Genomic DNA, 56,666 nt, shown 5'->3' on the forward strand with positions numbered 1-56,666 from the left:
GGGCAAAATACGCGCTCGCCTTCCTGAGGATCTCGTTGGCCTGCCGGAGCTCGCGGTTCTCCCGCTCCAGCGCCTTGATCCGCTCGCGCTCATCCGTCGTCGGTCCGGCCCGCACGCCCCGGTCGCGCTCGGCCTGACGGACCCACTTGCGCAGCGTTTCGCCAGAGCAACCGATTTTGGCCGCGATCGACTGGATCGCGGCCCATTGCGAACCGTGCTCGCTCTCATGCTCCCGGGCCAGCCGGACTGCCCGCTCGCGAACCTCAGGGGAAAAGGGTGGGGTATGCTTCGTCATGGCTCCAGTCTCTCAAGAGTTGGAGCCTCCGAAAATCCCGGGGCGATTCACTCCGCGTCGAACGGACGGCCCAGCACGATGTTGGCCGACAGCGTATCGTTGAGCAGTGTCACCTCTTGCGGCACGACGCCGACATGGTTGAACCAATCATCGCTCGCGATGCGAGTCAGGTCGGTTCCGTCGGCGAAGATGTGGCCGCCGCTCGGTTGCAACCCCTTCAACAGCAGGCGAACGACGGTTGATTTGCCTGCACCGGTCTCACCCGTAAGGAAGGTCGGCGTGCCGCGGCGAGCGACGAAGGAGAGGTCGGCAACGCCACGACCATTGGCGTAGCGAAAGCTGACGTTCTCGAAAGCGACGATGCCGAGGCACGGCCGGTAGGGCAGCGGATCGGCGGGCTCGAGTTCTTCCGGTGCTCTCCACATCATCGCTAAGGGCCGGAAGCGGGCCGCTGCTTCGACCGACTCCTTGATGGCCATGCCGACCATGTGGAACGGCTCATTCAACTGGATCAGCAACGTGTTGAAGAGCACGATGCCGCCGATCGAGATCAGGCCGCCCTCGAACCGGGGGACGAGGATCAGGAACGTGACCGTCAACTGCAAGGCTGCAGCGATGCCCAGAAGCCCACAGAAGGCGCTGCTCACCAGCGCGTAGCGCCGCAAATTCGCGAAGGCATCACCCGCGCTGGCAGTAAAGCGCTCGGTGATCCATCGTTCGCCGCGTGTCTGGCGCAGGGTGTCGATGACGGCGATGGCGTTGCCGACCAAGCGCGCATTGGCCTGACTTTGATTCATCGCCTCATTGAGAGCGGGTTTGACTTTGCCGATACGCGTGTAGTCGAGCGCGATCACGACCACGCCGTAGATGAATATGATCAGGGCTATGTCCCAGCTGACGAGGTTGCCGAGGACTAGGACGCTGAAGGCGATCTGGACGCATCCAGGGAGCAAGCCTCCGAGCCCGAGCTGGGTGATGAGGTTCAGCGTCTGGGTTCCCTGCTGACGGGCAGTCCCGATCTCCGCGGCGTTGTGCTCCAGGAAGAAGGCTGGCGTCTTGTGTAGGAGGCGCGCAAAGAAGGCCGTATTTGCAATGAACGATAGACGCTCCGCGCAAAGCACGATCAGGAACCGTGATCCAATGCCCAGAGCTTTCGCGCATCCGAACAGGAACGCGTAGGACATGAGGAGCGGGAGCGCGTCGGACCGCACTTGTCCGCGGGCCAGATCGTCGACGGCGCGTGAGAAAAGGTACGGAGCCGAGATCGAGGCCAATGCACCGAGCAAACTGGCCGAGATCACCGCGATGGTCGTCAGGCGGGCGTCACGCCAGTAGGCTCGCAGCAACGCGTTCAGAATCGATATCATTCGAAATTGCCAGGGAAAATCCTGAGGGCGATTTTCGAATCCCTCGCAAGCTTGAGGAATGCAAGATTTTTCGCGGCAATCCGCGACTGGATCTGTCCGCCGCGATGCATCCGCCGTCCGGGAGAGGACGGGCAAGAAGCCAACTATCCCGAATATTTGCCCTGTTCTGCCCTATGACCGGATGACGAACGAATATCCGATATCAACACGCTGCATGTCCAGCGCGGGATACATCACATACTGCCATGCCAATCGATTATCCCTCACGCAATCCGGAAATTCGACCTGCTCCGATCCAAGCATCAATACAAGTTCTATTTTACGGAAAACCGGAATGAACCAATAGGACCTGAGTACGAGAGCACCGCTTGACGCAGATCTGCACGCGATTCAATTGGGTTTCCCATCTTCCGCGATGTCCGCCGTGAGCGGGCCGGCGGCCATTTCCTCGATGTGTTCAATCGCGGCTTTCAGACTTATGAACGCGCCCAGCGGGCCGCGCAGGTGTACGACTATCTTTCGCCGACTGATCGGGGTGCCGTCCGCGCTGGGCTCGGAGAGCATCATCTCGAGAGCGAGGCGACCGACGCCTCCTCCGACGCCATGCGTCGATGTGGCTTCGAAGTAGATGACGGGAGCTTCGAGAGTACCTTCGACCTCACTGGGGACGATCGGAACGGAGCTGATCTTGGGACGGCTGGTCAACGGTGTGTCTCCGGTGTTGGCCGCGTCGAGGGTGCAACCGGCCACATTGAGCACGCCATGCGGGCGTGCGCCTTCGCCGATGTCCTTCCATCGCTGCCTGTTCGACCTCCTCTGTCGCGTGCCAACGGTCGCCCGACAGAGCCACGATGCGCCCCTATTCAAAAGTGTCGGGACGATCACCGTCTCCCTGAGAGAGCGAACAGAGGACGAGCGTCACCTGGATCGAGAGGCGGACCGTCGATCCTGAGCAGCAAATGCTCCGGCGATGGCACCGCCCCACCCTCCACTTCGAGAGTTCCGCTCACGGGATGACAAAGGGATCCTCGAAGCCGTCGGGATACGTCGAGCAGGCCGGGGCGTCATTGAGCTTCCGACACGGCCATTGCGATCGGGCAATTCGATCGACGAGCTCGAAACGAGAACCGGTCCAGTGGACGAAGCCGAAGTGGGCCCAAGGGCCCGCGGCCTTCGGATCGTCCTTCTCGAGTGGTGGCAAGTCAGGATCGAATTCCATGATCCAGCGCATGGTGGGCGCATAAGGCAGCTTGTCGTCGAGCAGAAACAGGACGCTGCCGCCGTACTTCGTCTGACGCACGCGGTCGTCGAAGCTCAGGACCGGATCCGCCGGCAGCACGTCCGCACTGACATCCCGCAAGGCGCCGTCGGCAGCGAACCGAAAAGCCTTCCGACCCATGCCGTTGCGGCAATCCAACCCCGCCTCACCCTCGTCGCATCGTACGGGCCAGATCAGGTACACGGTGTCTCGGGGGTCCGCTCCCTCGAAGCTGCGGACCATGAACGCGCCGGCCCCCAGCGTGAAGTCAGGACGGCGCCCGAAGCCGGGAGCCGCCAGATAAAAAGCTTTGCGCAGATCCTCACGGCGCGTGTCACGTTCGAGGTCGAACGCTCGGACAGGGAGGGCCAAGACAGCGTGTGCCACATGCTCAGGAGCCGGGCCGAAGCAGTAATCGTCGAAATGAAGCCCGAGGAACGAGGTCCCTCCGCCCGCGTCGTGGGGCTTGCAGATCGCCCCCATGGTCCGCCCAACCTCGAGGGGCATCCACGGACTTGGCATGATCGCCGGGACCCGAGGAAAGACGGGCTCGGCGTCAAACAGCTTCATGGCCGCGGGACGCACGATGGCCCCACGTGCGTCACCCAGTCCCGGAGCATGCCCTCGCGCGCACCCAATGCTGTAACATCCGACCAGTGATGCGGCCACAAAGAGACGGGATAAGGATTTCATCCGACGACCTTGTCGCACGTCCGCGAATAGGCGATGTCACCAGCTATGGTTCAGCAGGAACTCGGCCCTGTATGGTAGTCAAAAGTTAGGTTTGTTCGTTGCCGCAAGCCACCAGCGTTCCCGCTCTGACTTCGGCAATCGTCGCAGACCCGTCGGACAAACCCGAGTCCGCTCAGCGCAAGCGCCTTTGTTCTTGTACGCCGCATAACAGGCGTCGTCACGCCACGGCGATGAGCTAGTCCGCTGGACAAGCCCATCGAGGTCTATGGTTTTGCGGGCCTGCGCCGTCACCCGCAGTAAACCGCGGCGGCTTTCCCGGAGCCTGTCCGGTTCGGGTCAGGCGGCCAAGGCTCGGACCTCGGCTTCGGCAGAAGCGGCGGGTTTCCGTCTCGGCGGAGGCAGCGTGCCGATCGGTTGGAGCGGCCGCCGGTGGTTGAACCAGTCGACCCATTCGAGGGTGGCGTACTCGACCGCCTCGAACGAGCGCTCAAGATCTCACGCCGCAGCGTCCATCGCGCCCTACAGGACGCAGCATCACCGGAATCGCTCGGGCCGTCCCCGCCCCTCGAATGACTGGTCGGGCCGCTCGCGCCCCTCGTGTGACTGTACCATGGGGCTCCAGAAGCCATCCGGCGACCAACTGTGCGGCTGCACGGGAACATGCCCGCCGTCCCAGTTGCGAGGCCTCATGTCAGCGATCAGCCTCGACCCAGTCTCGTAGCGGTACATCTCACGGTGGTCGCCATCGGCGCGGCGTCGCACCGCGCTCAAGTCCGTGGTGATGTCGATGGGAGCCTTCTTCTGGGAAGCGCTGCGCGGCGCGCGCTTCGCGGTCACGGGCTTCGCATCGAAATAGTCACGGTAATCCCCGTACGACTCGACCGCCATCGCGCCGACCGTCGATCCGAGAAGTATGGCGGCTGCGAGCAACGTCTTCACTATCCCACACCTTCTGCATGCACGGTGGCGTCTAGCAGATCCGCGTTTACGTCGGCCCGCCGAACTGTGTAGGATTGTAGGCGATCTTCCAGAGATTGCCGTGACGTGCAGCACAGGCCGGATGCCGTTCAGGCCGCACGAAGGCGCGGCTCTCCAGCTCTCACGCGGCTCCTGATTTTGCTCCGCCGCGCATCCCGATCTTCCTGGCGCAGGGCAGCACGGACAACCGCGTGCCGCCGCGGGTGACCGAGGAGTATCGCGCGCGGCTGTGCCGAGCCGGCAGCCGGGTCGCGTTCGACCGCGTGCCTGGCGTGGGACATCTGTCGATGGCCAAGGACGCTGCGCCGGCGGCCCTCGACCGGATCGGTGACCGCTCCGCCGGCGTGCGGGCACCGAGCGAGTGCGGCGAGCCTTGACCACCGGACGGCGCCCTTTAGGGTCGGGTCTCTCCGCTGGGCGAATTCGAGACTGAGGTGGTACCGCCTCAGGATACGCGACCGAGCGAGCCACGTGGCGCGGGAGGCGGGTCCATGACGGACATTCTCATCGTCGGCGCGGGGCCGGTCGGTCTGACCATGGCGGCGGAGCTGGCCCGCTACGGCGTCGGAGTGCGCCTGATCGACCGCGCCCCGCACGCCACGGAGACCTCGAAGGCCCTCGTGGTCTGGTCGCGCACCCTCGAACTCATGGATCGCATGGGTTGCACGCGAGCCTTCCTGGATGCGGGACTGCGCGCTCCCGGTGCCTCGATCCGCAGCGGCGGCAAGGTGCTCGGCAGCCCGCGCCTGGAAGGCGTGGCGAGCGCGTACAACTTCGCCTTGATGATCCCACAATGCGAGACGGAGCGCCTTCTCACCGCGCAGCTGGGCGCCTTCGGCGTCGAGATCGAGCGTCAGGTCGAGCTGGTCGACTTCGCCGAGACGGCCGACGGCATCGACGCGCACGTGCGACACGCCGACGGGCGCGAGGAGACGGTGAGGACGCCGTGGCTGATCGGCTGCGACGGTGCTCACAGCACGGTCCGGCACAAACTCGGCATCCCGTTCTCCGGCTCGGCGCAGGGGGACGACTGGCTGCTCGCCGACGTGCGCCTCGAGGGGCCCGCAGCACCGCCGGCGGACGAGATCGCGACCTACCTGCACCGTGACGGCCCCTTCGTCGTCTTCCCGATCCCGGGCGGTCGGGCGCGCGTCATCGCGACGGTGGGCAAGGCGGATGCGGCGCACCCGCGGCCGGAGCCCACCCTCGACGACGTGCAAGCCCTCGTCGATCAGCGCGCCGGCGGCGGCTTCCGCGTGTCTGACCCGGTCTGGTTGACGCACTTCCGCATCAACGAGCGCAAGGTCGCGGATTACCGGCGCGGGCGCGCCTTTCTCGCCGGCGATGCGGCGCACATCCACAGTCCCGCAGGCGGACAGGGGATGAACACCGGTATGCAGGACGCGGTGAACCTCGCCTGGAAGCTGGCGATGGTGGTGCGCGGTCAAGCGAGCGCGTCCCTGCTCGACAGCTACAGCCCAGAGCGCAGCGCGGTCGGGGAGCTGGTCCTGCGCAACGCGACCCGGCTGACCGACATGGCGACGCTGTCGAACCCGGCGGCGCAGACGGCGCGCAACCTCGCGCTGCGCTTCCTGCTCGGCCTCCATGTCGTCCGCGACCGGATGGCGACGCAGCTGAGCGAGATCGAGATCGCCTATGCCGACAGCCCGCTCTCCCTCGGACACGGCGCCGGAGCGCGTTGGGAGCCTGCTGCCTACGCGGGACCGCCCCCGGGCGCCGGCAGCGAGCCGCGCTTCGTCCTCTATGCGGCGGACGCGACGCGTGGGGCTGAACTGATCGAGCGCTTCCCCGGCCTGCTCGAACCGACGCGTCGGTCGCTGCCGAGCGGTTCCGACCTCATCGTTGTCCGACCCGACGGCTATATCGGTCTGGCTGCGAGGGACGGCGCGTGGGAGACCGCCGAGCAGTATCTGCGAGCCCTCGCGTAAGGTCCGAGCACCACCTGCTCCGCGCTCGTCTTCTGACCTCGCCGCATGCCCGACTCCTTCGGTCCTGGCCGATCCTCTCAATCAGCCCGGTCCAGAGCCAGTCGGTCAGGTCACACCGGCCTGTCCGTCACGCCCGCTTCGTCACCTCCGCCCACGCGACGTCCCTGGAATGCTCCACGTCGCGCTCAGAAGCGCAGCTGCATCCGAGCAGTCCCCGCATGCGAGAGGAAGTGATCGCCGACTTGACCCTGATACTCGCCGGTCACCTCGATGCCGCCACCGAGGCTGATCTGAAAGCCCAGCCCCATCTCGCCGAGGCGATCGGGGATCGACGATTCCGTAGCGAACAGGCCGAGAGCGCCGGTCCCCTGGAAGCTCGCCCTGCCGGTGAAATGGTCGTCCGAGAGGAGCGTCACGCCGAGGATACCGTAAGGCCGGATCCAGCGCCCCGCATCGAGGTCGATCCGGCCGCCGATCTCCAGCATCGGGCTGAACGCCACCAGCGTCTTGGCGACCGGTCGCATGTCGAGGTTGAAGCCGGGGGCCTCGGTCTCTGAATAGGCGGGACTGTAGCTGTAGAGCAGATCCAGATCCGCGTAGGGCTTGAGATACCAATCGCCGAACAGGACTTGGTAGCTTGCCCGCAGCCGCCCGCCCGCCGAGAGGATCCCGGACTTGCTGCGCGCCGTGGCCGTGGCGCCGCCGAAGTCGATCAGGCGCCTGTTCTCGGCCCAGGAATATCCGAGATTGGCCGATGCCGCGAGCAACCAGGGGCCGATCTGGTGCTTGAGCGCCGCCGAGACATCGCCGGCATCGCTGGTCGTCCCGGTGATCCGGTCGGGATCGCTCTGGATGGCGCGGGTGTAGGCGCCGGTCAGACCGAAGAACCAGTCAGGGGCGAACTCGGTCTGGAGGCCGGTCTGGTAGCTGAGGGCGGTCTGGCGATAGCCGCCGTCCTCCGCGGTCGCGGAAAGGGTCGTGTGGGCGCTCGTGATCCGCCCCCAGACACACTCGCCCTCACGCAGGAGCGTGCCGGTGCCGCTGAAGGCCGGACAGCTCATGGCCCGCTGAAGACCTTTGCGGGTGTCGAGCGTCCGGTCGGTCAGGCTGTCCTGGTTGGACTCGGGCTTCAACTCGTCGAGGGCAGCGGCGTAGGCCTTCTGGCTGTCGACCGAGAGGAAGCGCCCGTAGAGCGTTCCGAGCTGCCTGGTATTGCCGTCCCAGGCATCCTGCAGGCCCTGCGCGACGCTGCGCTGGTCCGGCGTGAGCGTGACGCCCGTCGGCTCCGTGAACCGGGCTCTCGGGACCAGGGAGAGGGTGTCGCCCGACGCGACGATCGACCAGGAGATCGGAACCGCGCCGGAATGGAGGCTGCTGCCGACAGCCATGGCGCCGCTCTCCACGACCTGACCGGCCCGGAGGAAGGCGTACCGGCCGGGCAGCAGCCCGTCGATCAGATGCGGCTCGACGAGGCCCTTCAGTGACGCGGTGCCGGTGACGGTGAGGAGATCGGCGCGCAGGGCCCCCTCCGGCGCCAGGGGCGCCACGTCGACGAGCATCCGCCCGTACGCGCTCTGCTCGAAATTGCCGGTCACCGTCGCTCGGGCGACCTTGCCGACGCCGCCGATGTCGAGGGTGGCGCTGTTGTGCAGGCGGCCGTTCGGCCCCAGGGCGATGACGCCTTCGGGTCCGGTGCGCAGGATCGCCGAGGTCCCACCCGTGTTCTGGAAACCGCCGTTGACGAAGGTGACGCCCCCCGCCTGGCCGGCGGCCAAGTCCACGTCGCCGATCACGGTGCCGTAATTGTTGATCTCGCCGGCGGAGAACGCGCCGACGATGGCCCGGCCCGAAGCCGCGCTGACCACGGCGCGCCCGCCGATCACGATCGTAGTGGAGCGCCCGCCGTCGATGCGGATCGCCGCCCCGGTGCCGCTGCCGCCCGTGACGAGGCCGTTCACCTGGAGGTTGATCCTGCCGCCCCGCTCCGGGTCGGGTTCGAGGCTCCCGTCGGTGCGTTGGACGCCGGACTGGACGAAGATCGCGTTCGCGTCGCGGCCCGACGCGATGATCGATCCGGACGACGCGACGGAGATGTCGCCGCCCTTGCCGGTCGCGTTCAGACGGCTCTGACCCGACGCCCCGGCGGCCGGGCCGGCGAGGTCCAGGAGCAGGCCGCCGCCGCCTCCGAGGCTCTGGGCGAGGAGGCCGTGGGACTGGGCGCCCGACGTGCGGATCGCGCTGCCCTCCTCCAGCGTCACCCGGATCGTCCCACCGTTGCCGCCGGACCCGTCGCGCAGTGCGTAGGGCACCGCGTATCCCATCGCCTGGTGCGCGCCGCCGTAGCCACCGCCGCCGCCGATCGACTGCAGCAGCAGCGCCGGCGCCGCGTCGCCGACGGTGGAGACCTGCGCGCCCGCGGTCAGGCTCACCCCGACCGGGCCGCCGCTCCCCGAGGCGCCGCCCGCGCCGCCGATCCCGAACGTGTAGCGGTGGCCGCCCGGGCCGGCCGCCACCGAGGCGAGACCGCCGCCACCGCCGATGCTCTGCGCCAGGATGCCCACCGCCCCGAAGCCCGTCGTGGCGACCGTGCCGGATTGCACGATCGTCACGCCGCCACCGTCGCCCGCCACGCGCCCGGAGCCGCCGAGCGTCAGGCTGCCGGATCTCTCGGAGACGCCGGCCGGATCCTCCGGTGGGGCGATCCGCTCGATGTCGAGCGCGGCGAGCAGGGCGTCCGCCAGCGCCTGCGCGTCGCTCTTCGTCCCGCTCTTCGCCTCACTCTTGGTCTGGCTCTGAACCTGGCTCGCGGCCGGCTCCTTGGATGATTCCGTCCCCTCCGCCGCAGCGGCGGGGGTGGCAGCGGCGGGAGTGTCGGCCTCGGCGGAGGGCGCCGAGAAGCTTCCGCCACCGCCGCCGATGCTCTGGGCGACGACGGCATGCGCCTCGGCCCCGGCGGTGGTCACCGAGCCGTGGTTATCGACCTGGACAGATCCGCCCCGGGCGCCGGTCCCTCCCGATCCGCCGACGGTCAGGTTGAGCGTCAGGCCCTTGTTCGCTTGGCTGCCGGCGACCGTTGCGCCGACGCCGTTGCCGCCGCCGCCGCCGATGCTCTGCGCGTAGAGGCCGTAGGCGGCATCGTCCGCGGTGGCGACGGAACCGGTGTTCACGATCTTGGCCGTGCCGCCGATGTTGCCGCTGCCGCCCGTGCCGCCGAGCGTCGCCGTCACGGTCGTCCTGTTGGTCGCCTCCGCGTAGGCGAGGCCACCCTGGCCGCCGCCGCCGCCGATGCTCTGCGCCAGGATGCCGTGCGCGCCGATCCCCATCGTCCGGACGGTGCCGCCGTTCTCGACCGAGACGCGACCGCCGTTCCCGCCCTGCGCGCCGCTCCCGCCGAGCGACAGGGTGAACGCCACGTCGGGCAGCTTGGTGGCGCCCTTCTTCTGCGCGTCCAGATAGCTCGAGACGCTGCCGCTGTAGGACTTGAGCGCCTTGCCGAAATCCGAGTTCTTGAGCTGATCCGCCAGGCCCTTGTACGTGTCGCTGGACTTGATGTCCTTCAGGAATCGATCGAGATCGTCCTTGTTCTCCTTGTCCTTCGCCCACTCCTGGTAGGCGGCGACACCGATCGTCTTCTTGATCTGCGTCCAGATCGTTCCGACGGTGTCGGGGTCGGAAACGTCACGCGCCGCGACGCTGCCGCCCATGCCGCCGCCGCCGCCGACGCTCTGCGCCACGATCCCGTGCGAGCCGTCGCCGCTGGTCGCGATCAGGCCGCCAGCGGCATTGGTGACGGTCACGTCCCCGCCGCTGCCGCCGCTGCCGCCCTGGCCGCCGAGCGTCAGGCCGACGGTGAGCTTGCCGACGGCCGATCCGGACACGGTGCCGCCGTTGCCGCCGCCCCCGCCGATGCTCTGCGCCTCGATGCCGTGGGCGTCCGACCCCCCGGTCGTGATCGCGCCCCGGTTCGTCACCGTGACCGCGCCGCCGACATTGCCCTTGCCCTTCCCGCCGCCGATCGTCTCCGTCACCGAGAGGGTATCGGCGATCGGAAGCTTTCCGACGAGGCCGTTCAGGGTCTTGTCGAAGGAGAAGCCGGGGGCCGCGAGGCTCGCGGCGTTGCCGCCGTTGCCGCCGCCCCCACCGATGCTCTGCGCGAGGATGCCGACCGCGCCGGCTCCCCCGGTGGTGACGCTGCCGGACTGCGTGACCGTGACCGCGCCGCCGATCCCGGCGACGCCCGCGGTGCCGCCGACGCTCCGCGCCACCGTGACGTTCTGCTTGAGGCTCAGGCTGTTGCTCGTCGCGGTCGCGCCCCCGCCATTGCCGCCGCCCCCGCCGATGCTCTGGGCCTGGATGCCGATCGCGCCGTCCCCGGACGTGCGCACCGCGCCGCTATTCGCGGCGGTGACGGTGCCGCCATTGCCGCCGCCGCCGCCCGTCCCGCCCAGCGTGGAGGTGGCGGACACGGCCATCTGGCCCGGCGGGGCGACCGCCAGCGCGTAGGCGGCGGCATCGCCGCCGATCCCGCCGCCGCCGCCGACGCTGAGGACCAGCAACCCCGCGGCCGCGTCGCCGTAGGTGGTGACCCGGCCGGCATTGATCACGCCCGCCGGGCCGCCATTGCCGCCGTCGCCCCCCGAGCCGCCGATCGCGGTGGAGAAGGCGAAGCTCGGCAGCGACTGCCCGCTCGGCGTGGCCAGGGGCGTCGTGATCGCCGTCGCGCTGGCCAGGCCGCCGACACCGCCGCCGCCGCCGATGCTGAGGACGGCCAGGCCGTCCGCTCCGAGACCGGCGGTGGTCACGGTGCTGCTGCTCTCGATGCGGGCCTCGCCGCCGTTGCCCCCCTTGCCACCGGATCCGCCGATCGCCCACGAGGCGGAGAGCGCCGCGCCCACCGCGATGCTCCTGACGTCGCCGCCGGCGCCGCCGCCGCCGCCGATGCTCTGCACCAGCACGGCCGTCGATCCCGCCCCGCCGGTCTCGATCGCGCCGGCCCGGCCGGTGAAGCGCGCGAGACCGCCATCACCGCCGCCGCCGCCGCTGCCGCCCAGGCCGACCGCGAAGAAGGCCCCGGCCGGGAAGGCGCCGCCACCGCTGCCGCCGCTGCCACCGATGCTCTGCACCAACGCCCCGAAGGCCGAGTCGCCCTCGGTCGTGATCCGGCCACCCGCGTTGACGATCTCCGCGGTCCCGCCCGCGCCCCCGGTCCCGCCGGCCCCGCCGCGGCCGAACCAGAGCGAGATGCCTCCGGCCCCGCCGCCGCTCCCGGGCGCCACGTCGAGGGCCGCGAGCGGCAGGGCCGAGAGGGCGCTGCCGCCGCCGATGCTCTGCGCCACGAGGCCGGTCGCCCCGGCGCCGGACGTCGTCACCGTCCCGCTGTTGGTCAGGGTCACCGATCCGCCCGGGGCGGCATCGCCCCCGCCGCCGCCACCGAACACGCCGCCGCCGCCCTTGCCGCCCGGCCCGCCGACCGATTGCGCGACGAGGCCGAGGGCGTAGTCGCCCGCCGTGACGATCGTGCCGCTCTGGGTCACCGTGACGGTCCCGCCGTCACCGCCCCGGCCACCGGGCCGGCCGCCGGCATCGGGCTGTATCCCGCCGTCGCCGCCGATGCTCTGGACGAGGCCGCCGAGGGCAGAGTCGCCGGAGGTCCGGATGGTCCCGGCCATGTCGAGGCGCGCGGTGCCGCCCGCGCCGCCCGGCGTCACGAAGGGGTTGCTGTAGAAGGTCCCGGACCCGCGGATCGAGCCCGCGCCGCCGATGGACTCAACAATCACCGCGGTCGCCCCGACACCGTCGGTCGTCACCTGCCCGGAGCGTGTCACCGTGAGCGCGGCCGCGCCGCCGGCGCCGCCCCGTCTGGAGGCGGTCTGGTCGGCGTCGGTGCCCCCGCGGCCGGCATCGCCGCCGACCGCACTGACCCGGACCCCCAGGAAGGCCTGCCCCTCGGTCGCGACGCGGGACGACAGGGTCAGGGTCGCCGGCCCGGCATCGCCGCCGGCGCCGACATCCTTCTGGGCGTCGCCGCCGTTCCCACCCCGGGAGAAGACCCAGAACCGCGGGATCGGCCGGAACTGGAGCTGGGAGACGCGGGCGCGCGTCGTGTAGCCGACCTGATCCCCCTCTCCGCTCACATCCTCTCCGAGCGTCACCGCGACGGCACCGCCGCGCCCACCGCTCGCGCCCGGGACGGATGCCAGCCCCACGATCGCGTCGCCGCGCCCGCCCGCTCCGCCCACCGAACCGGTCCGGATCGTCGCGGCGAGGTCGTTGCCGGCGGCCGCGGCATCGACATTGATCAAGGACAGGTCAGGGCCGTCAGCACCGGCCGTCGCGACGACATTCGACGCGATGACGTTGGCTCTACCATCGCGGCCGCTGGTGGCGGTCACCACCTCGGGCCGAGGTCGCTCCGCGGCGCGCGCCGGCAGGTCGAGGACCAGGACCAGGCCGGTGCTGGCCGCGACGACGAGCCGTCCGCCATCGCGGATCTGCCGGTCGCGGCGTGGGACACAGAGCTGACCTGGCCGGTGACCCATCAGGAACGCGTCTCTCTGCGCCGCTGTCTCAAGAAAAAATCCGGGCCCTCGCGGCTCAGGGCACCCAGCGATCGTCCACACGAAGTTTTGAATGCATTCCTCTTACATGGTTAACAAAACGTTTAGAACGATCTGTCGGGCCGATGATGGTCCTATTTTTCCCAATTCTGGAGCAATTGTGCGGACCGAGATCGATATTTCTAACAGCGACCGAACCCATATTTCTTGGCGAATTCACGATTTTTAGTATCTGAGTCCATGTTTAAATGCCCTCAGATATTCGAGGCCGCGCCTGGAGCGAATTGAACGCGTCTCGGGTGCAGCAATGTAGGTGCGGTGGATTTCAGACGGTCGGCGTTTCCCACCCCGTCGGGGGACGCGTTTCACACCGCCACAGGCCGGAGACGGAACAGGAATGACGGCTGTCCCTCGACGACCGTCCTGCCGGGTCTCGTCGCCGTAGCCGGCCGTCGGAACCGGACAGGCTCGCCGAGCTGCTCGGTGAGGCAAGGCGCGCGCCGGCGTGGCAAATGGCGACGCCCGCGATATATTAGGATCCGCTAAATAAGAGACCCTGAGAGCGCCCGGATCCGGACCGATGGACGTCGTCACGCCGAACGAACTGCTGCGCCTTCAGGACAGGGCCGGCGACGCGGCCCGTCTGCTCCGTCTCCTCGCCAACGAGAAGCGCCTGCTCATTCTGTGCCTGCTGGTCGCCCGCGGCGAGATGGACGTGACGAGCCTCGCCGAGGCGGTCGGACTCAGCCAGTCTGCCCTGTCGCAGCACCTCGCCAAGCTGCGGGAGGACGGGCTGGTCGCGTACCGGCGCGAGAGCCAGACGCTTCACTACCGCCTGGAGGATCCCCGGGTCGCCCGCGTGCTGGCGACCCTCAAGGACATCTTCTGCCCGGAACTCGCCTGACCGCGTCAGCCACGCAGGATCTCCACCGCGAGTCCCGAACGGTCCGGCCGGTTGCGCAGCCGCAGGCTCGGCCCGCTGCGGCGTGACGCCATCGCGGCGATGGCGAGAGCAAGCCCGCAGCCCGTCGCGCGCGGCGATCGCGGAGGAAGCCCGCGCGCTCCGGGAAGCCGGCCGGCGCGTCGCTCCGGCGCTCGCAGCGCTTGCCGCAGAACATTAGGGTGCACTAAATAAGAGCCGTCTAATGTTATCGCGCGGGACAGCGTTCTCCGCCGCCGAGCCGGGCCTCGCCTGGACCGGAGCTGTGGGCAGATCGAGATGGATGACTTCACCGCAGTCAGCGCCCTTATCGGCGGAGCGATGATCGGCGCATCCGCGTCGCTCCTCCTCCTCCTCACCGGGCGCGTCGCCGGCATCAGCGGCATCCTCGGCAGGCTCCTGGTCCCGCCCGCGCGCGGGACCGCTTGGCGGGCCGCCTTCGTGGCGGGCCTCGTCCTGGCGCCGGTCGCTTACAGGGGTCTCGGGGGCGACCTGCCGCCGGTGACGATCGGGGCGTCGTTCCCGCTCCTCGTCGTCGCGGGCCTGCTGGTCGGCTTCGGCGCGCGCCTCGGATCCGGCTGCACCAGCGGCCACGGCGTCTGCGGCATAGGCCGCGGCTCGCCCCGCTCGCTGGCCGCCACCGGCACGTTCATGACCGTCGCGATCCTCACCGTCCTCGTCGCGCGGCGTCTCGTCGGAGCCTGAGCCATGGCCAAGACCGTCTCCGCCCTCGCCGTCGGCCTCCTGTTCGGCCTCGGCCTCCTCGTCTCGGGCATGGCCGACCCGGCCAAGGTGCGCGCCTTCCTCGACGTGACGGGCCGCTGGGACCCGAGCCTCGCCCTCGTCATGGCGGGTGCCGTCGCGGTCTCGGCCGCCGGTTACCGCCTGGCGCTGCGGCGCGGCCGGCCGGTGCTCGCGCCCAGGTTCGATGTCCCGACCCGGCGCGACCTCGACCTGCGTCTCATCGCCGGAGCCGCGATCTTCGGCCTCGGCTGGGGCCTGGTCGGCCTCTGCCCCGGCCCCGCCCTCACCATCCTGACGGTGGCCCCGGCCGAGGCCCTGACCTTCGTGGCGGCGATGGTCGCCGGCATGCTGCTGTTCCGCCTCGTGCCGCCGGTGCGTCCGAAGCCGAAGGCCGTGCCGGGAGCCGGCGCCTGAAGCGCACCGCTCGGGCAAGCGGGTTCGCTGCGTCGGGATCGGACGCTCCCGCCATGTCGTCCGCGTGCCGGCGTCGCCCTGCGCTCGCGGTCCGACAGCCCCAAGGCGACGCTCTGCGGGCGCGGCGGGCACGGCTCGGGTCCGGAATCCGGCATCGCTCCGGTGGTGGCGGCCGCGACGGCGATGCGGCTCCAGCCTTCGGGTCTCGCGCTCCGCGCATCGCGCCCGACGGAGCGTCGGCGGCGCTGTCAGTCGGTGGGCTGGAGCCGCAGAGCCATGCCCCAGGGATCGCGGACAACGAGCGCGCCGTCGTCCGCGCCGAGGGGCGCGTCGGCCTCGCGCAGACGGTCTCCCGTCGATGCCAGGGTCGGTCGATCGACCAGCAGCACCACCTCGGCGAGGCCCGTCCGCCCCTCGGATCTGACGGCCGCACCGCGGCTGTTCCAGACGTTGCCGGCCAGCTGATGGTGGTAGCCGCCGGAGCCGAGGAACAGGGCTCCCGGATAGCGGCACATCACGTCGAAGCCGAGCAGGTTCGCGTAGAAGCGCTCTGCCGCTCCGAGGTCGCCCACCTGGAGATGGACGTGCCCGACGCAGGCGGCGGCCGGCATCGCCGACCAGGGACGCGTCGCGGCACCGACGATCCCGGCCTGATCGAGCCGTTCGTTGCGCATCACGACCGAACCGTCCGACGCACGCGGCCACGCCGATGCCGGGCGATCGACGTAGATCTCGATGCCGTTGCCTTCCGGATCGTCGAGGTAGACGGCCTCGCTCACGAGGTGGTCGGCGCCGCCCGTGAGCGCGATGCCGTGCCTCTCCGCGTGCAGGAGCCAGGCACCGAGGTCGCTTCGGTCGGGCAGCAGGAACGCCGTGTGGAACAGGCCGGCCTCGCGCGGGTCCCGTGACCGCGCGTTCGGGTCACGGCGCAGGACGAGGCGCGTCGCGTCGCCCGTCCCGAGATGCACGGCACTCTCGGTCTCCGAGAGGATGCCGAGCCCGATGATGTCCCGGTAGAACCGCGTGAGCGCGTCGAGGTCGCGCACGGCCAGGGTCACCGCACCGATCCGGTACGGCGCCTCGGCCAGGACGCGGTCCGGCCCGGCCTGGGGCCGGCTCGAAGCGGGTGTCGCCATGGTTCGTCTCCCGATCTCTGTCCGTCCGGCAGGTGGGATCGCCGGCCGGTCCTCAGCGGCTTCTCGTCTCCCGGGCGGCGGGCTCCGGCGCCCCGCGCCAGGATCCGAACAGGCTGAAATGCGGGGTCCCGCCCTCGGACGCGACCGCGACCGTCGCCGTGCGGCCCGCGACCAGGCGGGTCTCGTCGGGAACGTCGTCCAGCTTGATCCGCACCGGGATGCGCTGGGCCAGCCGGACCCAGGCGAAGGTCGGGTTGACGCTGGCCAGCAGGTTCGAGCCCGCCGTGCGCTCGCGATCCTCGATGCCGCCCGCGAAGCTCTCCACGCGGCCGTTCAGCGTCGACGTCTCGCCCATCAGGCGGACGCTGGCCTTGTCGCCGACATGGATGCGCGGGAGCTTCGTCTCCTCGAAATAGCCCTCGACGCGCAGCGTGTCGCTGTCGATGAGCGCCATCACGCCCCGTCCGGTGGACACGTAGGTGCCGGGACGCAGCTCCATGTTGGTGATGCGCCCGTTGACCGCGGCCTTCACCGCGGAGCGTTCGAGGTTGAGCTTGGCGAGGTCACGGTCGGCCACCGCCTGCCCGTACGCCGCCCTGGCCTCCAGGTCGGTCGCCCGGGCGGCCTCGACCCTCTGCTGGGACGCGGCGGCGTCGCTGAGCTTCTGATAGCGGACGTAGTCGGCGGCGGCCCGCTCGGCGGTCGCCTGCTTGCCCTCGACCACCGCCTCCGCCTGGCGCAGGGCGAGATCGAAGCGCTCGGGATCGATGCGGAACAGCACGTCGCCCCGCTTCACCACCTGGTTGTCCGCCACCAGCACCTCGGTGACGAGGCCGGAGACGTCGGGGGCCACCTGCACCACGTCGGCGCGCACGCGCCCGTCGCGGGTCCACGGCGCCTCCATGTAGTAGTCCCACAGCGCCAGCCCGACGACGATCGCGGCGGCGACCGTCCCGAGGGTGACGAGGAGGCGGAACGAGAGGGCGAGAAGCCGGGGCATGGAGGGATCCGGAAGGTGTGGGCAGGGCGAGACCGGGCGGCCGGACGAGCCCGCCGGTCAGGAGGTGAGAGGGACCGCGACCGAGACGACGAGGCCGAGGAGCACGACGTAGAGGGCGAGGTCGAACAAGGGCCGGTGCCAGACCATGCGGTAGAACCCGGTCCGGGCCAGCACCCGCCGCACGAGCAGGCTCAGGGCGAAGGCGATCAGCATCCAGGCCGCGAGGCTCGGCACGAACACGCCGTACAGGTCGACTTCACCCGTCATGCCGCGAGCTCCGGATGCGTGGTGGTGGGCAGCGTCGACCGGTAGGGCGGCGCGTCCGGGAACAGGCCGCGCCGGACGCCGACGAGACCCATCAGCGCGGCCCGGCCGGCCGCCCGCCGCACGTCGCGGGAGACGGCGTCGAGGGCCCCGTCGACGGCCTCGAGCAGGCCGGGGGCGGGCTTCCCCGGCTCGGCCGCGAAGTGCCGCGACAGCGCGACGAGGAGTGCCTCGACCGCCGCCCGGGCCGGCTCCGAGAGCTGCCGCCGGTCGCGCCGCAGTTCCACGACGTTGATGCCGACCCGGACCTCGGCGAGGAGGTCGGCGGTCCATTCCGCGTCGTCGGACGGCAGGGCGGCCAGCCGCGGCGCGATCAGGCCGACCCGATCGAGCATCAGCGCGGCGAGTTCGAGACCGTTCTGCGCGCCCTGGCGCCCGGCGGCGCGGGCGAGGCTGCGGCGGTTGACGGCCCGCAGGCGCCGCGCCGACCAGCCGGCGCCGACCGAGCGGACGAGGCGCGTGACGATGGCCGCGACCCACATGCCGACGATGACCGCGACGGAGGCGTTGGTGAAGGCCGCGAAGTCCCCCGTGTAGCTGCCCTGGAGGGCGATCATGGCCGAGCCGTTGACCGCCGCGCCCATCGCCAGGGGCGCGGTCCTCGGCTGGGCCATGAACACCCCGCAGGCCAGGAGGGCCGGGGCCAGCGCCAGGGCCAGCATCTCGAAGGTGGTGGCCAGCGGCAGGACCGCGAACAGGTAGGCGCCCGCCCCCAGGGCGCCGACGATGGCCGAGTTGGCGAAGCTGACGATGAACGGGGCGGGATCGTCCTGGGCGGCGAAGAAGCAGCAGCCGACCGCGGCCATCATCGGGGCCGCCGAGCCGTGCGGCCATCCGGTCGCGATCCAGATCGCGCAGGTGACCAGGATGGTCAGGAACACGCCCAGGGCCGACAGCAGCGCCATGCCGTGGTCGCGGTGGCGGATCGTGCGCGCCGCCGCGGTGTACCGGAAGGTCAGGTCCTCGGTGACCGGCGTCCCGTCCGCGATGTGCCGCTGCAGGATCCGCGCGTCCTGGCGCAGGTCGATGAAGTCGCGCAGCCGCGCCAGGAGGCTCGCCAGCACGAGGGCGTCCCAGGACGGCCGCTCCCCGAGCCCGGGTTCGAGGGCGTCCGCGTCGGCCTTCAGGCGGTCGGCCTCGGCCTGTTCGGTGGTTCCGGAGGCGAGCCAGGCGGCCATGGCGTCGAGGAGGGTGCGCAGGCGCTGCGGCAGCGCGCTCGCCCGCTCCAGCGTCTCGATGCGGTCCGAGACCGCCGAGGCGATGGGCAGGAACATCAGCATGTGCTGGCGCAGGGTCGCCATGGCATCCGCCGAGCGTTCCGCGCCGGTCATGTCGTAGCGCAGCGGCGTCGCCAGGGCATCGAACGCGACCGCGTCCGAGGCCAGCTTCAGCCGGGTGGCCTGCGTGTCCGTCGTCGCGCGGGTGCGGCCGAGGACGTCGATGACCCAGCCCCGCGCGTCGCGCAGCCAGAGGTCGAGCCGGCCGGAGATCACCGGCGCCACCGATTGCGGCAGCACGATCGTGTTCACGAGGCTGGCGCAGAGGATGCCGAGGGTGATCTCCTCGGCCCGGGCCACCGCGACATCGAACATCGTCCCGGGATCGCCCACGGCCGGGAAGCCGATCAGCGCCGCCGTGTAGCCGCCGAGCATCATCAGGTAGCTGCGCGGGGTGCGGTCGAGGAGGGAGAAGTACAGGCACGTCGCGACCCAGGTCGCGATGGCGAGCGTCAGGAGTTCCGGCGCGTTCACGAGGTTCGGCACGAGGGCGACCGTGACCACGGCCCCGAGCAGGGTGCCGAGCACCCGGTAGAGCGCCTTGGAGCGGGTGGCGCCGGCCAGTACCTGGCTGGTGATGTAGACGGTGCCGAGCGCCCAGTAGGGGTTCGGCAGATCGATCCAGAACGCCAGGAACAGGGCCAGCATGCCGGCACCGAAGGTCTTGAGCGCGAAGGCCCAGTCGCGCCAGCCGGGGAGCGTCATTCCGCGGCCTCGCCGCGACGCGCCCCGGCCTCCGCCCCGTCGAGCCCGGCCTCGCCGCGGAGATGATCCTGCAGGGCCTGGAACACCCGCAGGCCGGCCTCCAGGTCCGCGGCGCTCACGGTCGCGAACACCGTCTCCCTGAGGCGCTCGAGATCCGCCTCGATCCGCGCGACGACCGCCTGTCCCGCGGGCGTCAGGGTCAGCACCTTCGCGCGGCGGTCGGTGGGGTCCTCCCGGCGCGCGACGAGGTCCGCCTTCTCCAGTTGATCCAGGAGCCGCACCAGCGACGGCCCCTCGATGCCGATCGCGTCCGCCAGGGTGGTCTGGCGCGGCTCGCCGCCCATGCGGGCGATCAGCACCAGCGGCAGGGCCTTGGCCTCCGAGATGCCGTGGGCCTCGGTCGCCGCGTTGGCCAGGCGCCGCCACTGCCGTCCGGAGAGCAGCAGCGTGTGGGTGTAGGCCAGACGGAGCTGCCGTAGGGTCTTGGCTGCCATCTCAAGCCTCCCGGCGGATCGTGGTGACGCGCATCGGGCGGCCCCGCACCGATATTGATAGTAACCTATCGATTGGCGCGGCGCTGTTCAAGGGCGCGCGCCGGCGGGCCACAACGCGCGGTGGTCCATCCCGCGGATCTTCGAGGCCGGAAGCCCGGTCCGCGAGGAACGCGACGCCGGCCTCGGCGATGCGCCCCTCGCGGCCGATGAGCCGACGCCGGCGCCGTCTCCGCCTGGGACGTCCCGGCAACGCGGCGTGTGCGGCCGGGGGGCTCCCACCTTCCCGCCCATGCGGCGGGCCAGGCGCCCGGGCGACCGTGACCTTCGTCACGGTCGCGGAGCGGCGCACAGGGCATGTCAGTCTCCGCAGGCCAGGAGGATCAGATGACGGCTCCGTTCTCCCTCATCAGGCGATGGCTCGACTGCCGTCGCGCGCGGAGCGAACTCGCGTCGTTCAGCGAGCGCGACCTCGCGGATCTCGATCTCGTCGGCTGTGACGTGAAGCGCATCGCCTCGGCGCGGTCCGTGCGGAGAGGCGCGGCCTGAGGATCCCGGCGCCGTCAGCGCGGCGACCTGCGCCGGTCGCGTGTCAGGCGGTCGACGGCGAACTCCGCGGCGATGCCGATGACGGCACCCGCCAGCACGTCGGCGGGGAAGTGCGCCCCGCGGAGAACCTGCGCCGTGACGACGCCGGCCGCGGCGGCGTAGGACGGTCCCCTGATCTCCGGATAGGCGCGCGCGGCGGCGCACGCGACGGCGGTGCTCAGGGCGGAATGACCCGAGGGGAAGGATTGCCACGGACCGATGCCCGTTCCCGGCCATCCCCGCACGTAGACCCCCTCGTCCATCAGGACGTTCGGGCGCGTCCGATGCACCGCCCGCTTCAAGCTCGTCTTGACGACACCGGCCAGGAGACCGGCTTGCAGCATGTGCCGCCCCGCTTCTGCCATCCGGCGATCGCGCACCATGAGCCCCAGGACGAGGGTGCCGGCAGACAGCGAGAGCAGGGACTGCCAGCTCCCGATCTCGCTCGCCGTCCCCACCGTTCGAACGACGGGGTGGTCTTTCGCGCGTGCCAGCCCGACGCCGAGGGCGACGTCGGCCGCCTCGAATCGGTTGGCGGTGTCGCGTGCTCTGACGTCGGACGGGCTGTTCGGGGATCGCGCAAGCATGGCCATAAACGCGCCCGACGGGCGTTCGTTCGATGCGGCCTCCGCGAACGGCACCCGCCACCGCACCCGCGCCCGATCAGGGACGCGCGCCGCGTCGGCGAACTCACGGTCCGGACGGGAGAGGCCGTGATCGCCTGAACTCGGGCCCGGCGGATGGAGAGGATCGGCCAGGATCTGAGCCAGGATCTCAGTCAGGACCGGCGGAATCGGACATGCGGCTCGGCCCCGAATACCCGTCAGGCCGGCCCGGAGTTGACGGAATCGGACAGATTGGACAGGTTCCAGTGACTAACCTGTGTTACAGTCAGGGCGACGATGTCCACTGATCTCCCCCAGGGTAGAGTCACGTTCCGCGGCCGCGGTCTGGCCTTCGCGCACGGCGCCAAGCTGGTGCTGAAGGTCTGCCCTCTGTGCTCGCAGTGGAACGCGCCCCGGGCTGCCGACCTCGGGCAGTGCGGCTGGTGCGCCTACACCCCGTCCTGTCGCGACGTCGAACCCGCGCCGAGCCGCCACGACACCGACGTCACCTCGTGAGACCGCGGAGGCTCGGACCGGCGCGCGACGCCGCGCATCGCGACGGTGCGGGCGCGGCGTTCCGCACCGATGCCGGCATGCCCCGCGCCGTTCAGCTGTACTGAAGCTCGGCCCGCGCGCGGGAGAGCTTGCGCAGGATACGGCGGATGTGCTCGCGGAGCATGAGGGTCTCGTCCGTCGGGTTCTCTTCCGAAGCCATCGCCGACACATCCAAGACACTTACGGCCCGGTAGCGCATCCGCTCCTCCGCACGACATCACGACGTGTCCTAGCAGCTACTTTCAATTAACGCATCCATCATTTGATCGATTCCGCGCCTCTGCAGCGCGCAAGTTTACGTAGATTTCTCAATCGATGCCCTGATCGGGCCGCGCAATAGAGTTTCCACGTCCCTCGCTTCACCGATCTGGCTTGCGCACGAAATAATCCCGGCCCCGATCAGCTTCGGCCGCTCGGTCTCGTGGCAGACGGTGGCCGGCTCGACACAGACCGCGCGCGGGTTCGAAGGACTTCCCTGCCCCGCCGGCCGGGCGGCGCTCGGGATGCCGCGGACAGGGGGCGCTCTGGTCGAGCCGCGATGCCTTGAACGACGTGCCGAGATCCTGAGCGCGGCCGGATCGGCATCGGCTTTCCTGCGCTTTGGCCGCCCCGGAAGGAACTGATCTTCCGCTCTGCTACGACGCGCCGCCGCCGGGGCGCGGCCGGCGCGACGGACACCCCACCCCGGCGCCGGTCGTCCCGGACCTGCGCGTCCGCGCGGCCGCAGCGTTCGGCCGAGCGACCGTGATCGGGAGGTGCGCGCGTCCGGCGTCGCCCGCGCTAGGAATCCGCGGTCCGGCGCCCGATCTCGCTGTCGAGATACACGGACCAGTCCGACAAGGTCGTGAGCTGCGAGCCGAACATCTTGCTGACCTGGTAGTAGCCCAGGGCGCGATAGCTCTCGAACTGGCTCTCCGAGAACCACTGGTTGGCCGTGCTCTCGTGCGGGAAGGCCGGGCTGGTGGCGCCGTAGGCGCGGACTTCGGCGGGGATGTCGTCGAGGAAGCTCGGCTTGATGTAGATCAGCGAGGCCGCGTCGCGGCCCCCCGGATACGCGATCGTACCCCGCGCGTAGCCCAGCGCACCGGCACGCTTGCCCTCGCGCTCGATCGTCGCGCGGGGGAGAATGCGCATCTCGCCCATCTGGACCTTCGCCAGCCCGTCCACCTCGGCCTTCCGGATCACGTTGCCGAGGTCGAAGAACGTGCAGCGTTCGTCCTGGCCCGCGTCGATCACCACGATCCGCGCGCAGCGCCGCCGCAGCATCTCGTAGACGCCGAGATTGTCGAAATGGCCGCCATCCGAGAGGTAGATCGCCTGCCGGACATCGGTGCTGCGGCCGCCGAGCTCGCTCAGGAGCGCGAGCACGGAGTTCCTCGGCTTCGCGAGCTTGAGGTCGTCCCGGCGCGCCACCGCGGGGTTGGGCAGCCAGGCGCCGAGCCGGACGTTGAACAGGGTCATCAGGAACGCGATCAGGCGCGACGAGTGATAGCCCCAGTTCGGGCTGACCGCCGCCCCGGAGATCGTCAGCAGACCGCCCAGCAGCGGCCCTCGGCCCGCGCTGACACGGTCGCCCGGAGTCTCCATCCCGGCATATTGCGACGTGCGGATGTAGGCCCCGCGCGGGCCGACGGTGCCGGGCCGGTCGCGCGCCCTGTCGGCGCGGTCGAGGATCGCCGAGCCGCAGGCGAAGGGTGTCGCGGTGAACGAGGCGGCCTTCCGCTCCGCCCACTCGGTGTGGAGGAGATCCGTCAGATTGAGCGTCATGTTGACGACGGGCAGGAGCCGCTTCTCGGTCCCGAGATCGGCGATGCGCGGGCTGTCCTCCTCGTCGAAGTCCGTGAACGGATCGGCGTCGCGCCGCGTCCGCGCCGAGCCGAGGAAGCCCCGGGTCAGGCGGTTGCGGTAGACGCCGTGCATGGAGAAGCGGTTGACGTTGACGCGGCCGAACAGCCAGACGGCCCCGGCCAGGATTGCCGCCACCGCGACGTCCAGGATCACGATCATGCCGTAGGGGTTGATGCCGCAGACGGAGCCGGCATCCGCGCCGGTGTCCGCGCCGCCGAGCGCCCGGCGCGGCAGCAGGCAGTTGCCCCACCAATCGTGCGCCTGGCCGAGGAAGCGGCCGAGGCACCAGCCCATCAGGGCGAACAGGCTGATCCCGAAGACCGCCGCCATCGCGCTGAGGCCGATCATCACGAGGTCGTCCATGCGTCCCTTGGCGGCCAGGGACTGCGCGCGGACGAAGACCTGCTTGCCCAGGAAGGCGGCGGCCGGGCCGGTGGCGAGGGCGCCGAGCGCGCCGAACAGGGCGGGGATCTGCGCGTCCTGGCGGCCGAGGGCGTCGGCGGACAGGACGAGGCAGCACAGGCACAGGCCTGTCCAGCCCATCGCGGCCAGCAGGAACTGGCCGTCGACCCGCGCGACCCACTCGCGGTCGAGGTCGGCGCACTCGGCGCTCTTCCGGAACCCGATGAAGATGACGCTCTGGAGAAGGTGGATGACGATCAGCGCCGGCGGGGCCGCGACCGTCAGGATCTGAGAGACCTCGGCCTTCGCGGCGTCGAAGCCGGCAGCGGAGCCACCGACCAGCCAGCCGATGGACGCGTCGGCGCAGACGCAGATCAGCCCGGCCGAGACGAGGCTGCTGGCGAGCCAGGGACCGAGATTCCGCTCGTACAGCCAGAGGCCCGGATGGCCCTTCGAGGTCTGCCAGATCAGGCCGCTGAGATAGGCCGCGACCTGCACGGCGAAGTAGGCGAGGCCCAGGCGGCACAGGGAGAGGCCCGAGACCGGCAGCGGCTGCTCGAACAGCGCGCGGAGCGTGAACGGCAGCGCGAGGGCCCAGACGCAGGTCGGCGCGATGATGCAGGCCGCGATCCGCGCCGGGGACGCGTACGCCGTGACGCCGCCCGTCCGCGGCCGATGGCTCGGCAGGAGGGTGCAGGCGCTGAACGTCGCGACGAACAGCGCCGCGCTGCCGAGCACCAGGGGCAGCCACAGCGTGCTGCCGCTCGCAGCCTCGAGCGCCGTCCGGTAGGCGAGCAGCGCGAGGGGGACGAACAGCAGCAGCGGGAAGATGATCAACCAGTTGAGGATCGTGTTCCGGATGTAGAGAACGATGCCGGCCCAGGTGTCGCGCGACAGGATCCCGACCTCCGGGGTCAGGTAGTTCGTGTAGCGCCGCAGCTTGGCGAAGATCTCGTTGCCCGAGCCGCCGAGCTGGCGCTCGGCCTCGGCGATGCTGCCGCACTGACGGATGAACGTCTGCAACCAGCCGCCGGCGAAACCGCCCCCCGATACCGTCGACAGGTAGTGGAACTCGCCGAGCATCCGCCGGCTGGCCAGGGCCTGCAGTGCGCCGAGGCAGAAGGTGGCGCTGCGGATCCCGCCGCCGGACAGGCACAGGGCGGCGAGCCGGGCCTGGTCGGCCCGCGCCTGCCAGGGCGCGCGATCGCCGGGCTCCGGCGGCCCGCAGAAATGATCCATCTCCTCCGCGAGCGCCTGCTCGGTGTCGAGGAACCACGCGTCCCGGCCCGTCGTCAGGGCGGGCAGATGGTGGGGAGAGGCATCCGCCTGGATGTCCGCGACACTGGCGCTCATCGCTCCTCCTATCGCCCGCTATCGCCCGCTATCGCCCGCGCTGTGCCGGACCGTGCCGGACTGTGCGGTTCAGCCGCCGGGGCACGACAGCGACCGTGCCCCGGCCGTCCTGATCGGTGACCTCTCGAACATCTCCCCGCCCGATGTCGAAACAAGTGACGATAAAATTTTACGGGATCAGTAACCGCTATATAAACGACATCGAGAACAACGGTCGGGATAACAGGTTGCCCGAATCAGCATTGCGGCCGAGCAGGGGCGCCGCACCACCGAAGCTCGAAACTACCGGCGCGCCGACCCTCACAGAAAAACTGTATTCGAACATCATCCATTCGAATGACGCGCGCACGGGGATCGGCGTTTATTGAAATCGGCGAGACGCTTCGCGAAGGCAGGGTTCCCGCCATGTCCCAGGTGCGATCGTGACCCGCTCCCAGGCCGCCCGCCAGACTGCCCGCCACGCCGCCCGCGTCGTCGCGCTCACCGCGGCGATCCTGCTCCCGGCGCAGGCCGGATCGCGCGCCGCCGACCGAGGACCGACAGACGGGCCGGGTGACGGGCCGGCAGACGGGCCGAGCGACAGGCCGGACGGCACCCCGCACTTTCTCGAGCAATCCTGGACGCCGCAGGAGCGCGCGTGGTTCTACCGGGCGAGCCAGGGCTCGCAGATCATGCCGTATGCCTGGTTCATGTCCCTGGAGCGCCCGGACGACGACACGCTCTTCGTCGCGGACGGGCTCGCGCGCTTCGGCTACCTGCCGAACCCGTACGACGGGACGCGCGGATCGGACCGCAGCGGGCTCCCCATCGGGTTCGTGAAGGACGTCGACGATCGCGGCGAGTGGATCGGCCTGACCTGCGCCGCCTGCCACGTGAACCGGGTCGACCTGCGCGGTCGGTCGATCCTGATCGACGGCGGCCCGGCCGATGCCGACATGTTCGCCTTCATCGAGGAACTCGGCCGCGCCCTCGCGCGGACGCGCGACGACCCGGCGCGCTTCGAGCGCTTCGCCCGCCGCGTCATCCCGACGGAACTGTCGGCGCCGGGGACGGGCCCGTCCGAGCCCGACCGCCGCCGCCTGCGGGCCAGCCTGACGCGGCTGGCCGAGGACTTCTCCCGTTACGTCGCGTCGAGCCGGACCGCGGTGCCCTGGGGGCCGGCACGCCTCGACGCGTTCGGCATGATCTTCAACCGGGCGACGGGCATCGATCTGCGCGACCCGCACAACATCGCCCCGCCCGACGCGCCCGTCAGCTATCCGTTCCTGTGGGATACGTCGTGGCACGACCGGGTGCAGTGGAACGGCTCGGCCGCGAACGGGCTCGCCGTCGAGCGCCTGGGCCGGAATGTCGGCGAGGTGCTGGGGGTCTTCGCCCGCACCGACATCCGGGAGCCGACCCTGCCGCCGCTCTGGTTCGAGACCTCGGCGGACCGGGTCAACCTCCTGCGGATCGAGAACCAGCTGGGCGCCCTCACGGCGCCGGCCTGGCCCGACCGGATCGCGCCGCGCACCGAGGCGCAGGCCCGGGACGCCGCGGCCGGCAAGGTCCACTACGACCGGTACTGCCTGTCCTGCCACGCGATCGCCCCGACCGGCGCGAACCGCACGCTGACGGTGACCCTGACGCCGCTGGCGGAGATCGGGACCGACCCGAAGATGGCGACGAACGCCGTGTCCCGGCGCGCGCGGACCGGGATCCTCGAAGGGATCCGGATGCCGTTCCTCGCGACGACGCCGCCGCTGGCCGCCGAGACGAGCAGCCTCGAACTCGTGGCCACGCTCGTCGCCGGCGCGATCCTGGCGCCCCTCGACCGTGGACCGGACCCAGCGGGCGTCGGGGCGGACCAGACCGTCATCCTCGACCGGCTGCTCAAGCGCGGCACCGCCGCCCTCGAGGCCCGCAACGCGATGCTCGACGACGTCTCGACCGCCGGCGGCAAGGGCCTCGTCGCCGCGTTCGTCGGTGCGCGGAGAGACCGCGACCTCATGGTCTACAAGGCACGGCCGCTCAACGGCATCTGGGCGACGGGCCCGTACCTGCACAACGGCTCGGTGCCGAACCTGTACGAACTCCTGCTGCCGTCCAGCCGGCGATCCAGGACGTTCCGGGTCGGGAGCCGGGAGCTGGACGAGGACCGGATCGGGTTCCGGTCCGATCTCGGGCCGTTCCTGTTCGACACCGCGCTGCCGGGCAATGCCAATACCGGCCACGAGGGGCCGACCTACGGGACCGAGCAGCTCGACGACGCGCAGCGCCGGCAGCTCCTGGAGTATCTGCGAACCCTGTAGGCGAGCTCCGCGGTTTCGATTTCTATCTTATCAGTATTGATTTGTCGTTCGATTGCATCCGTAATGGAACAACCGATTTCGGCACCTGTCGGTCCGACCGGATGGCTGGAGATCTGACAACACTCAAGACTCGCACTCAGCGCGGAGCGTGGCCATGCAGGATCTCGAGGCGTATTCGGTTCTGGTGGGGTCGATCTACGACCGCGTCGGCCAGCCGGAGGAGTGGTCGGCGCTCCTGGAGGATCTGACCGATTTCGTCGGCGGCCGGGTCGGCCAGCTCGCCGTGTTCAGCCTCGACGGGAACCGCAAGCCGCTCTGGGCGGTGTCCGGCTTCGAGCGGTCGCGGTACCGCGAGTTCCTCTACCGGCACGCCACCGAGGATCCGCGCCTCCCCTACATCCTGTCGAACCAGGGCAAGGTCATCCGCGCCGAGGAGGGGGTCGACGCGGTGCAGTTCCGCGAGTCGGCCCTGTTCAAGGAGGTCGTCCAGCCCTTCGAGATCGAGCACAGCCTCGTCACCTACTTCGCCAAGGAAGCCGACGTCATGGCGACGCTCGCGGCGATGCGGGGCGAGGAGGGCGGCCCCTTCCGGTCCGACGAGGTCCGGCGCCTGGCGATGCTCGTCCCGCACCTGCGCCGGGCCTTCGAGCTGTACGCATTGATGCGGCAGGCCTCCGAGCGCACGTCCGATCTCGCCTCCGCCCTGGACCTGCTCGACGCCGCCGTGATCCTCACGGATTCCGACCTGCGCGTCGCGCACGCCAACCGCGCCGCCGAGGCGCTGGCGCGGTCCCGGACCGGCCTGTCCTTCGTGAAGGGCAGCCTCGTCCTCAAGGACAGCCAGACCGGGCGGCGGATCGCCCGCGCGGCCGGCGAGGCGCTCGCGGCCGCGAGCGGCGACGTCGCGATCACGCAGGCCGACCACATCACCGTGACCTGCGGCGAGAGCGGCATGCCCTACCGGGTGTCGCTGCACCCGCTGTCGAAGCGGCCGGCCGGCACCGGGTCGAAGGTGCGGGCCGAGCTGGCGATCGTGATCCGGACCGGGACCCCGAAGGTCCAGGGGAGCAACGCCGCGCGGCTGCAGAAGCTGTTCGGGCTGACCGTCGCCGAGTCGATCCTCGCCAACGCGGTCGCTTCGGGACGGTCCCTCGACGACCACGCCCAGGACCGCGGCATCGCGATCTCGACCGCCCGCACCCAGCTGCGCGCCCTGTTCGCCAAGACCGAGACGCACCGGCAGGGCGAGCTCGTGGCGCGCCTGCGCGAGGGGCTGGACGTCTCGCTCAACTGACCACCGGGCGTCGGGCCGGACGGCCCGCGCCGCTCCGCGAACGCCACAGGAGGTCGTGCATGCGCGCCGCCGCTCCCGAGACGCCCTGCCTCGCCTTCCTGGAGGCCCTGCCGGTGGCGGAGCGCTGGCAGCGCGCCCGGGACTGGATCGCCCGCGCGCCCCAGCCCTTCTTCGCGCAGCTGCGCGCGCGACGGACCGCCCTGGATTGCGGCGCGGCCATCCTCGTCGCCGGCCGCGCCGAGGTCGAGGAGATCCTGTCCCTGCCGCAGGTCTTCTCCGTCGCGCTCTACAAGCCCAAGATGGGCGAGTTCATGCTGGCGCTCGACGGCACGGAGGTGAATTACCGCGACAAGGCGGTCATGCGCGCCGTGCTGTCCTGGCGCGACCTCCCGGCGATCCGCGATCTGGCGGGCGCCGAGACCGACGCGGCCCTCGACGCGGGTCTCGACCAGGGCGGCGGATCCATCGACGTCGTGGCGTCGGTCTCGCGCCGCGTCCCGCTGCGGATCGTGCAGCGCTTCTTCGGGTTCGCGGCGCCCGATGCCGACCTGCTGCGCTGGTCGTACGCGAACCAGTTCGACCAGTTCAACAACCTCCCCTTCGACGAGCGCCCGGACGCCGACGCGATCCACGCGGCGGCGGATCTGGCGCGCCAGGAGATGCGGGCGGCCTTCGCCAGGATCATCCCGGCGCGCGTCGCGGCGATCGAGGCCGGCGCCGACCTGCCCGACGACGTCCTCACCCGGCTGCTCCGGCTGCACCTGCCGGCGGCGACCGGCTTCGGCATGGACCGCGTCGTCATCAACGTCGGCGGCCTGCTGATCGGGGCCATCGAGACCACGTCGGAGGCCGTGGTGCACGCCCTCGCGGAGCTCCTCGGCCGGCCGCAGATCCTCGCGGCGGCCCGCGCGGCCGCCCGGACCGGACCCGCCGCCTTCGACGGCTACGTGTGGGAGGCGCTGCGCTTCGCGCCGATCGTCGCCTTCATGTTCCGCCAGGCGGAGACCGACCACGTGCTCGGCCGGGGCAGCCCGGCCGAGAGCGGGATCGCCAAGGGCCGGGTCGTCCTGCCCCTCAGCCTGTCGGCGATGTTCGACGCGACCGGCGTGCCCGACCCGGACCGCTTCGACCCGGCCCGCCCGGAGCAGACCTATCTCCATTTCGGCCGGGGCCATCACGAGTGCCTCGGCCGCTACGTGGCGGGCGCGATGGTCCCGGAGATCGTTCGCCGCATCCTCCTGCGCGACGCCGTGCGGGCCGAGGGCGCGGTCGAGGACGGGGGCACGCCGTTCCCGACCGCGTTCCGGATCTCCTGCGCCGGCCGGCCGGCGGGGGCCGCCGGGCCCGGTTAGCCCGGCGCGCGCGGGACGTCGCCGACACCGCACCCGGTCCCTCCGTCGCGAGCCCGGGCGGCGCGCGACCGCGCGCGCCCGGATCCGGGGCGTCGCCCGGAGCCCCGCCCGATCGGCGCCCGGCCGCGCGCAGGTGCCGGCCGTCCCATCAAGGCTTCGTCACCGCAGAGCCCGGAGCATCGACATGGCATCCTTCCAGGATTTTCAGGACGGCTACGAGCGGACCTGGGCGTCGCTCCAGATCCGGCCGGAGAAGCTCGCGACCGTGCGCAAGCTCGCGCAGCAGCTCGCCGCCGGCAAGCCGCGCTACCAGGAGATCGAGGCGCGCACCGGCGTGCCCTGGTGGTTCATCGGGCTCTGCCACTACCGGGAATCAGCCTTCGATTTCGACACGTATCTCGGCAACGGACAGAAGCTCGGACGGCGCACCACGATCGTCCCGAAGGGGCGCGGGCCGTTCACGGGGCCGCAGGCCTTCGTCGAAGGGGCGGTCGACGCGCTGCGCCTCCAGGGCCTGGTCGGGCTCGGCGACTGGAGCGTCGCGCGGGCCCTCTACCGGCTCGAGGGCTTCAACGGCTACGGCTACCACGGCCGGGGCGTGAACTCGCCGTATCTCTGGGGCGGATCGACGGCCTACGGGCCGCCGGGCGCGCGGCGGCAAGTTCGTGCGCGACCACGTGTTCGACCCGAACGTGGTCGACACGCAGATCGGCACCGCGGTGATCCTGCGGAGCCTCATCGACCTCGACGCGACGGTCGCGCTCGCGGCGCCGCGCGCCGTCGAGGCGGCCGTGTCCCGCGAGCCCGACGACGAACTCGCCGACAGCACGCTCTGGGTCCAGCAATCGCTCAATCGCCTCGGCGCGACGCCGCCCCTCGTCGAGGACGGCCGGAACGGGCCGCGGACCATGACGGCCGTCGCGACGTTCCAGGCGCGGTGCGGTCTGGACGATACCGGCCTCGCGGACGCGCGCACGATCGCCGCCATCCAGGAGGCGCTGCGGCCGGCGGCGCCGGACCACGCGGTGCTGACGCGGATCCAGGACCTGGAGCGACAGCTCGCCGCGCGGGCGGTCACCCCGATGCAGCCCGCCCCGATGCAACCTGCCTCGATGCCCCCGGTGGTGATCGCGCCGGCCGCGCCGCCCGCCGACGTCGCGGCGCGGCTCGACGAGTTCCTCCAGGCCCTGCGCCGACAGATCGACGGTGCGCGCCTCCCGACCGCCCCGATCTTGCCCGGCCCGCCCGCGGCGCGTCCCGACGGCGCGGTCCTCGGGCCGGTCAACGGCGCGCTCGGGCAGACGATCGGGCAGCTGCTCTCCGGCAAGAAGTCGGCGATCGGCATCATCGGCGCCGTCGCCACGCAGATCCTGTCCCAGGTGCCGCTCAACACCGGTCTCGGGCAGGTGCTCGCACAGCTCACGCCCGCCTTCGGGCTGAGCCCCTACACGATGCCGATCTTCATCGGGCTGACGGCGTGGGGCGCGCTCGGGAAGTTCGAGAAGTGGAACGCACGCGCGGGGCAGGCGACCCCGTAGCGCGCGGCGGGCTCCCGGGAAGTCCGGCGCTCACGACGCGCCGCGCCCGCTCACTCGGCGAGCACGAAGGCGAGGCCGAGGATCGCCACCAGCAGAGCCCCGCCCGCGAGCTCCTCGCGCGGCTCCTCTGCGAAACGCGCGGACCGGCTCGCGCTGGCGATCCCAGCTGCGGCGAGCCCGATGATCAGGAAGCCGAGGCCGAGCAGATCGGTCGTCTGAACGGACGGTAGCATCGGTGGTCCTCCGTCAGAGGTGCCTCTCACCCCTCTGGCCAAACCCAGTGCGCCTCGACATGCGCGATCAGCCCGAGCGCGTGATCGCGAACGAGGATCGCGGCCCGATCCGCGTCGCGTGCCTGCAAGGCGGCGATGATGGCGGCATGCTCGCGCATCGAGTCCTCGAGCCTCCCGGCCCGATGGAGGAAGGCCGACCGGATCGCCCGCATGTGAATGAACAGGTTGGTCGTCATCTCGACCATCAACCCGCAGCCGCCGAGACGGATGATCGTCCGATGGAAGTCGAGGTTGGCCTCGTCGTAGGCCTTCAGATGGTCGGGCAGAGTCGCGATATCGAACGCCTCGAAGGCCCTGCCGAGCGCGCGGAGATCGGCATCCTCGGCGTTCCGTGCGGCGGCATGGGCCGCCATGCCTTCGAGCGCGGCCCAGACGGTGATCATCTCGACGATCTCGCGCTTGTTCTTGCGCGTCACGAAGAGGCCGCGGCGCGGCACCGTGGACACGAAGCCCTCCCGCTCCAGGAGCGTCAGGGCTTCCCGGACCGGCGTGCGGCTGATGCCGAGATCCTGCGCGATCTGGTGTTCGTGCAGCCGGATCTGCGCCGATCCGGCGTAGAGATCCATCGCCAGGATCGATTGCTTGATGCTGTCGTAGGCCTGTTCACGCAGACTCAGGGTCTGTCCGATCGAGGCTAGACCCAGAGAGGTCTCGGAAGGCTGCAGCACAGTCGAACTCCGGGAACGCGAGAATGGATTCTGGCCTCAGGTCCTGGAATGGCGCCGAGCGTGGCCGGGCTATCGCGTGAGAGCGAGGCGCCAGGACAGCCGCCCCTCGCCCGATCGTCGATGCGCGCCCGAACATGCGCGATCGCCCGCGGCGCCCTGCGTCTCGACGAGACGGTCTCCGTGCGGGCCAGCTGCCCGGTGCTGGCCGACCCGGCTCCGGAATTCCGGAGCCGGGTCGGGGAGGCTTCGCCCCGGCCGCGGAGCGGCCGGGGCCGTCGCTCAGGCGTGGGCCAGCTTCATCGCCGGAGCCGCCGCGTCGTTGTTCGCCGCGTGGTGCTGCTTGAGCATCGGCCGCAGGACCGCGATCGCCAGGACGGCGGCGATCAGGTCCATGGTCGCCACCGTGTAGAGGACGGTCGCCCAGGTGCCGGTCGCCTGCATGATCAGGTTGCCCACCGGCACGAACAGCGCGGCGAAGCCCTTGGCGCAGTAGAGCACGCCGTAGATCTTGCCGATGTGCTTCGAGCCGAAGGTGTCGGCGGCCGTGGCGCTGAACAGCGAGTAGACCTCGCCCCAGGCCAGGAACACCACGCCGGACAGGATCACGAAGGCCCACGGGTTGGAGCCGAAGTAGCCCAGCGCCACGATGCCGATACCCTCCATCGCGAACGCGATGAACATCGTCTTCTCACGGCCGATCCGGTCCGAGACGAACCCGAAGAGGGGGCGCGAGATGCCGTTCATGATCCGGTCGAGCATCAGCGCGAAGGGCAGCGCGGCCATGGCGAAGAAGTACAGGTTGACCTGGAAGTTCTTCACCCCGAGATCCTGCGCGATCACGCCGAGCTGGGCCACGGCCATCAGGCCGCCCGTCACCGTGCAGGTGAACATCAGCAGCATCACGTAGAACACGGGGGTGCGCAGCGCCTCGCCCAGGGTGTAGTCGCGCCGCGACTGCAGGACCTTGGTGGAGAACGGCACCTGATCCTTGCGCGGGGCGCGCATGGCGATGGCGGCGGCGATGATGATGGCACCCTGGATCAGGCCGAAGACGAAGAAGGCCTGGGCGTAGTTGCCGCTGTCGATCATCTTGGCGATCGGCAGGATGGTGAGCGCCGAGCCGGCGCCGTAGCCGCCCGCCGTGAGGCCGACCGCGAGGCCGCGCTTGTCCGGGAACCACTTGAGCGCGTTGTTGACGCAGGTGGCGTAGACGCAGCCGACGCCGATACCGCCGGCCACCGAGCCGAGGTAGAAGCCGCTCAGGCTGGTGGCGTAGGAGTTGATGACCCAGGCCAGGCCCGTCATCAGACCGCCGAACATGACGACGCGGCTCGGGCCGTACTTATCGATGAAGTAACCCTCGATCGGAGTCAGCCAGGTCTGGACGACGACGAAGATCGTGAAGGCGACCTGGATCGCGGCGCGGTCCCAGCCGAAGGTCTTCTGAATCTCGGGGACGAACAGCGTCCAGGCATACTGGATGTTCGCCGCTGCAACCATGCAGATCACGCCGAGCACGATCTGCAGCCATCGATTTGTACTGGGTACTGCCGTAGCCGGCGTGGCATTTGGCATGGCCATGAGCTTCCTCCCTCATTCCTGCGCTGACATTCAGCGGCGTGCTATAGGATTGGCGTGCACGCCGACGAATTCCTTGCCCGCGCCGGAACCTTATGTTGGGTTCCGAAATTGGCACGGCGGCATGCATTATTCTGTGTGCCAGGAACGTATGGCAAGCAGAATAATTCATCCGTTTCGGCCGAGAATTCGGGATTAGAGGGCGATCTCGCGCGTGCTACCGGATCGCGCGGCCGGCCGCCGCTCTCGCGGACGCCCGTCCTCGGTGTGCCGGCGCCATCTGAGACCCGGCCCGCGGCGTCGGCGCGATCCCCAGCTTTGAGGATCGGACGACGTGATCGCTCGGCCCTGAACAGCACCGATGCAGACGATCGGCCCGGATCGGAGGGATCGGAGGGATCGACGGGCGACGCGGACGGCGGCGCCGGGTCGCGGGGCGCGTCAGGGAATCAGCTTGCCGGGATTCATGAGGTTCCGGGGGTCGATCGCGCGCTTCAGGGTCCGCATGAGGCCGAGCGCCTCCGGCCCGTGCTCGCTTTCCATGAAGCGCATCTTCTTCTGGCCGATCCCGTGCTCGCCCGTGCAGGTGCCGCCCAGGTCCAGCGCGCGGGCGACGAGCCGGTCGAGGAAGCCGGCCACCGCGGACATCTCCTCGGGGCTGTCGGCATCGACGAGCGGCAGGGTGTGGAAGTTGCCGTCGCCGACATGGCCGGCGATCGGCGCCGTGAGCCCGGTCGCGGCGATGTCGCGCTTCGTCGCCTCCACGCATTCCGCGAGCCGCGAGATCGGCACGCAGACGTCGGTCGACATGTTCTTGATCGTGGGACCCGGCCGCAGCGCGACCGAGGCCCAGTACACGTCGTGGCGCGCCTGCCAGAGGCGCGCGCGCTCGTCGGCCCCGGTCGCCCAGTCGAACGGGCCGCCGCCGAGATCGGCGGCGATCTCGCCGAACCGCTCGGCCTGCTCGCGCACGCCCGCGTCCGTGCCGTGGAACTCGACGAGGAGCAGCGGGGTCTCCGGCAGGGCGAGCTTCGAGTAGCGGTTGCAGGCCGCCACCTGCACCTCGTCGAGCAGCTCGATGCGCGCGACCGGGATGCCGGACTGGATCGTCAGGATCGTGGCGTCGCAGGCCGCCTTGATCGAGGGGAACGGGCAGATGCCCGCCGAGATCGCCTCGGGGATGCCGTGCAGGCGCAGCGTGACCTCGGTGATGATCCCGAGCGTGCCCTCCGAGCCGACGAGGAGCCGGGTGAGATCGTAGCCGGCCGACGACTTGCGCGCCCGCCGGGCGGTCGTGACGATGTCGCCGTTCGGCATCACCGCGGTGAGCCCGAGCACCGCGTCCTTCATCGTCCCGTAGCGCACGGCGTTGGTGCCCGACGCCCGCGTCGCCGCCATCCCGCCGATCGTGGCGTCCGCCCCGGGATCGATGGGGAAGAACAGGCCGGTGTCGCGCAGGTACGCGTTCAGCGCCCTGCGGGTGACGCCGGCCTCGACCGTGCAGTCGAGGTCGTCGGCATGGACCGCGCGGACGCGGTTCATTGCCCCCGTGTCGATCGAGACGCCGCCGAACGGCGCGTTGACGTGGCCCTCGAGGGAGGTGCCGACGCCGTAGGGCACGATCGGCATGTCGCGCTCGGCACAGGCGCGCACGACGGCCTGCACCTCCGCGGTGGAGTGCGGGAAGACCACGAGGTCCGGCGGCTCGCACGGCGCCCAGGTGAGCTGGTTGGCGTGCTGCTCGCGCACCGCCGGGCTCGCCGTCACCCGGTCCCCGAGCACGGCCCGCAGGGCCTCGGCGAGACCCGCGATCGTCGCCGCGTCCGGGCGGGTCCGCGGGGCGGGAACGGGGGCGTTCATGGGCTGCTCCGATGGGCTCGAACTGGGGCGTCGCCGGGGACGGCGTGTCCCGGGGGCCGCGCGGCCCCGCGACACGGCCTCCGCTGGGACGACCTGGCGACGCGACCGTAGGTCGATCGGCGGCCGCCCGCCACCCGGGCGCGGCGGGGCGGCGGCGCTGCCCCCTCCCCCCGGGTCGCGTTCACCCACCGCGTCTGCCCCGCCGCGCCTACTCCGCCGCCCGCGCGCCGCGCGCCGCGGCCTGCTCCAGGTGCCGGTCGTGGGTGAGGCAGAGGACCGTCACCATGGCGGCGAGGCCGGCCGCCGCGATGAGGAGGAGGCCGCCCGTGAAGGTGCCGGTGGCGTCCTTGATCGCGCCGACCGCGTAGGGCGCGGCGAAGCCGGAAAGGTTGCCGAGGGCGTTGATGATGGCGATGCCGCCGGCCGCCGCGGCGCCGGACAGGTAGGCGGTGGGCAGCGTCCAGATCACCGGGAGGCCGCCGAAGATGCCGAAGGCCGAGACGCTGAACAGGGCCATCTTGGCGTAGGGATCGGAGACCAGCGCCGCCGCGGCCGTGCCGCCGGCCGCGAGCAGGAGCGCGAAGGCCGCGTGCCCCTTGCGCTCGCCCCTGCGGTCCGAGGAGCGCCCGAGGGCGAGCATGCCGACGATCCCGATCGCGAAGGGGATGAGGCTGACGAGACCCGTCTGGAGGTTCGTGAGGTCGAAGCCCTTGACGATCTGCGGCAGGAAGAAGCTGAGCCCGTAGAGCAGCGCCACGTTGCCGAAATACACGAAGGCGACGGCGAGCACGCGCCGGTCGAGGAGCGCCTCCGCGACGCTGTAGCGGCGGGCGGATTCGCGCGCCCGCCGCTCCTGCGCGAGGCGCTCGGTGAGCCACGCGCGCTCGTCGTCGGGCAGCCAGGCCGCCTGCGCCGGCCGGTCCGTCAGGAAGGCCAGGACGATGCCCGCGAGGATGACGGCGGGCAGCGCCTCGAGGACGTAGAGCCACTGCCAGCCCTTGAAGCCCCAGACCCCGTCGAGGCCCAGCAACGCCCCCGAGACCGGCGAGCCGATGACGCTCGAGAGCGGGACCGCGGCCATGAAGGTGCCGATGATGCGCGCGCGGTAGCGCGCGGGGAACCACAGCGTGAGGTAGAAGATGATGCCGGGGAAGAACCCGGCCTCCGCGGCGCCCAGCAGCAGGCGCACGGCGTAGAAGCTCTTCTCGCCGACGATGAAGGCCATCGCGCCCGACAGGAGTCCCCAGGTCAGCATGATGCGGGCGATCCACACCCGCGCCCCGACCCGCTCCAGGATCAGGTTCGACGGCACCTCGAAGACGAAGTAGCTCAGGAAGAAGATGCCGGCCCCGAGCCCGTAGGCCGTGGCGGAGATGCCGAGGTCCCCGTTCATGGTCAGCGCGGCGAAGCCGACATTGACCCGGTCGAGGTAGGAGATGAAGTAGCAGGTGATCAGGAGGGGCAGGAGCCGCCTGCTGACCCGCCGGATGGCGCGCGCTTCCACATCCATCGTCGCCCCCTCGAGGATCCGGAACGGACGCCGGGCGCCCGATCCGACCGGGCCTCCGGTCGGTTGGCGGGAGACATAGCCGGGCCGTCGGCGCCCCGATAGAAGCGGACGCGGTGCGGCGGCGGGCGCCTACGCGCCGGGGCGGGATCCGGCCCCGCCGCGACCGAGCGCGTCGAGCAGGAGGTCCGCGACGGCCCGGGGCTGCTCCTGCTGAACCCAGTGCCCCGCCCCCGCCACGAAGTGGCAGCCGAGCAGGCCCGCGCCGGCGGCATCCTTCATGCGCTCCAGCGCGCCCGGCGCCTGGAACGGGCCCCAGTCGCGCGCCCCGGACACGAACAGGAGGGGGACCTCGATCCGCCGGCCGGCGAACCGCGCGAGGTCGCGGTCGATGCTGCCATCCATGCGGCACCGGTAGCCCTGGAGCGCGCCCTGGAAGCCGGAGCGCGCGTACTCGGCCGCGTAGACGGCGAGTTCTGCCTCCGTCAGCCAGGCGCAGTCCGCGCCGCCCCGCTCCGGCATCTCCGGCGCCACGGTCGCGGGCATCGTCCGGCCTTCATCCATCACGTAGTAGGTCGGCATCTCGGCGAGGGCCTCGGCCGTCCAGCCGGCGAGCGCGCGGGGTCGATTGTCCGGCCAGTCCGCGCTCTTGTGGTGGAAATAGGCGCGCAGGAACGCGGCGAGGCCCTGGGGACTGCGCTCCATGTCGGCGGCGGCGCGGCGCGTCGCGTAGTAGCGGTGGTAGTGCGTGCGCGGGCGCGGCAGGGCGGCCAGCGCCGCGTGGATCGGGTCGTCGGCCGGCGTCCGGAGGCCGCGTGCCAGGGCGTCGAGCCCCGGCGCCCCCGCGAAGGGCGCGCTCATGAGGGCGACCATGCCGAAGAGATCGGGCCGCGCCAGGGCGCAGTAGCCGCAGACCCAGGACCCGTAATCGTGTCCGACGAGCGCCGCGACCCTGTCGCGCTTCAGGGCGCTCATCAGGCACAGCAGGTCGAGGAGAAGGTTGTGCAGCCGGTAGGGCGCGAGGTCGTCCGCGAAGGCGACCGGCGCGTCCGCGGTGCGGCCGTAGCCCCGGAGGTCGGGGGCGACGACGTGGTAGCCCGCCGCGGCCAGCGCCGGCATGACCTTCCGCCAGGAATAGGCGATCTCGGGGAAGCCGTGCACCAGGAGGATGAGCGGGCGGTCGGGACCGCCGTCGCCCGCCTCCAGCACGTGCATGCGCAGGCCGTTGACGTCCTCGACGAAGCGGGCGCGGATTCCGTTCGGGAGGGCGGCCGGATCGAGCGGGGGCAGGACGTTCGTCACCATGGCCGCGCGCTCCCGTGCCGATTGTTCGACGGCCGCCGAGCGTACACGCTCCGCGATCCGACCGCGAAATCCGACCCGCGCGCATCCGGCCCTGCCCCACCTCCGCGCCCAGTCGGCGCGCCGCCGAACCGTCAGGCGGTCAGGGCGGCGCGGGCCTGCCGGTGCCCGGCCTCGGCCCGCCACGCGTCGCGCTCGGCCTCCAGGCCCTGGATCCGGGCATGAAGCTGCCCGGCATCGATGGCCGTCTCCATCAGCATGTCCTGCGCGCTGGCGAGCTGCTCGCGCAACTCGGAATTCTCGGTCACGAGGGTCAACAGGATCGCCGCCACGTCGTCGCCCATTCGTCCACCTGCCTCACCGTCCGGGGTCGCGGCTGGTAGGACCGGCATGGTTACCGCTCCGGAAAGGATGGCGGCCGGGCGCCCGCGCCGAGGCCACTGTCCACAGCCGGATGGCGCCGGCCGCCGGGAGGCCGCCCGCGGGCCGCCCCGTCTCAGCCGCAGGAACAATCGTCCGTGCGGGAAGATGCCGTCATGCGCACCCCGCGCGAACGGAGCTGCTCGCATGTTCATGAAGCTCGACCGCCTTCAGGCCGAACTGCCACAGCCGAAGAAGCCCGATCCCAACGCGGCGGCCGCGCTGCAGGAGCTGCTCGGCGGCAAGTACGGGGAGATGTCGACCCTCGGGAACTACATGTTCCAGAGCTTCAACTTCCGCAACAAGTCGAAGCTGCGCCCCTTCTACAGCCTCGTGTCGAGCATCTTCGCCGAGGAGCTCGGGCACGTGGAGCTGGTCTCGACCGGCATCGCGATGCTCAACAACGGCCCCGGCGACGACACCGAGGAGGTCGACGTCTCGAAGGCCCCGTTCCACAACATGCAGGACATCCGGCTCGCCGGCAGCTTCCTGAGCAACGGCGGCGGCGCGACACCGGTCAATTCCAACGCGCAGTCCTGGAACGTCGACATGGTGACGACGACGGGCAACATCATCATCGACCTGCTGCACAACTTCCACTTGGAGTGCGGCGCGCGCCTGCACAAGCTGCGCGTCTACGAGACCCTGAAGGACCCGACCGGCCGCGAGGTCTGCGGCTACCTGCTCGTGCGCGGCTCGGTGCACGCGCACGCCTACGCGCTGGCGCTCAAGAAGCTGACCGGCGTCGAGATCGAGAAGATGCTGCCAACCCCGAACATCGTTCTCGACAAGATTCCGGAGTGCCAGAAATATCTGCAGGAGGGCTCGCACCGGCGCCTCTACCGCTTCAGCCCGGACGACTACAAGGAAGCGGCCGGCGTCTGGTCGAACGACGAGGTCGCGCTGCCGGGGGATCCGCCCGGCAACCTGGAGGTCGTCGACGGCCTGCCGGAGGGCGGCAAGATCCCGGAACTCGACGGCAATTACGGGGCCTTCGCGCCCAACTACGCCCCCGAGGAGATCTTCGAGATCGCCAGCAAGCTCTACAAGAAGGGGCGCTGAGGCGCGCTCAGAACCGGGCAGGGCGCCGCGGTCTCAGAACCGCGGGCCGCGCCGTCCCCGGTCAGTACCAGTCGTCGTCGTCGGCGGGCGATCCCGGCGGGAGGGGGCCGTCACCCATCACGCCGGGATCCCCGTAGTTGAACGGAGGTCCGTCGAAGCCGACCACACCGTCCGGATTGTCCGGCGTCACGTTCGGATCGACCTTCAACTCGGTATCCTCGCGCCCGAGCCGTTGATCGAGGCGATCCATGCGCTTGAGATCCTGCTGGATCGGGATGTCCTGCTGGGCCTGCGCGACGATCGCGGGACTTGCGAGGGCGAACACCAGCGCGGCGACGGTCAAGCGTGTCATAGCAATCGGCCCTTCGCGTCCCGGCGCGCTCCTGAAGTCGATGCATACCGTGGACGGACCACCGAGCATAGCATTGACGGCCGTCAACACTAATCGCGCGTGCATGTCGACCGGGCGCGGGCTCGGCGAATGCGCGTCGCCGCCCGGCCCGACCGGATCGAGATCTGCCTTCGCGCCGTGAGACGTGCCCTCCCCGCCGGGCACCGTGCGGGCACCGTGCAGGCCTCGTGCACGCCTCGTGCAGGTCAGATCGCGGAAGGCCGGCAATCCTGCGGGCGCCGGGCCTGACCGGTCAGCGCGGCTGGCGGCCGGCCGGGCCGGCGACGTGCGGGCCGGCGGAGCGGTCGGCCGGCACGGGCCGGTGGTAGGTGACGGAGATCTCGGGCAGCATCACCGCGGTGACGTCGGACAGGCCGTGGCGTGCGGCGGATCCCTGCGCGGAGGCGGGCGTCGCGAGGGCGGCGGCGAGGGTCGCGGCGAGCGCGGCGGCAGCGAACAGGCGGACGGTCATGGCAAACTTTTTCTGACTTCGGCACGAAGTCATCCGGTCAACTGTCGCGAGTGAGGAAGATCGTCGTTCCGGCGGTCTTGATCGCCTCGGCTCTGTCGGGCCGAATGTCATCCTTCAACATGGATGTTAGGCCGGCGGTTGCCGCGAATGCGTGCGACGCCGCACAATCGTCAGTATCGGATCGAGCGCGGGGTCTCTTCGTCGCGCCGGACCGGCCCCTTTTGGGCGCGCCCGGCACCGCGGCTCGATCCGGCGCGGCGATGGCCGGCATCCGCGACTCGCGGGCGCGCCGGGGCGCTCCCGCCGGGATTTCGTGGACGGACGTTCGCTTTCCGTACTCATGTGGCATCGGAGTGGCAGCCGGCGCGCGACGGCTCCGCTACGGTGCGGACGTCTCCCTGAGGCGCCCTCGATGCTCATCCCCGCCCCGACCATCCGCCGTCTCCTCATGCTGGGGCTCGTGCTCGTCGCCCTCGTCGCGCTCGCGGACGGCGTGGCCCGCCACGAGTTGCGCACGGCCGCGCGCGCGATGACCCTCGCCGACGCGGCCCCGCAGACGGAGCGCGCGTCGGATGAGTAGGCGCTCGCCCCTCGCGGCCGGCCTGACGCTCCTCGCGGCCCTGGCGGGGGCCGAGCCCGCCGCGGCGCTGGCAGCGGAGCCGGCCGACCTGCCGGGCCTGGAGCGGGCGTGGCACGGCTGCGTCCGCGAGGCCTTCGACCGGCAGCCGGCGCACCGGAGCAGGCCCGGCCGGGAGCGGGGCGCCCTGGACGCGTGCAAGCCCCAGGAGGACGCCTACGTGGCGGCCCTGATGGCCGCCCGGCCGATCGACGCGAACCGCCCTGCCCTGGCCTGGGCGCGGACCTGGATGGCCTACGTGGTGGATCCGCTGAGGGACTGGATCGCCGCGCTGCATCGCTGAGCCGTCCCAGCCGCGGCCGGGCGGAGGTCGGGCGCGGACGGCCATCCGCGCGGGGCGGGACGCCTGCAGATCTCACGCAGCTCTACCGAAGGTGCGCTCCGAGCATTCGCACCAGTATTGTGCATCCCTTTCCGATGTTCGCGCGTTCCAATCTCGAACCGGCCGATATTTCGGTGCGATTGTCGACATAGAGGAGGCGCGAATGCTGCGCGGTGGATTGCTGTGGCTGCTGGGAATCCCGCTGCCGATCATCCTGTTGCTGTATTTCCTCGGCGTGTTCCACTAGGTCGAGGCGGACAGTCGTCGTGCCCTACACGGTCGAGATCACCACGCCGCCGGTGCGGATCGACGGCGCCGAGCAGGCCTCACGGATGTATCAGCTGCCGGACCCGTTCAGCACGCTGGCCGAGGCCAAGGAAGCGGCGATCGCGCATATCGGGGGTCTCGGCCTCGATCCGGCCGGCATCCTCTACACCGTCTTCGATCGCGAGGGTTTCACGGTCGCCTCCAACGCGGATCAGGGCGCGGGGGCTGGATAGAGCGGGCCGGCGGATCAGGGTCCCGTCCCGCTCTGCGGGGCCCTCCGAGCCCGGAGGCGGCCTCCCTGCCCGCCTCCGGCCGGTGCGCGGCCCGGGATCCGTGCGCGAGCGGCGGCCCTGCAGGTGTTCCGGGACACGCCGGACCTGAAAGCTTGGGCGTACATCGGGATCACACCGCGAACACAGTCGCGAACCCGATGGAGACGACGATGACCTGGACCAACCGCATCGCCTTGGTGGCAACCCTGATCGCCGGCGCGGTCGCCCTCGTGACCTACGCGCAGGCCCTCAGCCTGCCGGCCCATTTCGCGTGAGCGAGACGGGCCCGGCGGCCGTCTCGCCCACCGTCGCCGCCTGAACGCGCGCCGAACGGTTCCGCGGCGCAGCGTGACTCTTCGCACCGCACGCAGCCGGCCGATCCGGCATCATCATTGCAGTTGGTGATCCCGGGTCTCGCCCGAGACCCGCTGCTCGATGAGAGGCGTGCACGACATGGTCCTGAAGGGCTTCTCCTACGCGATGATCGGCGCCTTCCTGGGCGGCCTCGCGATGACGGTGACCGGCTCGGCCGGGGTGCTGATGGGCTTCTGAGCCGCGGCGGTCCTCGGGGCCGCCCGGGCGACGGACTGCCCGAACGGACGGCGTGAGCGGCGGGGCGAGAGCCCCGCCGTTCCCGTATGCGGACCCGGACGATGCCGCGGTTCGGGTCGAGGCCGCGCTCACGCGACCGGGTCATCCCATCCGATGGCGCGGCGCAGGAAGGTGAGCCCCAGCGCCCGGAACGCCGCCGTCTGCTCGCTGTCCTTGCCGGCGCCGTGCCCGCCGGTCGCGGGCTCGTAGAAGGCGACGTCGCAGCCGAGGACGCGGAGCTTCTGCGCCATCTTCCGCGCGTGGCCTGGATGGACCCGGTCGTCGCCGCGGCTCGTGGCCAGCAGGATCGGCGGGTAGGCCCGCCCGGCCTCGGCGGCGTGGTAGGCGGAGATGCCGGACAGGAACGCCCAGTCCTGCGGGTCGTCCGGATCGCCGTACTCCGCGATCCAGCTCGCGCCGGCCAGGAGCTTCGTGTAGCGGCGCATGTCGATCAGCGGGATCGTGCAGGCCAGCGCCCCGAACCGCTCCGGGTAGCGGGTGAGCATGTTGGCGATCAGCAGGCCTCCGTTCGAGCCGCCCTCGGCCGCGATCCGCCCCGGCCGCGTCACGCCGCGGGCCACGAGATCGGCGGCCACCGCGGCGAAGTCGTCGTGCGCCCGGGCCTTGCCCTCGCGCCGGCCCGCGTGGTGCCAGCGGGTGCCGAACTCGCCGCCGCCGCGGATGTTGGCGGTCACGCAGGTGCCGCCCCGCTCCAGCCAGAGCTTGCCCAGCACGGGCTGGTAATCCGGCAGGCGCGAGAGCCCGAACCCGCCATAGGCCGTCAGGTAGACGGGGGCCGCACCGGTCTCGGCTTCCGGCCCGACCTGAACGTAGGGCACGCGCGTCTCGTCCGCCGACACGGCCTCGTGGCGCGTCACCCGGATGCCGCGCGCGTCGAAGGCCGGGGGCGCCCGACGCAGGACGGCCGGGGCGTCGAGCGCGGGCGGGAAGGCGAGCAGCGCCGGCGGCGTCACCGGATCGTGGGCCAGCGCCAGCAGGGCTCCGTCCGCCCGCTCCGGATCGCCGTCGAGGGGCCAGAGATGGACGGAACCCAGGGCGGGCAACCCAGCGAGGGGCCGCTCGGTCCAGCCGCCCGGCCCCGGCTCGAAGACCCGGTAGGTGGGGCGCAGGTCCTCGAGCACGTCCACGATCAGCCGCCCGGCCGACCAGAACACCCTCTGCAGGGCGAGCCGCGCGTCCGGCTGCCAGAGGACCGTGAAGGCGCGGCCTCCCGCCAGCAGGTCGGGGAGCGCGATCGCCAGCACCGTGTCGGTGTCGTGCGCGACGCCGTCCACCGTCCAGGGCCGCCGCAGCCGCACGGACAGGTGGTCGCGGTGCAGCTGGACCCCGGCATGCGTGGGCAGGTCGAGGCGCGCGCGCAGGCCGCCGCGATCGCCGATATGGACAGCCGCGTCGAAGAAGCCGAGCTGCTCGACGACCGTGATCCGCTCGGTCCCGGTCTGCCGGTCGGACGCGCCCCAGACCGCCATGCTGGTCTCGGCGGTCTCGAACAGGACGGACGCGTCGCGCGGGTCCGTGCCGCGCGGCCAGAGCCGGACGGTGCGCGCGTAACCGGACCGCGTGGCCATGCCCGGGCCGAGGGCGCTCGACAGGAGCACCGTCTCGCGATCGAGCCACGTCGCGCCGCCCTTGCCCTCGGGCAGGACGAAGCCGTCGGCCACGAAGGTGCGGGTGTCCAGATCGAACTCGCGGATCACGGCCGCGTCCTTGCCGCCGCGGCTGAGGCGCACGAGGGCGCGATCGAGCGCGTCCCTGAGGATCGTCGCCCCGGCCCAGACCCAGTCCTCGCCCTCCGTCGCCGCGAGATGGTCGAGATCGAGCAGGATCTCCCAGTCCGGGACCGCGGCGCGGTAGCCGGCCGCGTCGACGCGCCGCCACAGGCCGCGCGGATGCGCGCCGTCCGTCCAGAAATTGTAGAGCCAGCTGCCGAAGCGCTGGACGAACGGGATGCGGTCCGGCCGGTCGAGGAGGTCCCGGGCGATGTCGCGGTCGCGGAGGAAGCCGGCATCGCCGTAGCGGGCGAGCGTCTCCGCGTTGCGTGCCTCGACCCAGGCGAGCGCGTCGGGCCCGTCGACCTCCTCCAGCCAGAGGTACGGATCGTCGTCGGGCCGCGCGAGGGTCGGCCTGGGGTCGGGGTGGGGGTCGGTTGCCGCGGACATCAGTGGGACCGTAGCCCCTGCGCGCCACCCTCGATAGGCGCGCGGCATTCCCCCGATGAGCGGTCAATCGTCTCGGACGCGCAGATGTTCGCATGCCTCGCGCAGGTGGAAAGGACGATCCGGACACGCGGATCAGGACGTTTCCGCATGCGGGCGGCCGATCCCCCTCCCGAACGTCGCCGCCGCGCGCGCCGTCGACTCGGCCGGCAGGCCGCGCGGGTCTCTCGGGCGCATCTATACTTATCTTTCCAGCGCCATTCGGACCATATCAGATCTTTGACTGTTTTCGCTTTTATCAAATCAGCACATATGCCTTGCATTCGCACCGATCATGGTATTCAATGATGGTTCTGTCGCGTACGGTCTGGTTCGTGCTCTGAGTCCCCATGGCCTTACCGGGGGTCGCTGCGATGCGCGTCGTCGAACAGGGGTTGCGCAGGTCTCGGCTCGCCGAGACGGCGATGGTCGGCGTCGCGGGCACCGCCGTCCTGGTCTCGGGTTGTCTCGGCATCTCGCCCGGATGGGCGGTGGACGCGGACGCGGTCGTCGGGACCTGGCGCCTCGCCGCGGCCACGCGCCGGATCGTGGACACGGGCGAGACGATCGACGCCTACGGCGGCCCGAAGCCGACCGGCTGGATCCATTACGGCCGCGACGGGCGCATGATGGTGGTCTGCGCCCACGAAGGCCGGGAGCGGCCGATCGCCAACGACAAGATGTCCGACGCGGACCGGATCAAGCTCCACAAGACCTTCTTCGCCTATGCCGGGACCTACCGGCTCGAGGGCGACCGGATCGTCCACGACATCGACACGTCCTGGAACGAGGCCTGGACCGGGACCTCCCAGGTCCGGCACGTCGCGCAGGAGAACGGGCGGCTCGTCCTCACGACGGTGCCGTTCAAGTTCAACGTCGACGGCAGGATGAGCGTCATCACCCTAACCTGGGAGAAATACCCTTAGTCAAGATCCGGAGCTCCCGCGCCTTCGCACCGTGATCGACCAGAACACTTCACGATGGAGGAAGACATGCTGCGTCCCCACGTCCTGCACGCGACCGTATTCGCTGTCGCCCTGATGACGCCGAGCCTGTGCCGGTCGGACACCGTCCAGGCCGACGCGCAGAGCGCCGCGAGCCAGTGGGACGCGGCGTATAACGGCGGCGACATGGACGCGCTGGCCAAGCTCTACACGCCCGACGCGATCGTCGTCACGAAGGGCGCGCCGCAGACCAGCGACGGCATCCAGAAGTTCTTCGCCGGGCTGAAGGCGAAGGGATGGGACGAGCACAAGACGACGGTCAAATCCGCGCTGCCGAAGGACAACCTGCTCATCGTGTCCGGCCGCTGGGAGATGACCGGCCCCGGGGACGGGGGCGCGAAGAAGAAGTTCGAGGGCAACTGGGTGAACGTGCTGGAGAAGCGCGACGGCGCCTGGCGCACGGTCCTGCACACCTGGAACTGATCGCTCCGCCCGGCCGGGGGACGGCCGGGCGGAGCGCCTCCCGGTCTCAGTGGATCGGGCGCGGAACCGTGCCCCGCGCCCGGGCGGCCGGGCCGCCCTCGGCCGGCGCCACGCCGGCCTCCAGGCTCTCCAGGCTCTGGCTGCGCGGCTCGACGCCGAACGCCGCGACCGCCACGATCTGCAGGGCGAGCAGCCCGATCATCAGGCCGGTCACGCCCGCGATGCCGTAGGTCTCGAACAGGGTAACGACCAGGAAGGGCGTCACGATGGTCGCCCCGCGCCCGACCGTGTTGCACAGGCCCGAGGCCCGCAGGCGCACTTCGGTCGGGAACAGCTCGGGGATGTAGATCCCGAACAGCAGGGCCACCAGCACGTAGATCGGCACCGTCAGCCCGAACCCGACCAGCGGCAGCAGGACCGGGTCCAGGGTCATCGGGTAGAGGATCCCGAACAGGATGGCCGTCGCCGAGGCGCCGATGATCGTCGGCTTGCGGCCCCAGCGGTCGGCGGTCAGGGCGCCGATGGCGCTGCCCACCGGCGCGCCGAGCCCCATCAGCAGCGCGTAGCCGAAGGAGGTCGCCACCGAGAGGCCCTGCCGAATGAAGAAGGTCGGCAGCCAGGTCACGAAGCCGTACAGCAGGGTGTTGATCACCACGAGGCACAGGCAGCCCAGCAGCAGGCGCGACAGCAGCGGCGGCCGGAACAGGGCGGCGAGCCCGAGCTGCGTGACGGGCGCCGCGGCGGCGGCGGCGGGCGGCAGCGGCGCGCCGCGGGCCGCCTCGGCCTCGATCGCGCGCATCAGCGCCTCGGCCTCGGCGTGGCGCCCCACGGCCTCGAGCCAGCGCGGCGATTCCGGCAGGCTCTTGCGGGCGTACCAGACGGCGAGCGCCCCGAGGCCGCCCAGCGCGAACATCGCCCGCCAGCCGAAGGTCGGGATGATCAGGTAGCCGATCAGGGAGGCGGCCGGCAGGCCCGTGACGACGAACACCGCCATGAGGCCGAGGAAGCGCCCGCGCGAGCGCGCCGGCACGAACTCGGTCATGGTCGAGTAGCCCACGACGTTCTCGGCCCCGAGCCCCACGCCCATGATGAAGCGCAGCACGATCAGCACCGTCATGTTGGGCGCGAAGGCCGCCCCGATGGCGGCCAGCCCGAAGACCAGGAGGTTCGCCTGGTAGGTGAAGCGCCGCCCGTAGCGGTCGCCGAAGAAGCCCGTGAGGAACGAGCCCGCCATCATCCCCACGAAGGTGGCCGAGACGAACCATGCGTTCTGCGGCAGGGTCGAGAAGCCGCTCTTCAGGGTCGCGCCGAGCACGGTGGCGGCGATGTAGATGTCGAACCCGTCGAAGAACATGCCGATCCCGATCAGCCACATGATGCGGCGGTGGAACGGGCCGATCGGCAGGCGGTCGAGGCGGCCTCCGGCGTTGACCGCCGGGCTCACGGCTTCGGACATGGGGCGTTTCCTTCCTCGGGTTCGGGGCCGGCGCGGAAGGGGTCCGTCTGGCGCGGACCTCGCATCCCCCGCGCCGCCGGACGTCAGTTCAGGCGGCGCTGGCCGGCCGTGTCGCGGTACCAGTCGAAGGGCCCGTCGCCGGTGGCGACCATCACGCTCTTCACGTCGAAATGGTCGTTGAAGCTCTCGATCCCGCACTCGCGGCCGAGCCCGCTGTCGCCGACCCCGCCCCAGGGCGAGGCCGGGTCGAGGCGGTGGTGGTCGTTGATCCAGACGATGCCGGCCTTGACCGCGTGCGCCACCCGGTGGGCCCGGGCGACGTCGCGGGTGCGCACGGCCGCGGCGAGGCCGAAGGGCGAGTCGTTGGCCAGCCGGAGCGCGTCGGCCTCGTCCTCGAAGCGGGTGACGCTGGTGAAGGGCCCGAACACCTCCTCCTGGAAGATGCGCATGTCGGCGGTGACGTCCGCGAACACGGTGGGCTCCACGAAGTAGCCGCCCTCGAAGCCCGGCACCCGGGCCGCCCGCCCGCCCGCCACCGCGCGGGCGCCCTGGTCGCGGCCGTAGCCGGCATAGGCCAGCACCCGCTCGCGCTGGCGCTCGGAGATGACTGGCCCGAGCTGGGTCGCCGGGTCGAAGGGATCGCCGAGGCGGATCGCGGCGGTCTTGGCGGCGAGCCGCTCGACGAACTCGTCGTAGATCGAGGCCTGGACGAGGTGGCGGCTGCCGCACACGCAGGTCTGGCCGGCGCCGATGAAGGCGCCGAAGGCCGCGTAGTTCACCGCCCGCTCGACGTCGAAGTCGTCGAACACCATCACGGGGGTCTTGCCGCCGAGCTCCATGGTCTGGTGGGCGAAGACCTTCGCGGCGGCCGAGCCGGCGATCCGGCCGGCCTCGGTGCCGCCGGTGAGCACGAGCTTGTTGATGTCGCCGTGCTCGGCCAGCGCCTTGCCGGTCGAGGCGCCAAGCCCCAGCACGATGTTGAACACGCCCGGCGGCAGGCCGGCCTCGGTGAAGATCTGCGCGAGCTTCAGGGTCGTGAGCGGCGTGTACTCGGAGGGCTTGACCACCGTGGTGCAGCCGGTGGCGAGCACCACCGCCAGCGACTTGCACAGGATCATCAGCGGGTGGTTGAACGGCGTACAGTTCGCCACCACGCCGATCGGGGTGCGGCGGGTGTAGTTGAGGTAGTTGCCCTCGACCGGGATGACGTCGTCGCGCCGCGCCAGCGCCACGCCCGCGAAGTAGCGGAAGAAGTCCGGCAGCCGCGAGAGCTGCGCCCGGGTCTCGTTGACCGGCCGGCCGTTGTTGGTGGTCTCCAGCCGGTAGAGCGTGTCGAGGTTGGCCTCGAACGCGTCGGCGAGCCTGTTCACCAGCCGGGCGCGCGCCCGGATGTCCATCCCGCCCCATTCCCGGCCCTCGAAGGCCGCCCGGGCCGCGCGCATCGCCCGGTCGACGTCGGCCGGCCCCGAATTGGGGATCCGGGCGATCACCGCGCCGGTGGCGGGGTTGCGCACGTCGATCAGCGCGCCGTCGCCGGCCTCGACCTCGCGCCCGTCGATGAAGTTGCCCCGTGTCTCGACGGTCGGTTCCGGCGCGTGCAGGGTCATGGCGTCTCTCCCGTGTCGGGTCCGTTGTCGGGCCGGGTCGGGCCCGGTGTCGTGTTCCACCGCGTCCCTCGGCTCCGCGCCGGGCGCGACCTCGTTCAGAGGACGATCGCGCTGCGTTCCAGGGCGGTCAGGATGCGGCGCTCGGCCTGGGCGACGTGCGCGCGCACGAGGCGGCGCGCCCCGCGCCCGTCGCGGCGCTGCACGGCGTCGATGATGGCGGCGTGCTCGTCCACCAGCTGCGCCGGGTCGCGCCCGCGGATACCGTCGAGGCTGACCCGGACCAGCCGGTCCGCCTGCTCGACGAGGTCGCGCACGGTCGCGGCCATGCGGCGGTTCCCCGACGCCTCGGCGAGGGCGATGTGGAAGGCGCGGTTCTCCGCGATGAAGTCGGCGCCGTCCGCGACGGCGCGGAACGCGTCGAGGGACGCCAGGACGGAAGCGGGCGCGCCGGCCGCGGCCTCGGCCGCGCAGGCCGGCTCCAGAGCGAGGCGCATGCGCAGCAGATCGCGCGCGTCCGCCACCGAAATCGCGTTGATCTGATATCCCTGACGCGCGTGAACCGTGACGAGCCGCTCGCGCTCCAGGCGCAGCAGCGCCTCCCGGACCGGCTGCCGGCTCACGGCGTAGCGCTGGGCCAGTTCCTGCTCGCGCACCTCCGCGCCGGGGCGCAGGACGCAGGCCAGGATGTCGGCGCGGATCGCCGCGTAGATGTTGTCTCGGAGCAGCACGCACGACCTCGTTCGATCGACACATGCTGCCATTCGTGAAATATCACGTCAACCGGATTGCGAGCGAACGCGTCGGATGCGACAGCGTCGTGGAGCCGCCGGCAGAGGCGGCGGGGGAGGTCTCGGATGCATGCGATGTTCGCGGATGGCCAGGTCGCGGTGACCCTGTCCGGCGAGGGCCCGCCCCTCGTCCTGCTGCACTCGCTGCTCGCCGACCGGACGAGCTTCGACCGGGTCACCCCGGCGCTCGGCCGCGACTTCCGGCTCCTCGTCCCCGACCTGCCTGGGTTCGGCGCCTCCGCGCCCGCGCCGGGCGGCCTCGAGGCCGTCGCCGACCGGGTCGGCGCGGCATTGCGCGCGGCGACCGGGGGCCGGCCAGCGGCCGGGCTGGGCAACGGCTACGGCGGCTTCGTGCTGCTGCTCTGCGCCCTGCGCCACCCCGACCTCTTCGACCGGCTCGTCTTCGCCGATTGCGGCGCCTGCTTCCCGGAGCCCGGCCGGGCCGCGTTCCGCGGCATGGCCGGCGCGGCGGCCGAGAAGGGGCTCGCGGCGCTCGCCGACACGGCCATGCGCCGGCTGTTCGCGCCCGCGTTCCAGGCCGCGCACCCGGACCTGATGGCCGAGCGCCGGGCCGCCTTCCTGCGCACGGACGTCGACGTGTTCCGGGCGGCCTGCGCGGCCCTGGCCGGCCTCGACCTGCGCGCGCGCCTCTCAGAGATCCGCGCGCCGGCGCTGGTGCTCGTCGGGGAGGAGGACGAGGCGACCCCGCCGGCCATGGCGCGCGAGCTCGCGGCCGGGCTGCCGGACGCGCGGTTCGTGACGCTGCCGGACTGCGCCCACGTCCCGCAGCTCCAGGCCCCCGAGCTGTTCGCCCGCGAGGTCCTGGCGTTTCTCCGGCCGGGTTCCGCCTGAGCGGACGCGCGGAACGGTGCTAGGTTCGGCCGCTCCGGCGGGGTCGGCGGCCCCGATCCGCGCGGCCGCGGCGGCGCGCCATCCAGCGAGACGGACATGAAGACATTTTTCGTGCAGATCAAATGCGAGATCGGCAAGACTTACGCCGCGTCCGACGCGCTCGTCGCGATGGAGATCGCGTCCGAGATCTACTCCACGGCCGGACGGTTCGACATCATGGCCAAGTTCCACGTGGACAACGGCGTCGATATCGGGCTGTTCGTGAACGACTTCCTCCTGCGCCTCGACGGCGTGAAGGATTCCGAGACGATCATCGCCTTCAAGGCCTTCCACTGACGCGCCCGACCGGGACCGGCGGCCGGCCCCGCGCGCCGCGGACGTCCGGGGCGGCCCGGCTCAGCGGACGCGCGACGGGTCGATCACCAGGAAGTACTCGCACGCCTCCGTGCCGACGTTGGTGAAGGCGTGCCCGGCATCGGCCTCGAAATACAGGCTGTCGCCGGTCTCCATGATGACCGCGCGCTCGCCGATCACCGCCCGCAGGCGGCCGCGCAGGACGTAGATGTACTCGGACACGCCGCGGCGATGGGCGGTGAACTCGCCGGTGCTGGCGCCCGGCGGCAGCGTGTTGAGCACCCAGTCGATGCCGCGCCCGGGCAGGACCGGCGAGATGCAGCGCCGCAGGTAGCCGGACGCCTCGTCGCGCAGGATCGGCTGGCGGCTCGCCGGGATGACCAGGATCTCGCGCTCCGTCGCGGGCGCCATCAGCCGCGAGAAGGTGACGCCGAGCGCCTCCGCGAGGCGGGACAGCACCACCGTCGACGGCACGGCCTCGGAGCGCTCGATCTTGGAGATCATCGAGCGGCTGACGCCCGAGCGCGCCGCCAGCGTCTCCAGCGACAGGCCCTGCTCCCTGCGGCGCCGCCGGATCTCCTCGGCGATGTGGATCTGCGGGGACGTCTCCGTCGCTGCCGGGTCCGCCCCGATGATCGTCCTCGCCGTCATGCCCCGTCTTCCGCGCCCGCGTCCGGGCCGCGCGACCGGGGCGCGGCACCGAGAGAGTCGCCCCCGCCTAGCGCAGGGGCTGCCGAAATGCACCTTGCGCCGCACCTTGCGCCGAAGCGCACTCCGGAACGCGCGTCGCCGGGCTGGCACGCCGCTTGCCTCCACAAGAATGGATTTTTATCCATCACAGTGGAGGATGTGCCGTGGCCGATACCGCGTTGCCCCTTGAGGCGTCCCCGGCTCTCGATGCCGGCCCGGTGCCGGTCGCCGACCGGCGCCAGATCGTCTGGTCGAGCGTCATCGGGACGACGGTCGAGTGGTACGACTTCCTGATCTACGGGACGGCCACGGCGCTCGTGTTCAACAAGCTGTTCTTCCCGAGCTTCGACCCGCTGGTCGGCACCATCGCGGCGTTCGGCTCCTACGCGGTGGGCTTCCTGGCGCGCCCCCTGGGCGGCGTCATCTTCGGGCATTTCGGCGACAAGATCGGCCGCAAGGCGATGCTGTCCCTGACCATCATCATCATGGGCCTCGGCACGTTCCTGATCGGATGCCTGCCGACCTACGCGCAGATCGGCATCTGGGCCCCGATCCTGCTCGTGGCGCTGCGCCTGGTCCAGGGCATCGGGATCGGCGGCGAGTGGGGCGGCGCGGTCCTGATGGTGGTGGAGAGCGTCCCGGCGGAGCGGCGCGGCTACTTCGGCAGCATCGTCCAGCTCGGCTACCCCCTCGGCGTCATCGCGTCGATCGGGGCCTTCGCGCTGTGCGGCTTCCTGCCGGAGGCGGACTTCCTCGCCTGGGGCTGGCGGATCCCGTTCCTGGCCAGCGCGCTGCTGGTCGGCCTCGGGCTGTTCATCCGCCTGCGCCTGCACGAGACGCCCGCGTTCCAGCGGGTGAAGCGGCGGTCCGCCGTGGCGCGGCTGCCGGTCATGGAGATCCTCACCGAGCACCCGCGCACCTTCCTGAAGGCCGTGGGCCTCAAGGTCTCCGAGATCGCCTACGTCAGCGTCGTGACCGTGTTCTCGATCTCCTACGTGACCGGCCAGCTCGGGCTGTCGCGCAGCATCATCCTGAACGGCATCCTGGTGGCGGCGGTGATCGAGCTCTTCACCCTGCCGGCCTTCGGCTGGCTGTCGGACCGCTACGGCCGCCGGACCCTGTTCGTCGCCGCCTGCCTGTTCTCGATCGCCTTCGCGTTCCCGCTGTTCACCCTGCTCGACACGCGCGACCCAACGATCATCACCCTGACCGTCGCGGTGGCCCTGAGCTTCGGCCAGGGGATCATGTTCGGCACCGGCGCCGCCTGGATGTCCGAGCTGTTCGACGCGCGCCTGCGCTACAGCGGCGCCTCGCTGGGCTTCCAGGTGGGCGCGGCCCTCAGCGGCGGCTTCACCCCGCTGATCGCCGCGGCCCTGCTGGGCTGGAGTTCCGGCGCGACCTGGCCGATCTCCGTCTACCTGATCGCCCTCGCCTGCATCACCCTGACGGCGACGCTCCTCGCCCCGGAGACGGCGCGCAAGCCGATCGACTGACCGGATGAGCCGCCCCGGACGCGCGCGGCGGCTTCCCATACAGTGGATTATCGTCCACTATCTGAAACAGACCGACGCGAGATCGACCGCATGACGAAGCACACCATACGCACCGAGAAGGCCGCTCCGGCGGTCGGGCCCTACGCACAGGGGATCCGGGCCGGCGGGCTGGTCTTCGCCTCCGGACAGCTGCCGATCGATCCCGCCACCGGCGCGTTCCCGGACGGGATCGAGGCGCAGACCCGGCGGTCCCTCGCCAACCTCGCCGCCGTGCTCGAGGCGGGCGGCGCCAGCCTCGCGAGCGTCGTGAAGACGACCGTGTTCCTCAAGGACATGGCGGAGTTCGCCGCGATGAACGCGGTCTACGCCGAGCACTTCCCGGGCGAGGCCCCGGCCCGCTCCACGGTCGAGGTCGCGCGCCTGCCGCGCGACGCCCGGGTCGAGATCGAGGCGATCGCGCTCGCCACGGAGGCCGCATGACAACCGAGGCGACCAGCACGATGACCGGCGAGACCGCACCCCGCATGGTCGAGGCCTTCGCGCACGCGGCCGGATCGGCCGCCGTCCGGGTTCCGGGCGGCGCCGCCGGCTGGGTCGGCAGCCTGACCCACATCCACATCGCCCCCGCGGCGAGCTACGAAATGGAGGAGGTGTCCGAGGCCGTGTGCGTGGCAGGCCGCGGGATCGAGGGCGACCGCTACTTCCTCGGCACCGGCACCTACTCGCCCAAGCCCGACGTGCGCGAGGTCACGCTGATCGAGCAGGAGGCCCTCGACGCCCTCAACCGCAACGACCCGCCGCTGCAGGAGGGGCCGCTGCGCCTCCTGCCGGGGGACCATCGGCGCAACCTCACGGTGCGCGGCGTGCCGCTCAACCACTTGGTCGGCCGGCGCTTCCGGGTCGGCGCGGTGATCCTGCGGGGCGGGCGCCTCAACTTCCCCTGCCGCTATCTCGAGGAGCTGCTCGGAATGCCGGTCTACCTGCCGCTCTACAACCGCTCGGGCCTGAACTGCGGGATCGAGAGCGGCGGCGTGATCCGGCCCGGCGATGCGATCGCGCTGCTGGACTGACGGAGCTGCGCGCGATGACGGCCCGCCTGATCATGAAGCTGCGCGTCGCCGACGCGGTCGCGACGACGCCGGAGGTGCTGCACCTCGGTCTGGTCCATCCCGCGCGCCCGGAACTCCCCGCCTGGACGGCCGGCGCCCATGTCGACCTGCGCCTGCCGGACGGGCGGGTGCGGCAGTACTCGCTGTGCGGCGACCCGGCCGACCGGAGCCGCTATGAGATCGCGATCAAGCGGGAGGCGGCCGGCCGGGGCGGCTCGGCCTGGGCGCACGAGACGCTCGCGCCCGGGGCGTTCGCCCACGTCTCGGCGCCCCGCAACAACTTCCCCCTCGACCCCGAGGCGCGCCGCCACCTGCTCGTGGCCGGCGGGATCGGGGTGACGCCCCTGCTCGCCATGGCGCGCGCGCTCGCCGCGTCGGGAGCGGAGTTCGCGTTCCACCTCTGCGCCCCCTCCCCCGAGGCGGCGCCGCTGCTGGCAGCGGTGCGGGCGGTCTGCGGGCCGCGCCTCCGGTGCTGGTTCGGGTCCGAGGGGCGGCGCTTCGACCCCGACGCCCTCGGCCCGGCCGAGACCGGGACCCACGCCTACGCCTGCGGGCCGCGGCGCCTCATGGACGCGGTCCAGGAGGGCCTGGTCGCGCGGGGCTGGCCCGCCGAGCGGGTGCACAGCGAGCATTTCGAGCCGCTGCGCGACGAGGGCTTCGTACCGGAGCCGTTCGAGGCGCGCATCGCCTCCACCGGGCAGGTGCTCCACGTGCCCGCCGACCGGTCGCTGCTCGACGTGCTGCGCGGCGCGGGGCTTGACCTGCCCTCCTCCTGCGAGCTCGGCGTCTGCGGCGCTTGCGAGTGCGGCTATCGCGACGGCGCGGTCCTCCACCGCGACGCGGTCCTGCCGCTCGCCAAGCGCCGGAGCCGCATGATGCCCTGCGTCTCACGTGCGCGGGACGCCGTGACGCTCGAGCTCTGACGGCCGGACCCGCGCTGCGGCGTTATCAGACGTGTGGCCCCGCGCGGGCGACGACGCCGGCCGCCTCGCCGCGCGGCCCGCGCGACCGTGAGCTGCGCCAGCGCGCCGCACGATTCGGATCAGCGAACCTCACGCGGCGGATGGCGATGCCGCTC

50 protein-coding genes and 1 pseudogene are annotated in these 56,666 nt (G+C 71.2%); 23 read left to right on the plus strand and 28 right to left on the minus strand.

Going from position 1 to position 56,666, the window contains the following annotated elements:
• From C4T42_RS26260 to C4T42_RS26285, 6 genes and pseudogenes are all read right to left on the minus strand, one after another.
• Positions 1-295: transposase (locus C4T42_RS26260; RefSeq protein WP_146074035.1), on the minus strand; the 295-nt coding region annotated here is incomplete at its 3' end.
• Between the two features lie 47 nt (positions 296-342).
• Positions 343-1,662 carry an ABC transporter ATP-binding protein gene (locus tag C4T42_RS26265; protein WP_244603284.1) on the minus strand — a complete coding sequence of 440 codons (1,320 nt, stop codon included), beginning with the start codon at positions 1,660-1,662 and terminating at the stop codon, positions 343-345.
• A 390-nt stretch (positions 1,663-2,052) separates the two neighbouring features.
• Entirely contained in the window at positions 2,053-2,367 is a 315-nt protein-coding gene (locus tag C4T42_RS26270; protein ID WP_020095892.1) for a hypothetical protein, read from the minus strand.
• A 301-nt stretch (positions 2,368-2,668) separates the two neighbouring features.
• Positions 2,669-3,490 carry a hypothetical protein gene (locus tag C4T42_RS26275; protein WP_103986144.1) on the minus strand — a complete coding sequence of 274 codons (822 nt, stop codon included), beginning with the start codon at positions 3,488-3,490 and terminating at the stop codon, positions 2,669-2,671.
• 459 nt (positions 3,491-3,949) lie between these two features.
• Positions 3,950-4,099, minus strand: a pseudogene (locus C4T42_RS26280) (IS3 family transposase); the annotation flags it as partial.
• Between the two features lie 48 nt (positions 4,100-4,147).
• Positions 4,148-4,552 (minus strand): hypothetical protein, encoded by a 405-nt coding sequence (locus C4T42_RS26285; RefSeq protein ID WP_026605351.1) that lies wholly within the window; start codon positions 4,550-4,552, stop codon positions 4,148-4,150.
• Between the two features lie 197 nt (positions 4,553-4,749).
• Between C4T42_RS26285 and C4T42_RS32795 the strand changes: the two genes are divergently transcribed.
• Positions 4,750-4,968 (plus strand): hypothetical protein, encoded by a 219-nt coding sequence (locus tag C4T42_RS32795; protein ID WP_272481320.1) that lies wholly within the window; start codon positions 4,750-4,752, stop codon positions 4,966-4,968.
• 114 nt (positions 4,969-5,082) lie between these two features.
• A complete protein-coding gene (locus tag C4T42_RS26295; protein ID WP_056524270.1) occupies positions 5,083-6,540 on the plus strand; it encodes an FAD-dependent monooxygenase in 1,458 nt (485 codons plus the stop codon).
• A gap of 185 nt (positions 6,541-6,725) precedes the next feature.
• Here the strand turns inward: C4T42_RS26295 and C4T42_RS26300 are convergent, their stop codons facing one another.
• Positions 6,726-13,079 (minus strand): autotransporter outer membrane beta-barrel domain-containing protein, encoded by a 6,354-nt coding sequence (locus C4T42_RS26300; protein WP_103986145.1) that lies wholly within the window; start codon positions 13,077-13,079, stop codon positions 6,726-6,728.
• Positions 13,080-13,677: 598 nt separating this feature from the next.
• Between C4T42_RS26300 and C4T42_RS26305 the strand changes: the two genes are divergently transcribed.
• The 3 genes from C4T42_RS26305 (at position 13,678) to C4T42_RS26320 (ending at position 15,195) form a co-directional block, all read left to right on the plus strand.
• On the plus strand, positions 13,678-14,001 hold the full coding sequence (locus tag C4T42_RS26305) for a metalloregulator ArsR/SmtB family transcription factor (protein ID WP_020095886.1): 324 nt from the start codon (positions 13,678-13,680) through the stop codon (positions 13,999-14,001).
• A gap of 315 nt (positions 14,002-14,316) precedes the next feature.
• Positions 14,317-14,742, plus strand: a complete 426-nt coding sequence (locus tag C4T42_RS26315) for a YeeE/YedE family protein (protein ID WP_020095885.1) — start codon at positions 14,317-14,319, stop codon at positions 14,740-14,742.
• A 3-nt stretch (positions 14,743-14,745) separates the two neighbouring features.
• Positions 14,746-15,195: a DUF6691 family protein gene (locus C4T42_RS26320; protein ID WP_042673736.1), complete on the plus strand. Its 450-nt coding sequence runs from the start codon at positions 14,746-14,748 to the stop codon at positions 15,193-15,195.
• Positions 15,196-15,443: 248 nt separating this feature from the next.
• Here C4T42_RS26320 and C4T42_RS26325 read toward each other — a convergent pair whose 3' ends face one another.
• Genes C4T42_RS26325 through C4T42_RS26345 form a run of 5 tightly spaced genes read right to left on the minus strand, consistent with a single transcriptional unit; the run spans position 15,444 to position 20,131 of the window.
• Positions 15,444-16,331, minus strand: a complete 888-nt coding sequence (locus C4T42_RS26325; RefSeq protein ID WP_020095883.1) for a VOC family protein — start codon at positions 16,329-16,331, stop codon at positions 15,444-15,446.
• Positions 16,332-16,383: 52 nt separating this feature from the next.
• Positions 16,384-17,331 (minus strand): HlyD family secretion protein, encoded by a 948-nt coding sequence (locus C4T42_RS26330; protein ID WP_020095882.1) that lies wholly within the window; start codon positions 17,329-17,331, stop codon positions 16,384-16,386.
• Positions 17,332-17,388: 57 nt separating this feature from the next.
• Positions 17,389-17,598, minus strand: a complete 210-nt coding sequence (locus C4T42_RS26335) for a DUF1656 domain-containing protein (RefSeq protein WP_020095881.1) — start codon at positions 17,596-17,598, stop codon at positions 17,389-17,391.
• Complete coding sequence (locus tag C4T42_RS26340; RefSeq protein ID WP_020095880.1) at positions 17,595-19,637, minus strand: FUSC family protein; 2,043 nt, start codon at positions 19,635-19,637, stop codon at positions 17,595-17,597. Before C4T42_RS26340 ends, C4T42_RS26335 begins: the two co-directional genes overlap by 4 nt.
• Positions 19,634-20,131, minus strand: coding sequence for a MarR family transcriptional regulator (locus tag C4T42_RS26345; protein WP_020095879.1), 498 nt, complete (start codon positions 20,129-20,131; stop codon positions 19,634-19,636). The genes C4T42_RS26340 and C4T42_RS26345 overlap by 4 nt, the downstream gene beginning before the upstream one ends.
• 384 nt (positions 20,132-20,515) lie before the next feature.
• Between C4T42_RS26345 and C4T42_RS26350 the strand changes: the two genes are divergently transcribed.
• On the plus strand, positions 20,516-20,677 hold the full coding sequence (locus C4T42_RS26350; RefSeq protein ID WP_244435356.1) for a DUF1127 domain-containing protein: 162 nt from the start codon (positions 20,516-20,518) through the stop codon (positions 20,675-20,677).
• A 14-nt stretch (positions 20,678-20,691) separates the two neighbouring features.
• Here C4T42_RS26350 and C4T42_RS26355 read toward each other — a convergent pair whose 3' ends face one another.
• Positions 20,692-21,357, minus strand: coding sequence for a phosphatase PAP2 family protein (locus C4T42_RS26355; RefSeq protein WP_234083264.1), 666 nt, complete (start codon positions 21,355-21,357; stop codon positions 20,692-20,694).
• A gap of 261 nt (positions 21,358-21,618) precedes the next feature.
• Between C4T42_RS26355 and C4T42_RS26360 the strand changes: the two genes are divergently transcribed.
• Positions 21,619-21,837 carry a hypothetical protein gene (locus C4T42_RS26360; protein WP_020095876.1) on the plus strand — a complete coding sequence of 73 codons (219 nt, stop codon included), beginning with the start codon at positions 21,619-21,621 and terminating at the stop codon, positions 21,835-21,837.
• 819 nt (positions 21,838-22,656) lie between these two features.
• Here C4T42_RS26360 and C4T42_RS26365 read toward each other — a convergent pair.
• Positions 22,657-25,479 carry a hypothetical protein gene (locus C4T42_RS26365; protein ID WP_020095874.1) on the minus strand — a complete coding sequence of 941 codons (2,823 nt, stop codon included), beginning with the start codon at positions 25,477-25,479 and terminating at the stop codon, positions 22,657-22,659.
• 422 nt (positions 25,480-25,901) lie between these two features.
• Between C4T42_RS26365 and C4T42_RS26370 the strand changes: the two genes are divergently transcribed.
• The 4 genes from C4T42_RS26370 (at position 25,902) to C4T42_RS32895 (ending at position 31,954) form a co-directional block, all read left to right on the plus strand.
• Positions 25,902-27,770 carry a di-heme-cytochrome C peroxidase gene (locus C4T42_RS26370; protein WP_020095873.1) on the plus strand — a complete coding sequence of 623 codons (1,869 nt, stop codon included), beginning with the start codon at positions 25,902-25,904 and terminating at the stop codon, positions 27,768-27,770.
• Between the two features lie 154 nt (positions 27,771-27,924).
• A complete protein-coding gene (locus C4T42_RS26375; RefSeq protein WP_020095872.1) occupies positions 27,925-29,064 on the plus strand; it encodes a helix-turn-helix transcriptional regulator in 1,140 nt (379 codons plus the stop codon).
• Positions 29,065-29,123: 59 nt separating this feature from the next.
• On the plus strand, positions 29,124-30,416 hold the full coding sequence (locus tag C4T42_RS26380; protein WP_020095871.1) for a cytochrome P450: 1,293 nt from the start codon (positions 29,124-29,126) through the stop codon (positions 30,414-30,416).
• A 665-nt stretch (positions 30,417-31,081) separates the two neighbouring features.
• Positions 31,082-31,954: a peptidoglycan-binding domain-containing protein gene (locus tag C4T42_RS32895; RefSeq protein WP_348529877.1), complete on the plus strand. Its 873-nt coding sequence runs from the start codon at positions 31,082-31,084 to the stop codon at positions 31,952-31,954.
• Positions 31,955-32,004: 50 nt separating this feature from the next.
• Here C4T42_RS32895 and C4T42_RS26390 read toward each other — a convergent pair whose 3' ends face one another.
• From C4T42_RS26390 to C4T42_RS26420, 7 genes are all read right to left on the minus strand, one after another.
• Positions 32,005-32,187: a hypothetical protein gene (locus C4T42_RS26390; RefSeq protein WP_020095869.1), complete on the minus strand. Its 183-nt coding sequence runs from the start codon at positions 32,185-32,187 to the stop codon at positions 32,005-32,007.
• Between the two features lie 26 nt (positions 32,188-32,213).
• Positions 32,214-32,915, minus strand: coding sequence for a GntR family transcriptional regulator (locus tag C4T42_RS26395; protein WP_020095868.1), 702 nt, complete (start codon positions 32,913-32,915; stop codon positions 32,214-32,216).
• A gap of 279 nt (positions 32,916-33,194) precedes the next feature.
• On the minus strand, positions 33,195-34,496 hold the full coding sequence (gene oxlT, locus C4T42_RS26400) for an oxalate/formate MFS antiporter (RefSeq protein WP_026605350.1): 1,302 nt from the start codon (positions 34,494-34,496) through the stop codon (positions 33,195-33,197).
• A gap of 438 nt (positions 34,497-34,934) precedes the next feature.
• On the minus strand, positions 34,935-36,353 hold the full coding sequence (locus C4T42_RS26405) for an FAD-linked oxidase C-terminal domain-containing protein (protein ID WP_020095866.1): 1,419 nt from the start codon (positions 36,351-36,353) through the stop codon (positions 34,935-34,937).
• Positions 36,354-36,561: 208 nt separating this feature from the next.
• Complete coding sequence (locus C4T42_RS26410) at positions 36,562-37,863, minus strand: MFS transporter (RefSeq protein WP_020095865.1); 1,302 nt, start codon at positions 37,861-37,863, stop codon at positions 36,562-36,564.
• Between the two features lie 129 nt (positions 37,864-37,992).
• Positions 37,993-39,165, minus strand: coding sequence for an alpha/beta hydrolase (locus C4T42_RS26415; protein WP_020095864.1), 1,173 nt, complete (start codon positions 39,163-39,165; stop codon positions 37,993-37,995).
• Between the two features lie 131 nt (positions 39,166-39,296).
• Positions 39,297-39,506, minus strand: coding sequence for a hypothetical protein (locus C4T42_RS26420; protein ID WP_020095863.1), 210 nt, complete (start codon positions 39,504-39,506; stop codon positions 39,297-39,299).
• A gap of 223 nt (positions 39,507-39,729) precedes the next feature.
• On the opposite strand from C4T42_RS26420, the gene C4T42_RS26425 reads away from it, so the two are divergent.
• The gene (locus tag C4T42_RS26425) at positions 39,730-40,644 is read left to right on the plus strand and encodes a manganese catalase family protein (RefSeq protein ID WP_020095862.1); all 915 of its coding nucleotides are present in this window, start codon (positions 39,730-39,732) and stop codon (positions 40,642-40,644) included.
• Between the two features lie 61 nt (positions 40,645-40,705).
• Here the strand turns inward: C4T42_RS26425 and C4T42_RS26430 are convergent, their stop codons facing one another.
• Together C4T42_RS26430 and C4T42_RS26435 are read right to left on the minus strand one after the other, a co-directional pair.
• On the minus strand, positions 40,706-40,996 hold the full coding sequence (locus tag C4T42_RS26430; RefSeq protein WP_026605349.1) for a hypothetical protein: 291 nt from the start codon (positions 40,994-40,996) through the stop codon (positions 40,706-40,708).
• 292 nt (positions 40,997-41,288) lie between these two features.
• A complete protein-coding gene (locus C4T42_RS26435; protein WP_020095860.1) occupies positions 41,289-41,507 on the minus strand; it encodes a hypothetical protein in 219 nt (72 codons plus the stop codon).
• A gap of 412 nt (positions 41,508-41,919) precedes the next feature.
• Between C4T42_RS26435 and C4T42_RS32100 the strand changes: the two genes are divergently transcribed.
• From C4T42_RS32100 to C4T42_RS26445, 3 genes are all read left to right on the plus strand, one after another.
• On the plus strand, positions 41,920-42,087 hold the full coding sequence (locus tag C4T42_RS32100) for a hypothetical protein (protein WP_020095859.1): 168 nt from the start codon (positions 41,920-41,922) through the stop codon (positions 42,085-42,087).
• Positions 42,080-42,427 carry a hypothetical protein gene (locus C4T42_RS26440; RefSeq protein WP_020095858.1) on the plus strand — a complete coding sequence of 116 codons (348 nt, stop codon included), beginning with the start codon at positions 42,080-42,082 and terminating at the stop codon, positions 42,425-42,427. Before C4T42_RS32100 ends, C4T42_RS26440 begins: the two co-directional genes overlap by 8 nt.
• 305 nt (positions 42,428-42,732) lie before the next feature.
• Positions 42,733-42,966, plus strand: coding sequence for a hypothetical protein (locus C4T42_RS26445; protein WP_020095857.1), 234 nt, complete (start codon positions 42,733-42,735; stop codon positions 42,964-42,966).
• Positions 42,967-43,685: 719 nt separating this feature from the next.
• Here the strand turns inward: C4T42_RS26445 and C4T42_RS26450 are convergent.
• A complete protein-coding gene (locus C4T42_RS26450) occupies positions 43,686-45,776 on the minus strand; it encodes a prolyl oligopeptidase family serine peptidase (RefSeq protein ID WP_020096168.1) in 2,091 nt (696 codons plus the stop codon).
• Positions 45,777-46,186: 410 nt separating this feature from the next.
• Here C4T42_RS26450 and C4T42_RS26455 point away from each other — a divergent pair, with 410 nt between their 5' ends.
• Positions 46,187-46,738, plus strand: a complete 552-nt coding sequence (locus tag C4T42_RS26455) for a lipocalin-like domain-containing protein (RefSeq protein ID WP_103986146.1) — start codon at positions 46,187-46,189, stop codon at positions 46,736-46,738.
• Positions 46,739-46,804: 66 nt separating this feature from the next.
• Positions 46,805-47,239 (plus strand): SgcJ/EcaC family oxidoreductase, encoded by a 435-nt coding sequence (locus C4T42_RS26460; protein WP_020096170.1) that lies wholly within the window; start codon positions 46,805-46,807, stop codon positions 47,237-47,239.
• Positions 47,240-47,285: 46 nt separating this feature from the next.
• Here C4T42_RS26460 and C4T42_RS26465 read toward each other — a convergent pair whose 3' ends face one another.
• From C4T42_RS26465 to C4T42_RS26475, 3 genes are all read right to left on the minus strand, one after another.
• Positions 47,286-48,695 carry an MFS transporter gene (locus C4T42_RS26465; RefSeq protein WP_103986147.1) on the minus strand — a complete coding sequence of 470 codons (1,410 nt, stop codon included), beginning with the start codon at positions 48,693-48,695 and terminating at the stop codon, positions 47,286-47,288.
• Between the two features lie 83 nt (positions 48,696-48,778).
• The gene (locus C4T42_RS26470) at positions 48,779-50,302 is read right to left on the minus strand and encodes an aldehyde dehydrogenase (protein ID WP_020096172.1); all 1,524 of its coding nucleotides are present in this window, start codon (positions 50,300-50,302) and stop codon (positions 48,779-48,781) included.
• A gap of 95 nt (positions 50,303-50,397) precedes the next feature.
• Complete coding sequence (locus tag C4T42_RS26475) at positions 50,398-51,030, minus strand: GntR family transcriptional regulator (RefSeq protein WP_020096173.1); 633 nt, start codon at positions 51,028-51,030, stop codon at positions 50,398-50,400.
• A gap of 126 nt (positions 51,031-51,156) precedes the next feature.
• Between C4T42_RS26475 and C4T42_RS26480 the strand changes: the two genes are divergently transcribed.
• Both C4T42_RS26480 and C4T42_RS26485 read left to right on the plus strand, forming a co-directional pair.
• Complete coding sequence (locus tag C4T42_RS26480; RefSeq protein WP_026605415.1) at positions 51,157-51,942, plus strand: alpha/beta fold hydrolase; 786 nt, start codon at positions 51,157-51,159, stop codon at positions 51,940-51,942.
• A gap of 96 nt (positions 51,943-52,038) precedes the next feature.
• Positions 52,039-52,278 (plus strand): Lrp/AsnC ligand binding domain-containing protein, encoded by a 240-nt coding sequence (locus C4T42_RS26485; protein ID WP_020096175.1) that lies wholly within the window; start codon positions 52,039-52,041, stop codon positions 52,276-52,278.
• A 60-nt stretch (positions 52,279-52,338) separates the two neighbouring features.
• Here the strand turns inward: C4T42_RS26485 and C4T42_RS26490 are convergent, their stop codons facing one another.
• Complete coding sequence (locus C4T42_RS26490; RefSeq protein ID WP_020096176.1) at positions 52,339-52,947, minus strand: XRE family transcriptional regulator; 609 nt, start codon at positions 52,945-52,947, stop codon at positions 52,339-52,341.
• Between the two features lie 257 nt (positions 52,948-53,204).
• On the opposite strand from C4T42_RS26490, the gene C4T42_RS26495 reads away from it, so the two are divergent.
• The 4 genes from C4T42_RS26495 to C4T42_RS26510 all read left to right on the plus strand — a co-directional run bounded on the left by C4T42_RS26495 (position 53,205) and on the right by C4T42_RS26510 (position 56,511).
• Positions 53,205-54,479, plus strand: a complete 1,275-nt coding sequence (locus C4T42_RS26495) for an MFS transporter (protein WP_020096177.1) — start codon at positions 53,205-53,207, stop codon at positions 54,477-54,479.
• 90 nt (positions 54,480-54,569) lie between these two features.
• Positions 54,570-54,959 carry a Rid family detoxifying hydrolase gene (locus C4T42_RS26500; RefSeq protein WP_042670561.1) on the plus strand — a complete coding sequence of 130 codons (390 nt, stop codon included), beginning with the start codon at positions 54,570-54,572 and terminating at the stop codon, positions 54,957-54,959.
• 20 nt (positions 54,960-54,979) lie between these two features.
• Positions 54,980-55,549, plus strand: a complete 570-nt coding sequence (locus C4T42_RS26505; RefSeq protein WP_026605417.1) for an MOSC domain-containing protein — start codon at positions 54,980-54,982, stop codon at positions 55,547-55,549.
• Positions 55,550-55,563: 14 nt separating this feature from the next.
• Positions 55,564-56,511 carry a PDR/VanB family oxidoreductase gene (locus tag C4T42_RS26510; RefSeq protein ID WP_020096180.1) on the plus strand — a complete coding sequence of 316 codons (948 nt, stop codon included), beginning with the start codon at positions 55,564-55,566 and terminating at the stop codon, positions 56,509-56,511.
• Positions 56,512-56,666 lie beyond the last annotated feature (155 nt).

The organism is Methylobacterium sp. 190mf, from assembly GCF_900107945.1.
GTDB lineage: Bacteria > Pseudomonadota > Alphaproteobacteria > Rhizobiales > Beijerinckiaceae > Methylobacterium.

Excerpts from the sequence above, each read along its gene's own strand:
- C4T42_RS26265 (WP_244603284.1), bottom strand. The coding sequence starts at position 1,662 with ATGATATCGATTCTGAACGCGTTGCTGCGAGCCTACTGGCGTGACGCC.
- C4T42_RS26275 (WP_103986144.1), bottom strand. The coding sequence starts at position 3,490 with ATGAAGCTGTTTGACGCCGAGCCCGTCTTTCCTCGGGTCCCGGCGATC.
- C4T42_RS26295 (WP_056524270.1), top strand. The coding sequence starts at position 5,083 with ATGACGGACATTCTCATCGTCGGCGCGGGGCCGGTCGGTCTGACCATG.
- C4T42_RS26300 (WP_103986145.1), bottom strand. The coding sequence starts at position 13,079 with ATGGGTCACCGGCCAGGTCAGCTCTGTGTCCCACGCCGCGACCGGCAG.
- C4T42_RS26305 (WP_020095886.1), top strand. The coding sequence starts at position 13,678 with ATGGACGTCGTCACGCCGAACGAACTGCTGCGCCTTCAGGACAGGGCC.
- C4T42_RS26315 (WP_020095885.1), top strand. The coding sequence starts at position 14,317 with ATGGATGACTTCACCGCAGTCAGCGCCCTTATCGGCGGAGCGATGATC.
- C4T42_RS26320 (WP_042673736.1), top strand. The coding sequence starts at position 14,746 with ATGGCCAAGACCGTCTCCGCCCTCGCCGTCGGCCTCCTGTTCGGCCTC.
- C4T42_RS26325 (WP_020095883.1), bottom strand. The coding sequence starts at position 16,331 with ATGGCGACACCCGCTTCGAGCCGGCCCCAGGCCGGGCCGGACCGCGTC.
- C4T42_RS26330 (WP_020095882.1), bottom strand. The coding sequence starts at position 17,331 with ATGCCCCGGCTTCTCGCCCTCTCGTTCCGCCTCCTCGTCACCCTCGGG.
- C4T42_RS26335 (WP_020095881.1), bottom strand. The coding sequence starts at position 17,598 with ATGACGGGTGAAGTCGACCTGTACGGCGTGTTCGTGCCGAGCCTCGCG.
- C4T42_RS26340 (WP_020095880.1), bottom strand. The coding sequence starts at position 19,637 with ATGACGCTCCCCGGCTGGCGCGACTGGGCCTTCGCGCTCAAGACCTTC.
- C4T42_RS26345 (WP_020095879.1), bottom strand. The coding sequence starts at position 20,131 with ATGGCAGCCAAGACCCTACGGCAGCTCCGTCTGGCCTACACCCACACG.
- C4T42_RS26350 (WP_244435356.1), top strand. The coding sequence starts at position 20,516 with ATGACGGCTCCGTTCTCCCTCATCAGGCGATGGCTCGACTGCCGTCGC.
- C4T42_RS26360 (WP_020095876.1), top strand. The coding sequence starts at position 21,619 with ATGTCCACTGATCTCCCCCAGGGTAGAGTCACGTTCCGCGGCCGCGGT.
- C4T42_RS26365 (WP_020095874.1), bottom strand. The coding sequence starts at position 25,479 with ATGAGCGCCAGTGTCGCGGACATCCAGGCGGATGCCTCTCCCCACCAT.
- C4T42_RS26375 (WP_020095872.1), top strand. The coding sequence starts at position 27,925 with ATGCAGGATCTCGAGGCGTATTCGGTTCTGGTGGGGTCGATCTACGAC.
- C4T42_RS26380 (WP_020095871.1), top strand. The coding sequence starts at position 29,124 with ATGCGCGCCGCCGCTCCCGAGACGCCCTGCCTCGCCTTCCTGGAGGCC.
- C4T42_RS26390 (WP_020095869.1), bottom strand. The coding sequence starts at position 32,187 with ATGCTACCGTCCGTTCAGACGACCGATCTGCTCGGCCTCGGCTTCCTG.
- oxlT (WP_026605350.1), bottom strand. The coding sequence starts at position 34,496 with ATGGCCATGCCAAATGCCACGCCGGCTACGGCAGTACCCAGTACAAAT.
- C4T42_RS26405 (WP_020095866.1), bottom strand. The coding sequence starts at position 36,353 with ATGAACGCCCCCGTTCCCGCCCCGCGGACCCGCCCGGACGCGGCGACG.
- C4T42_RS26410 (WP_020095865.1), bottom strand. The coding sequence starts at position 37,863 with ATGGATGTGGAAGCGCGCGCCATCCGGCGGGTCAGCAGGCGGCTCCTG.
- C4T42_RS26415 (WP_020095864.1), bottom strand. The coding sequence starts at position 39,165 with ATGGTGACGAACGTCCTGCCCCCGCTCGATCCGGCCGCCCTCCCGAAC.
- C4T42_RS26420 (WP_020095863.1), bottom strand. The coding sequence starts at position 39,506 with ATGGGCGACGACGTGGCGGCGATCCTGTTGACCCTCGTGACCGAGAAT.
- C4T42_RS26425 (WP_020095862.1), top strand. The coding sequence starts at position 39,730 with ATGTTCATGAAGCTCGACCGCCTTCAGGCCGAACTGCCACAGCCGAAG.
- C4T42_RS26430 (WP_026605349.1), bottom strand. The coding sequence starts at position 40,996 with ATGACACGCTTGACCGTCGCCGCGCTGGTGTTCGCCCTCGCAAGTCCC.
- C4T42_RS26435 (WP_020095860.1), bottom strand. The coding sequence starts at position 41,507 with ATGACCGTCCGCCTGTTCGCTGCCGCCGCGCTCGCCGCGACCCTCGCC.
- C4T42_RS32100 (WP_020095859.1), top strand. The coding sequence starts at position 41,920 with ATGCTCATCCCCGCCCCGACCATCCGCCGTCTCCTCATGCTGGGGCTC.
- C4T42_RS26440 (WP_020095858.1), top strand. The coding sequence starts at position 42,080 with ATGAGTAGGCGCTCGCCCCTCGCGGCCGGCCTGACGCTCCTCGCGGCC.
- C4T42_RS26450 (WP_020096168.1), bottom strand. The coding sequence starts at position 45,776 with ATGTCCGCGGCAACCGACCCCCACCCCGACCCCAGGCCGACCCTCGCG.
- C4T42_RS26455 (WP_103986146.1), top strand. The coding sequence starts at position 46,187 with ATGCGCGTCGTCGAACAGGGGTTGCGCAGGTCTCGGCTCGCCGAGACG.
- C4T42_RS26460 (WP_020096170.1), top strand. The coding sequence starts at position 46,805 with ATGCTGCGTCCCCACGTCCTGCACGCGACCGTATTCGCTGTCGCCCTG.
- C4T42_RS26465 (WP_103986147.1), bottom strand. The coding sequence starts at position 48,695 with ATGTCCGAAGCCGTGAGCCCGGCGGTCAACGCCGGAGGCCGCCTCGAC.
- C4T42_RS26470 (WP_020096172.1), bottom strand. The coding sequence starts at position 50,302 with ATGACCCTGCACGCGCCGGAACCGACCGTCGAGACACGGGGCAACTTC.
- C4T42_RS26480 (WP_026605415.1), top strand. The coding sequence starts at position 51,157 with ATGCATGCGATGTTCGCGGATGGCCAGGTCGCGGTGACCCTGTCCGGC.
- C4T42_RS26485 (WP_020096175.1), top strand. The coding sequence starts at position 52,039 with ATGAAGACATTTTTCGTGCAGATCAAATGCGAGATCGGCAAGACTTAC.
- C4T42_RS26490 (WP_020096176.1), bottom strand. The coding sequence starts at position 52,947 with ATGACGGCGAGGACGATCATCGGGGCGGACCCGGCAGCGACGGAGACG.
- C4T42_RS26500 (WP_042670561.1), top strand. The coding sequence starts at position 54,570 with ATGACGAAGCACACCATACGCACCGAGAAGGCCGCTCCGGCGGTCGGG.
- C4T42_RS26505 (WP_026605417.1), top strand. The coding sequence starts at position 54,980 with ATGACCGGCGAGACCGCACCCCGCATGGTCGAGGCCTTCGCGCACGCG.
- C4T42_RS26510 (WP_020096180.1), top strand. The coding sequence starts at position 55,564 with ATGACGGCCCGCCTGATCATGAAGCTGCGCGTCGCCGACGCGGTCGCG.